Here is a 48,335-nt window from a genome sequence, read left to right on the forward strand (position 1 = left end):
TACATTTTCCCATTTGGATTGGGGAATATCATCAATAAATTGCCAAAGTAGCTCACGATGCAAAATAAAGGTGGACAACAGCTTATCAGGTGCGATGGCATTAAAATCCGCATTGATCACGTAACTATCCTGATCGAAACCTGGCAAATTGCTTTTTTCACCCCGGCAAATACTTAAGGCCCGGAAATGCATAAGTTTTTCAGTGTCCGTTATATGTCCCAACAACTCACTGAAAGACCATTTTTCAACACCATAACTCAACAAAGCCTGATCCTTTGATAGCTTCTCATAAATCGACTTAATAAACATTTCTTGGTCAAGTGAAAGCTTCTTTAATTCCTTAGCAGATGCCAAATCAATGTACCTCTTATAAAAGAGTGGGAAATCTCCTGCTTTAGGAATCTTAAGTCCTTTAGTAGTCTCCATTATTTTGTTAATTTTGTGTGATAAATTCAAATATAATCATTCGCTATGAATCCATTATTGGCAAAATTTAATACCCCGTTTGAAACAGCACCTTTTGATAAAATAAAAAACGAACATTTCCTCCCCGCTATCAAAAGTGCCATAGCGGAAGTAAATGAGGAAATCAAGCAAATAAAAGCCGCAGCATCTCCCGATTTTGAAAACACCATTGTGGGCCTAGAAAATTCAGGGGAAAAATTATCTAGTGCAGCCTCCATTTTTTTTAACATCAATGCTGCTGAAACCAATGATGAAATTCAACAACTGGCACGCGAAATTTCCCCACTTCTATCAGCCCACAGCAATGATGTTCTACTTGATGAAGCGCTCTTTAAAAGAGTAAAAGCAGTGTATGACCAAAAGGATCAATTGAAGCTAAACGCTGAACAAAGCACACTCCTTGACAAAAGCTATAAATCTTTTATCAGAAATGGAGCGCTTTTGGAAGGGGAAGCCAAAGATAGACTTAGGGCGATCGATCAGAAATTGTCAAAATTGGGCCTTCACTTTGGGGAAAATGTATTAAAAGAAACCAATAAGTACGAATTGGTATTGTCAGATGAAGAGGACCTAGAAGGCCTTCCTGATGGACTAATTGAAGCCGCTGCTCAGACGGCTCAAGAAAAAGGTAAAGAGGGGAAATGGGTATTTACCTTGGCTTTTCCAAGTTATGTACCTTTTATGACCTATGCCAAAAACAGGGCGTTAAGAAAGGAGATTTTTATTGCCTATAATACCAAGTCTGCCAAAGGGGATGATTTAGATAATCGGGAAATAATCAAGGAAATCCTCAAACTAAAAGACGAAAGGGCAAAACTTCTGGGTTATGAAAATTATGCCGCATTTGTCTTAGAAGAACGCATGGCTGCAAGTGGGGAGCAAGTAATGACTTTCCTCGATGAGTTACTTGAAAAGGCAAAACCTAAAGCACAAGCAGAGCTCAAAGAATTAGAGGCTTTTGCTCGTAAAACAGACAATATCGATCAGCTCTGCAAATGGGATATCAGCTACTACGCCGAGAAGTTAAAGATGGAGAAATATGCGGTGGATGATGAATTGTTAAAGCCTTATTTTGAATTGAACCGCACCATAGATGGGGTTTTTACTACTGCCGAAAAATTATACAACATTACATTTAAGGAGAATAAAGACATTCCGGTTTATCATCCGGATGTAAAAGCCTATGAAGTTAATGATGAAAATGGAAATCATCTGGCTGTTTTTTATGCAGACTTTTTCCCTAGAGCAGGCAAAAGGAATGGTGCTTGGATGACGGTTTACAGGGGACAGCGCATTGTGGAAAATCAAGAGTACAGGCCTCATGTGTCCATCGTCTGCAATTTCACCAAACCCACAAAATCAAAACCTAGCCTACTTACCTTCAATGAAGTTACAACCCTTTTTCATGAGTTTGGCCACGCGTTACATGGTATGTTGGCTAAGGGCACTTATGGATCTTTATCGGGAACCAATGTCTATTGGGATTTTGTAGAGCTACCGTCTCAAATATTTGAAAACTGGTGCTATGAGGCTGAATGTCTTGACTTATTTGCCAGACATTATAAAACCGGTGAGCCCATCCCTACTGCTTATATTGAAAACATAAAAAAAGCAGCCAACTTCCATCAGGGATTTCAAACTGTCCGACAAATCAGTCTAGGCCAATTAGACATGGCCTACCATACTACTGACCCGAAAGACATAAAAGACCTCTTCGAATTTGAAAATGAGGTAATGAAGCCCACCTCTCTGCTTGAACCTTTGAAAAACACCATGATGAGTTCTTCCTTCTCTCATATTTTCCAGGGCGGTTACGCTGCGGGCTATTACAGTTACAAGTGGGCAGAAGTATTGGATGCCGATGCCTTTGAATTGTTTCAGGAAAAGGGTGTATTTGACAAAGAAACAGCTCAATCCTTCAAAGACAATATCCTGTCCATGGGAGGTAAGGAGCATCCTTCAATTTTATTTGAGCGATTCAGAGGAAGAGGCCCTAAACCTGATGCTCTAATCAGAAGAGCAGGTCTAGAACTATAGATTATATTGACTTGCAGGCAAGGCTAAATTCTTTGCCTGCAACTTTATTCCAAAAGCCTAAATCGCCATTTTTTTTCTCCTAAATTAAGGTGTTAAATAGGTGTCATTTTATAGCTAAACCGGCTAACATTTTTTATGGACTTTTTTAAACCCTAAAACTCATTAGGCTTATCTCAAAAATATTTTGCAGGCATAGATTGGAAGCTATAATAGCAAAAGGGGCTCGAATGGGCCCCTTTATTAACTCATTTCGGAAAAACTTGTCTAAGTCCGTCTGTAGGGAAAAATTTATTGGTACTCTAAATGATAATAAAACCTACTATCAGCAACCATATAAGTGCTGAAACCATTAATAGTATAGTAAATTGTTTATCTTTCATCACCCCCGAATTTTAATTCTAATAACACTATTAATATACAAAATAATAGGAATTAAAACAAATAATCACCACATATAATTTCACATACTCGAAAAATAAGAACTATTCATTTTATAATTAATGGAGGTTTTTATAAAAAAAAATAAGATAAACGTTACAAGCCAATGAATATTTTATTGAATTGATATTTTTTTCAAACTTTTCTAAAAAAAAAATTTATTTTTTATTTTTCGGTACATTCTTCAAAAGACCAAGTTCATGGTAGTGTTTTTGGTTTTGGGACATATTGTCCGCTGTCCATTTTATTTTTTTAGATTGAGGAAAATGCCTTACTGCACAATCACTTACTTGACAATAATGACAACATGAATCAGGAATACAGGGGTCTGCATGTACAAATACTTCAATTTTTCCTGAAAGATTTTCTTCCAATACTTCCTCAACTTCATGCACACAATCGTGAACCTGTATAAGGTCATAGTAATAAGGCAAAGTAAGATGTAAATCAATATGGCTATCTCCCCCATACTGTTGAACCCGCATATTGTGTATGTCTATCCAGTTATCTTTTCTGTGTTTATTGAGGATTCTAACCGCCTTATTAATGGATTGTGGATTGGACTCATCCATCAAGCCCGCCACAGACTTTCTTACAAGATAATACCCATTGTACATGATATAAAAAGCAAAAAGTCCTGAAATAATACTGTCTAGTAAATGCCATCCGGTAAAGAAAATAATCGCAATACCAATAATTAAAACAAAACTACTAACTGCATCTGTGGATATATGCTTTCCATCTGCTTCCAGTGTAATACTATTTAATTCTTTTCCTTTCTTTTGCAAAACAAATCCCAAAATCCCATTAACCAAACCTGAAAAACCTATAAGAACCATACCCAAAGGTAATTCGATCAGAGGCTGGGGAAACAATATGGAGTACGCCGATTGGTAAAGTATAAATATTCCCGCCACAATAATTAATACACCTTCGATTCCAGCACTAAAAAATTCAATCTTACCGTGGCCATAAGGGTGATTTTTATCTCGAGGAATAGCACTTAACCTTATGCTATAAAGGGCAAAAAAAGAAGCCACTACGTTTACTATACTCTCTAAGGCATCTGTCAAAATCGCATTGGACCCTGTCAACACATAGGAATAGAATTTCACCACCAGCAAAACAATACTGATAACTACAGACCAAAGAATAAGTCGCTGTTTTTCTGAATACACTTTTGTTAAAAATTTATCTCTCAAAATTAGCCTTATTTGAGAGACTGAGAAAATTAATGAGGGATTTAAAACATGATTTTAGTATGGATTTGAAATATTAAACTCGGTTTATTTGAGTAGCAGCACTGATAGCCTGACATGTCTTTAATCAGAAATGTAAAGAAGACAAGATTATCAGTCTGTTAGGTCTAAAACAAGTATTTACTAAAAAATGGAGGTATATTTAATTGAGAAATTGAGTATTTTGATAATTAAAAATTTACATAAATCTTATAACCACTCCCTATGACTTTAAAAAAGACTTATTTATGGTTCATAATCGTAATGTTATGCAACCTTAACCTTACTGCTCAAACTACAACGGCAAGGCGGTCATCCCCATTAACAGTGGCACCACCATTAAGCATCAGTCTTTCCTCAGAGAGATTGGAGCGAATTGACAATATGTTAAAGCAATCTCTGAAAGACAATACCATTCCAGGTGCTGTTGCTCTCATAGTCAGGAACGGAAGAATTGTATTTCATGAAGCCTATGGAAATGCAGATGCCAATGGAAAAAAATTACAGAAAGATGCGATATTCAGAATCGCCAGCCAATCCAAAGCAATTACATCAACTGCTGTGATGATGCTTTGGGAAGAGGGAAAATTCCGCCTGGATGATCCAATATCCAAATACCTACCAGAATTTAAAAACCCTGAGGTTTTAGTGAATTTCAAGTATTCAGACACTACCTATACCTCTAGACCTGCCAATAAGGAAATAACCATCCGTCACCTGTTAACGCATACTTCAGGACTTGGCTATGGGGTAATAGACGGGGATGAAAGAATGAAAATGCTTTATCATAAAGCCGGAACAACAGACTTATTTACCACTGAACCTGTTACGATCAAAGAGGTTGTAATGAAGCTGGCAAAACTACCCTTACACCATGATCCGGGAGAAAAATATACTTATAGCATGGGGTTGGATGTGCTGGGTTATTTCATTGAAGTAATTTCAGGAATGTCATTTGAAGCCTATCTTCAAAAACACTTGTTTGAACCATTGGGAATGGATGACACAGGTTTTTACCTGCCAACATCCAAAGGGGATAGACTTGTAGCCATTCAGCATAAAGTAAACGATAAATGGGAAAACTATCCCAATACCTTCTATGATGTCAATTACCCTATTAAAGGGGCGAAAACATTTTTCTCCGGGGGTGCAGGATTGTCAAGCACCGCAAAGGACTATGCAACATTTCTTCAGATGTACCTCAATGGTGGGGAGCTTAATGGAATACGCTTCTTAAGCAGAACCACAATTGCCACCATGATGGCCAATCAAACCATGGATCTATATGGTAATGGAGACCAACATTACGGACTTGCCTTTGGCGTATTAACCGAACAAGGTCAAGCAAAAGGTGGCCTTGGGTCTACTGGAACATTTGTCTGGGGAGGTTATTTTAACACCCAGTATTTCGCAGACCCCAAAGAGAAAATTATCGGAATTATTCTCAAACAAACCCAGGGAAGTACCGGCGATCAAACAAGTTGGAAATTTAAACAAATGGTGATGACCACCATAGACGATTAGAGCTCGCCCATTTTATTGTACCGAACCCTGACAGCCTGCCCAAAACAGTAAACCCTCGCTGTCAGGGTTCATATACCGGTTCCGGATGATGATCGGGTTCAAAGGGATCAAAGTAATAAATTTTTTCAGCCTTGTATTTTTCAAGATGAACCGATAATCTATTCTTAAACCCTGCATAGGATTTAACTGCTTTTTCTGACCAAACTACCTCTGCCAATGCAGCAATCCTTGGATACATCAGGAAATCAAACCTTTGTTCATTATGGACTGTTTCTGTCCAAAGATTGGCTTGAATCCCTAGAATTAAGGGTTTTTCTTCAGGCTTGACACCAAAATCCTCCACTTCAAAATCATAAACTGCGACTAAAGGGGCAAAAGCACCAGCCCATTTTCTTCCATATTTATGTTCTTCCTGCTGAAGGAAGTCAAAGTAAAATGGTATCCGTGGACAAATCACTGTTGAATAGCCATTTTGAAGAGAGAGCCTAAGCTGTTCCTTCTTGTCATGACGCCACCAAAATATTATCGTCTTGTCCTTAGGTAGCTTGGCTCCTGCCATCTCATCCCAAGCCAAAACCTTATTGTTCATTTGAAAAAGAGTATCTGCCATTCTTTCAAAGAAATAGTCCTCTACTCCTTTCATCCCTTCTAAACCTTCCTTCTTTACCAAATCAAGGACCATAGAATCCTTTGGCCACATTTGATTACCAAAACTTACCTCATCTCCTCCTAGGTGAATCATATTACTTGGAAACAAAACATCTACCTCACGTAAGATCTTACTTAAATAGCCATAGGTAGTTTCTTTCGCTGGATGAAAGGTGAAATCAGGATACTTTTCTGACCCCCCACCGCTATGTTCAGGGTAAGCCCTATTGGCTGCAGTAGCATGGCCAGGCATGTCTATCTCAGGTATCACCGTGATCATTCGCTCACTGGCATAGCGTACTATTTCTTTAATTTCCCCCTGAGTATAATAGGTTGCGGGTGCATTTGGATCGGAATGGTTACCTATACCTCCTACGGTGGCCAGTTTGGGGAAACCTTTAATATCAATTCGCCATCCTGGAGCATCTGTTAAATGCCAATGAAACGTGTTTAACTTATAATAAGCCATATGATCAAGCAATTGCTTCACCTTTTCCATCCCAAAGAAATACCTGGATTCATCCAACATCACACCTCTCCATTCATACCTGGGCTTATCTTGGATTTCCCAATTGGGCAAGGTTATTTTGCCACTATTCACTTTGGCAGCATGTGCCAATTGCAATAGCGAAATCACACCATAAAATGCTCCTTCCTCATTTGCTGCCTCAATGACAATTTCTTCGGATTCAATCCGAATTTTATAACCTTGACTAAAACTATTGGTTTGGCTAATGCTAATTTTTTTTTTGGATGGGGACTCCATTTCCGAAAGCGGAATATCCAGCAGCCTTAAAGCCTCTTGTTGAAGGTAATTGCCTTGAGCTGAAAAGTCATTCATTACCAAGCCCACCTGATGATCCCACAAAAACTCTCCTTCCAGAAGTTTATAGGAGGCTGGTATAGGAATGATTTCAGGTTGAGCCTGAGAGAATGCTAAATCAAGGGTTAATAAGAAAAATAAGGCCGAGAACAGGTAATTTTTTATCATAGAAGATTTTATCCTAATAAAGTTTATGGTGCAAAATTAAAAAATTTATCGCCTTTAACCCTGTTTATGCCAAGGGAATCTTATGGCTATTATAATAAAGTTGGACATTAACTGAGGACTATCAATTTATCTATTGGGAAGAAAGAATACAGATAAAATTGTAAATTTGACCTACTCCAATTAGAATAACAAGTAGGTTTAAAAACCATACTTTGTTTTCTCTTACCTTTTCCAAAAATTATAATTAGAATGAATTTCATGAAAATTAATGTCAGACTTTACTGGCCAACCATGCTGGTATTTTTATTAGTCAGTATTTCATCGTGTACACAAAAGGACAATACTACTGAAAGCCAACCAAATATCATTATTTTCTTTACGGACGATCAAGGTTATGCAGATTTAGGTACCTATGGCGCTGAGGGGTTTGAAACACCAAACTTAGATCAATTGGCAGCGGAAGGAATAAGGTTTACCAATTTCTATGTCCCAGCTACAGTTTGCACCCCTTCCAGAGCAGGACTACTTACGGGGCGCTACCCAAAAAGAAGTAACCTTCACGAGGCGGTACTTTTCCCTTATTCAGAAGGTGGCCTTTCACCCAATGAGTACACAATGGCCGAAATGTTAAAAGAAGGTGGATATACTACCTCCTGCATAGGTAAATGGCACCTAGGCCATAAAGAAGAATTCATGCCTAACAACCAAGGCTTTGAAGAATTCTATGGGGTACCCTATTCCAACGACATGGACAACTACTATTATAAAGACATAGATTTTCAATCTCCTCCCCTTCCTTTTTATCGAAACACGGAGTTAATTGAGAGTGGTCCTGATCAGCAATACTTAACAAAAAAATACACAGAGGAGGCGGTAAAACAAATCAAGAATAGAGGACAAAAGCCCTTCTTTATATACTTGGCGCACAATATGCCTCATACACCTCTCTATGCTTCACCTGCCTTTAAAGGTAAAAGTAAAAATGGTCTTTATGGGGATGTGATAATGGAATTAGACTGGAGTGCTGGTGAAATAATAAAAACCTTGAAAGAAGAAGGTATCTATGAAAACACCATTTTTATTTTCACTTCAGACAATGGACCAGCCAAAGGCTCGGCCAAACCATTAAGAGGAAAAAAAGCCCAAACATGGGAAGGTGGTCAACGAGTTCCAGGAATCATTACCTGGCCAAAAAAGATCCCCAATGGAAAAGTAACAGATGAATTTGTCAGCACATTGGACTTATTCCCCACTCTTGCAAAAATATCCAATTCTAAAATCCCAACTGGAATAAAAACCGACGGAATAGACATCAGTGAATTTTTACTTGATCCAGATGCCAAAACACTTGCTGAGCGTCCATTTTATTTCTATGCTCGCAATGGTGAACTTGAAGCCATAAGACTTGGAGAATGGAAGCTTCATTTAAAAAAATCAATCGGGTGGAATGAAAAATCAGAGGGAGAGTTCCAGGCAGCACTGTACAATTTGAATCTGGATATTGGTGAAAAAGACAATGTGGCAACTCATCATCCTGAAATTGTAACAAAACTATCGGAATTAGCTACAGCATTTGACGCGAAATTGTAGCAATTGAATTCCCCATAGACATTGGATTGCCCCAAATCGAGGAAGGACTCCTTTATAAAAAAAGCTGTAAGTAAGCCCAGAAATTAATTCGTTTTAGCTTGGCAGTACAATTAGGATAAATGCACCATCCTATTTCACTCAAAATCAATTTTAGCTATCTTTGCAATCTATGAGCGAAAAGAAATTCAAAAGATATACCATTACTTCTGCATTACCTTATGCGAATGGCCCTCTTCATATTGGCCATTTGGCAGGTTGTTATATTCCATCGGATATTTATGTGCGGTACTTAAGGTTACAACAGAGAGATGTAGCCTATGTTTGCGGATCTGACGAACATGGCGTAGCCATTACCATCAAGGCCAAAAATGAAGGGATCAGCCCTCAAGAAGTCGTCGACAGGTACCATGGGATAATGAAGGGTAGTTTTGAAAAATTCGGGATTAGTTTTGATCATTATTCCCGAACCTCATCAGCAGTCCACCATGAAACAGCCAGTGGGTTATTTACTGACTTGTACAAAAAAGGAGAGTTTGATGAAAAGGAAACGGAGCAATACTACGATGCGGAAGCCAATCAGTTTTTAGCTGACAGGTACATAGAAGGCACCTGTCCAAACTGTGGCTATGAAGAAGCTTATGGCGACCAATGTGAAAAATGTGGCTCTTCACTAAGTCCTACCGACCTGATCAACCCAAGGTCAAAACTAAGTGGCAACACTCCAGTACTTAAAATGACCAATCATTGGTTTCTTGATTTAGGAAAATACACTTCCTTTTTGAAAAGATGGATTCTTGAGGAACATGCCAATGATTGGAAAAACAATGTTTTGGGACAATGTAGAAGCTGGCTAGAATCAGGTGATGGACTTCAACCAAGGTCCATGACCCGAGATATGGATTGGGGAATCCCAGTGCCAATTCCTGGGGCTGAGGGTAAAGTGCTATACGTTTGGTTTGATGCCCCTATAGGTTATATTTCCTCCACCAAGGAATGGGCCAAAGAAAAAGGCAAAGATTGGGAGTTGTATTGGAAAGACAAGGATACCAAACTGGTACACTTTATAGGAAAGGACAATATTGTATTTCACTGCATAACATTTCCTGCAATTTTAAAAACTTTAGGGGATTTTATCTTGCCAGAAAATGTTCCTGCGAATGAATTCCTTAATTTAGAAGGTCAAAAAATATCAACTTCCAAAAACTGGGCCGTTTGGTTACATGAGTATTTGGAAGAGTTTCCTGGTCAAGAGGATGTTTTACGTTATGTATTGACAGCAAATGCCCCTGAAACCAAGGACAATGATTTTACTTGGAAAGATTTTCAAGCCAGAAACAACAATGAATTAGTAGCCATCTTTGGTAATTTTGTCAATCGCGCGGTCGTGTTGACACATAAATATTTTGAAGGAAAAGTACCTAAAAATTATGGATTGGCTCCTCTAGACGATGAACTTATCCGAACCCTTAATGAGTATCCTGATAAAATCTCCCAATCCGTAGAGAAGTATAGATTTAGAGAAGCCCTAGCCCTAATGATGGATTTTGCTAGAACGGGTAATAAATATCTTGCAGAAACTGAACCTTGGAAAACCATCAAAACAGATCAGGAGAGGACATCCACAATACTAAACATTGCCTTGAATATTGTGGCCAACCTTTCAGTTCTATCTCAGCCATTTTTACCTTTCACTTCTGAGAAAATCAAAAAAATGCTCGGTTTGGACGCATTAAACTGGGAAGTTGCTGGATCCATGGATTTGGTAAAAGAAGGGGACCCGCTGGAAAAAGCAGCTTTGCTTTTCCAAAAGATCGAAGACAGTACGGTGGAAGCGCAGATTCAAAAGCTACTTGATAGCAAAAAGAAAAATGAAGCAGCCAAGTACAAAGCTGCCCCAATGAAAGAATTGGTTTCTTTTGATGATTTTGTAAAATTAGACTTACGTGTCGTTACTATTGTTGAAGCTATAAAGGTCAAAAAATCCAAAAAACTTCTTCAGCTCAAAGTGGACACTGGAATAGGTATAAAAACAGTTCTTAGTGGAGTAGCAGAGCAATTCCAGCCTGAAGAATTGGTAGGAAAGCAAGTAACCATGCTTCTAAACCTTGCTCCCAAAAAGATGGCAGGAATCGAATCTGAAGGGATGATATTGATGGCGGAAGACTCTGAAGGAAAGTTAAAACTACTTAATCCACATGAACCTACTAATCCGGGATCAAGCATTAGTTAATCCCTAATAGATAATAGTCCAGGGTCGAATCCCAAGGATACAAAGGAAATACATAGGACATGATTTTGTCAGTATTGTGGTGTAAAAGAACCATAATATCGCCAAAACCCTGTCCTATATTTGTTTAACCCGGATTATGTAATAAGATTTCTCCGCCCTGACAATGGTCAGGGGTGAAGCCTGTCCCGTGTTTACGGGAAGTGTTGCAATCGCAATAAAATCAGACTGTTTGGAGATTTTAGCATAGCATAGCTATGGTGAAATCTCCAAACAGCAACGAAGTGGCAGATTTTAAAGCGATTTCAGCACGTAATAGAATGTCTATTGCATATATCGGGTTTAAATTCGGTTCTAAGAGGCAGGATTAAAATCCACATCGACATGTGCTATTCAAAAAGGAATCGGAGAGCAAACAACCTGTAAATTAGAGACTAGCCAAAAAAAAGAAGGACAGCATTTCAAAAGAGATCAGAACAATATCTGCCATTAATTGTTATATTTACAAATAGCATATACAAAGCAAATATGAACTATCTGATCACTTTTGTATTTTTTATTAGCAGCACATTCATCCAATCTCAAATTACCCTCACAGATCTCCAATGGAAAAACCGTGTTTTATTGGTTTTCCCTTCCATCAATGAGGAAAGTGATATGGAATTAAATTTAACAGATAGTCTGGAAAAAGAGTTAAAAGACAGAGACTTGATCTATTTCTATTTTGGAGACAGCTTGCAAAGTAATACCAACTATAAATTCGAACCTGCTTACCAAAAAAAGCTTAAACAGCTTTACCAAATGGGTTCAAAACAACATAGCTACGTCCTAATAGGAAAAGACGGATCCTCAAAATTAAAAATAGAAAAAGACAGCATTGACTGGCAGGTGCTTTTTGCAACTATAGATTCCATGCCCATGCGGATCAAGGAAATTAAAAACAAATCCAGCCCTACAAAATAATAGTCAGGACTAAGCCTTAATCCCTGTCTTTCATCCAGCCTGTAATGCTTATTCTTTCCTTATTTGTAGGTAAAACCTCATGAGGAATCTCACCACTTAAAAAAGCAACCAACCTACCTCCTAGGGGCAGAAAATCTTCATATTCCTCTATACCATCAGGCCTGGTGAAATACATCCTCAATGCTCCACCATCGGATTCTTCCCAGCTATCATTTAAATATAAAACAACACTTACTATCCTGTAACTTACAGTTTGGAACCGGTCCAAATGCCGTAAATAAAAGGAACCCTGAGGATACATGGCAAAATGCGCTTCATAAGACTTAAGTCCCAAATAACAACGCCGATTAATTGCTGATCTTAATCCATTCATCTTGTCCCAATAAACCTCCTGTAATGGCGTCAATAGATTTTCATCCATCCACAGTACCTTATCGCTTCTTATTTCAGGTTTTATCGCAAAAGTATCCCCACTACCAATACCTGCCAATCTAAACTGCCCATGCATTAGCAACTCTTTTTGCTCCTGAAGCAGCTCTTTTCTGAAGTCTTCAGGTATATAATGATCTAAAACACACCAACCTTTGTTATAAAGATCCTCAACTATAATGTCATTGTTTTTTTCCCATTCCTCCATAGCATCAAATGTCGTTTATAATCCGAAACTATCTTCATTTGCGGTCCGATTTAATTTTTGTATTTAACTTAAAAAAAATAGCAAGATGAAATTCTCAATTTTATCCCTTATTTTTAGTATTAAGCATTAATTTTGTCTCCGCTCTTAAAAAATAAAAATATGCATTTAAAATCAGACGATATTGTACGATTGGAAATTGATTTTATCACAGGGGAACTCCCTCCTCCATTTAGCCATATTTTTAAGCTAAAACTCTCCTTTAGCAAAAACTTTGTGAATACTCAATTTGATATACAGTATACAGACAGGGAAAATCTTAGTCCAGATGAAATAATAGACGAGGGTTTTACTATGGCTGATGATTACAATTACAAAGGAGAAATACCAAAGCTGTGGGAGTCCATCTTCAAAAAGCTTTATTCGGCTTCAAAATGGTCTAATTTAAAAACCCTTGGTGAAAAGGGCGGCATCAAATTGCTTGCAAAAGATGTACATGGAAAAATGATTCGTGACATCCCATTAAACCAAGAAGATTGGTATTTTACCTGCCAAGATTTTATTCAGGCCATTTACGAAATCAGCAACAGAGAGGCTCCGATGCAAATCAGGTACTTGGAAATAAAGAAGGACAAAAAAACAGTTGTAGAGTTAGTTTATAAGTTTTCCATCCGAAAAGTTGTCCTAACTGTAAATGGCAAAGAAAAGGAAATGAACTGGGAAAGAGGCAGAGAACTTGCCTCTCTGATATTCATCCCTGATTATGATTATTCATTGGCAAAGGAAGATATGCCAGTGAAAAATGGAAAATACCTGGACTGCGGGGATGGGTTCTGGCACAACTTTGAAAATGGCATCATCAACCTTGATCCATCTTTTGATGCGAAGAAAAAAATCATACAGTCTTTCGATGCCCTAATTTAAAAGTTTGGTATTAATGGCTAGAGATTTTTCTAATATCCGATTTGATTTCTAAAATCATCTTGCCTATTTCTTCTAATGAAACGGGAGCCTCAGGCTTTGGGTCAGGAAAATGTGTACTTATAAAAGCTTTGGCTTCCCAAATTTCCATCACCTCTTGTATGGGAATATCGTAAGGCTTGTAATTTTGATTGTCTGAGACTACAAACAATTTACCTCTCTCAGTTATATAGTTGAAAACCCTTTTGTAGACAATACCATCATTCTTGGTTACTAAAACATAGGTTTTACCGTTTTTAATTTCCCCTGGACTTTCAGTATAAGCCCCAACTACAATTGTCCCAGGCATCAATGGCAACATACTGTCTCCGCTTATTTCAAAAGCCCTGTAAGTATGGCTTCCTGTAAGGTTTGGAAGTCCAAAATTAGGTAAGTTCTCCATGAATTCAGGATCAGCATAACCGTTTAGATAACCTGCGGATGCTTTCTTACCCACCATACTGATACGCTCTTGATCATTTTGATCCAAGGTAACTGTAAGTACTTTTAATTTTTCCTTTTGAAGAAATTGACGCCCTTTTTTACCAATGTCCCAACTTGTCAACTCATCTATTGACACATCAAAAATGCGGGTCAAAATTAGAATTGTTGAAAGCCTTGGCTCAGACCTACCATCTTCATAAGCAGATATCATGGTCCTTTGCACCCCAAGCTTCTCTGCCAACTGAGTTTGCGTAAGTCCTGATTTTTTACGTAAAACCTTAAGGTTATTGGCCAAGAAACTCATGCAGAATACAAGTAAAATTGGTGGTCATCTTTCCATTGGTTCTTAAAAGTGAACCTAAGCAAATCCATTTTGGATTGTTCGCGCAAGTTTAGTCTTAACTTTATTTCCTCCATGATCTCTTCATCAGAAAAAGCCTGATTGACCAAAAGGTATCCATAACTAGGCCTTGAAGCATTTTGAATTTGAAATTTCACCTGCAGGTTGCCAGAAACCAATTTTTTCGTCGTAAAGCTTATGTTGTGTAGGTCTCTCATTTTTTAATATGTTTATTTAATTAACATTATAAAAATAGAAATGTTATTTTAATTAACCTATTCCAAAGCTGCAAAAATTGAATTATTTTTCAAATTTCAATGCGGATGCCTTCTATTTGAAAGCCTAATCAAACTACTTATGGAATACCCTGAAAAAAATCTGCTCCTAAACTGACCAAAATAAGTCTTTAGCAGTAATGACATGGGCTAGCTTAATAATGAGCACTTAATTAAGGTATACAAACTAGGGTTAAACCCGAAATATGCAATAGACATTCTATTACATAATCCGGGTTAAATAAACATAAAAAAACCTGTGAGAAATATCCCACAGGCTTGATGATTATTTAGATTGTTTAGATGTATATGAAGATTTTAATTACCAAATTTCTTCTTTAACATCGCAAGTTTGTCTTCCATACTTTCCTTGACTTCTTTTTGACCTCCTTGTTGCCTACGGCGAGGTTTTTCATTTCTGGAAGAGGAAGTATTGGCTGCGAAAGGATCAGACTTGAGACTTAATCCTATTCGTTTTCTAGGCAGGTCTACTTCCATCACTGTGGCCATCACTTTCTGATTAACCGCCACCACTTCTTTGGGGTCTTTGATAAACCTATCGGCCATTTGGCTCAAATGAACAAGCCCATCCTGATGTACTCCTATATCTACAAATGCTCCGAATTGGGTTATATTGGTTACTATTCCTGGCAACTTCATTCCTACTTTTAGGTCTTTCATCTCGTTGATGCCATCTTCAAACTGAAAAACCTCAAATTTCTCTCTAGGATCTCTTCCGGGTTTGCCTAGCTCCTCCAGAATATCTTTGAGTGTAGGTAAACCAACTTGTTCACTGACGTAGTCCTTCAAAGGTATTTTCTGAATAAGCTCTTCAGTTTTGACCAACTCATCAACAGAAACGCCCATGTCTTTGGCCATTCTATTAATCAGTGCATAGCGCTCAGGGTGTACAGCACTACTATCAAGAGGATTGGCTCCATTTCTAATCCTTAAAAATCCTGCCGCCTGCTCATAGGCTTTTTCACCTAATCTTGGAACCTTCTTAATTTCTTCTCTACTTTTGAAAGGTCCATTTTCATTTCTATAGGCTACTATGTTTTGAGCCAATGATGGACCAAGGCCTGACACATAAGTAAGCAATTGCTTGGAAGCAGTATTTACCTCAACACCCACTCCATTCACACAACTCATAACAGTATCATCCAGAGAATTTTTTAATGCAGACTGATCCACATCATGTTGGTATTGACCTACCCCAATTGACTTGGCATCAATTTTCACCAACTCTGCCAAAGGATCCATTAACCTTCTTCCAATAGAAACAGCGCCCCTAACGGTAAGGTCAAAATCAGGGAATTCTTCTCTCGCTACATCAGATGCAGAATAGATAGAAGCACCACTTTCATTGACCATCACTATCAAAATTTCCTTGGGTAGACCTATGTTTTTTACGAATGCTTCAGTTTCTCTACTCGCAGTACCATTACCGATGGCAATGGCCTCAATTGAGTGTTTCTCCACCATATACTTCACCAAGGCAGCTGATTCCATGGTTTTCTTTTGGGGTTCATTTGGGTAGATGGTTTCATTCTGAAGGAATTGCCCCTGAGGCCCCAGGCATACCACCTTACAACCCGTCCTAAACCCTGGATCTATTGCCAATACTGATTTTTCACCAAGCGGTGAGGTCAATAACAACTGTCTCAGGTTTTCTGTAAATACCTTTATGGCTTCTTCGTCCGCTTTTTTCTTGGCATACAACCTTACCTCTGTTTCCATAGAAGGTTTCAGTAGCCTTTTATACCCGTCCTTAGCGGCTAACTTAACCTGTTCAGAACAGGTGTTATTTTCTTTCACTACTGCCTTCTCAATAATTTTGAGTGCACTCAGATCATCCGGACCTGTATCCAACATCAGGAAAAGTTCTTTTTCCCCTCTCCTCATGGCCAATATACGGTGAGAAGGAGCAGTTTTAACAGGTTCTCTCCAATCAAAATAATCTTTGTATTTGATGGCTTCCTCTTCCTTTCCAGGGATGACTTTTGATACAAACTCACCTTCCTCAATGAATAGCTCTCTTAATTTTTTCCTTATTTCGGCATCTTCATTGATCCATTCGGCCATTATATCACGGGCACCATTTAATGCATCTTCTGTAGAGGTTACCTCCTTCTCAGCATCAATGTATTCTTCCGCAACCTTAATTAAATCAAGGGAATTTTGTTCAAAAATCAGTTGGGCCAATGGCTCCAAACCTTTTTCCTTTGCAATGGTCCCTTTCGTTCTTCTTTTTGGTTTATAAGGAAGATAAATATCCTCTAAAACAGACATTGTTTCTGCTCGCTTAATTTTACCAGCCAGCTCATCTGTTAACTTTCCTTGTTCCTCAATGGATTTTATTATCGCTTCCTTTCGCTTGTCCAAATCCCTTAACTGTTGTAACCTATCCCTTACAGCAGCTACCTGTACCTCATCCAAGCTCCCGGTGACTTCTTTTCTATACCTGGAAATAAAAGGAACAGTCCCTCCCTCGTCCAGTAAATTGACCGTACTGATTACTTGCTTTTCGCGAACGCCTAACTCAGTGGCAATCTTGGAATAATGATTCAAATCTGACATGAATAAAAATAATTAAATCCTGATTTTGTTTAATACGGCGCAATTTAAGCCTATTTTTTTGTGATGCAGTAAAAAAACTAAGAATTCGATTATTCGTTTATATCGAAGCAAATTGTATATTTACAAATAAATTTTATACTAAGGAATAATGGAAGATAGCCAGGGAAAATTATATAATTTAATAAATCTAGAAGAAATAAGTGGTGGTAGTAATGAATTTATTAGTGAAATGATCCGGCTTTTTATTGAGCAATCTGAAAATACAATCACAGGATTTAACGAAGCCCTCGAACAAAAAAATTTCTCCATTATCCGCAACCTGGCACATCAGATAAAGCCAAGTATAGACAATATCAAAATTACTAGCCTTATGCCTGTTATTAGAGAAGTAGAACATTTGGCTGAAATGGAAAGTCAAGTGGAAAACTTATCTTCTAAAATCGCGGAGGTAAATACTGGATTGAAAAATGTGATCTTTCAGTTGCAAAAAGAATTAACAACAAGAATTTAATGGTTTTTATTTCGGGTTTGAAGATCTCATTATGACTCATCAAACCCGCTTAGCTGAAACACAATCCCTTGGCTAGCGCTTCGGGAATAGGAAGAGTTTGGGGGCTTCCGCTTTTGGATTATTTTAATCCTTTCTTACTGAAGTCAAGGATAAAAGAAGCGGACTCTTTTTTTCTCCATTTCTGCAGCATCCGTTTCCCCTTGCTTACTGAGTATTAGAACTCTTAATTCATGGCATTCCTTAGCCACATATGAATCTGGAAATGACCTGGCTGAAAGGGTTAACAATTCAAAGGCCTTCTCCAATCGTTGTTCCCCACCTTTCCTAAACAGCTTCTTCCCCTTTGAAAAATTGGCTTTCCACTGTTTGGCCTCTGGTTTCATTCTGTCTGCTTCCTGAAAAACTTCAAAAGGCTCAATCTTAGAAGGATCATTTTTTTCAGCTATCGGAAGTACCTCAGCTGTATTAAAAAATAAAGCTATGGCTTCAAAATAGGCAAGTGCCTCTTTTTTATTGTAGTCAGGAAGTCTCAACCTCATTTCCTCTTTAGGGGAGGTGAAAAAAGTTGCTTCCCCGATTATACCTGGAATTCCATAGGTTCCTCTTAAAACACTAGCCCCTGAGCTAGAGAAAATGGTGAAATCGGAAACCAAACTGTATGGCCCTTTTCCTTTAAAAAGGTGCTTTACTAATTTTTTCGCTACCTTTTCCCCAAAATCAACACTTGCTTTGTTTTCCTCTGCACTACCATGAAAATAGATAATTGGAAAATTCACCTTTGGATCCGCTGTGGCATTGTGGTGTATAGAAATAAACAAATCCACCTTATTCTCAACGGCAATTTTACTCCTTTCGGCCAAGGGGATAAAAGTATCTGTGGTTCTAGTATAAATCACTTTAGCCCCTGATTGCTCAAGCATTTCCCCAAGTAAAGTTCCTACCCTTAAATTGATCCACTCTTCCCTTTCCCCTGTCGGCCCTACTCGATAGGAATCAGTCTCTGCGGTCCCCCCATGTCCAGGGTCTATGCATATCACTTTTCCTTTTAATGACTTCTCTATTTTTCCTAGAGGCAATGCTACTGAAGAAGATGAAATAAATTGTGTTAGAACAGCAATAAGTACTAAGGCTAGAGCAGAAGCTTTCTTAAAATCACCCATGGATCTTTAACTTTGAATTTGTCTCAGGTTTTGTTATCAATTTCTCCTTTTTGTTGGGGAATCCAAAGATAGCTTTAATTTTGTGCGCCATGATTAAAACAACAAATTTTGGTGTTGATATCAGGGTTCTTCTCCACAGTCTTTTAGGCTCCTTGATTAAACGAATTAACCATTCAAAACCAAAGTTAATCCAAAAGGTATTGGGTCTGATTACAGTGCCAGCATAAAAGTCAAAGACTGCACCAATGGCAGCAATGGTGGAGACCTCCAGATTATCCTTGTTTTTCAAAACCCATTTTTCTTGCTTTGGCGCGGTCATTCCAACAAATAAAATATCAGGTTTAAATTCATTGATGGTAGTTACCATCAACTGATCTTCTTCACTTGTAAAACTAGCACAAAACGGAGGGCTATAAAAAGCGCACACTATATCAGGAAAATTCACAGCTAGTTTTTTCTTGATTTCGTTCAAAACAAATTCGGAAGAGCCCAAATAAAAGACTTTCCCTGCTTGATTATTCAACAGGCCTAAGTAGTGTAAGTGTAAGTCATAACCTGAAATCTTTTTGATTTTCTTTCCATAGAGCAATCTTGTGGCATAAACAATACCAATCCCATCGGGCAACAAAATTGCTGATGCTTTTAAGGCATTTTGAAAATCCTTGTCTTCCCTGGCAATACAAAAGGAATGTGGATTTAAGGTATTGGCGAGTACTTTTTTTCTTCCACCAATTTCCGTCGGAAGTTGGGTGGTCAGTTGATAATTTAAAAATTTTAAAAGCATAATATTCTTGAATTAGCTGTTATTAATTCCAAAATATTCAATAGTTAATTTTCTCCGCATTGAACTCTCTCCAAAATTAATTTTTCAAAATAATCTTTGTATTATCCTGTATATTCAGTTACAAATCATAAAAAACAATGATTTTCAACAAATCACCTAAGTTACCGCAGAACCTATCAAACATTTAGGCTTACTATATAAATGAATAAATTTCGTAAAAAATTAGTAATATAATTTAGCTATAAATCTCGATTAATTTACTATAAATACGATCATTTCCATATTTTTTTACGGAAACTATTCTACCTGCTTCTCCCATTCTTGAAGCACCTACAGGGTCATTTTCTATCTGTAAAATGGCCTCTTTTAACCCAGAATTGTTATTAATATCGAACATCAGTCCTGTTTCCCCATGGGATACTATATCATTAAAACAACCCATATTGGAGGTTATCACCGGCTTACCATGGTACATGGCTTTAGTAATTACATTTGGAAAACCTTCATACCAGCGACTTGGGACTAAAATGGCTTTGGATTCTCTGTAAAGATCATCCAATTCAAGCCCTGATAGAAACCCCTTAAAAATCACATTGGGTGGTGCATTTGAAATATCAAACCTATCCCCGATCCTTCCAGCAATTGCAAAGGTTAAATTCGGAAGAGTTGATGCCGCTCTGAATATATGATCCACTCCTTTCTCCTTGCTTACTCTTCCTATAAAAGTATAATACTTGGCTTCAAACTTGAGATTACTTGGTAACATTGGCGGGGTCAACCCTGGAACAATTACTGTTCTTTCCTTTGGAATCCCAAGGGAGGCAAATTTTTCACGTTGAAATTCAGATTGAACAATAAAAGTATCAACATATTTAGAAAAAACACCTGACTTCCTGGCAACGAAATTCCTAAGGGCATAAGCGGTGCTCTTTAAATTTGATCCTGTGCAATTCTTTTTTATACATGAAAGTTCTCCGGTAGGACCAGTACATTTTTCACAAATTTGACCCGATCGATCCAAGAACAATCCAGTAGGGCACCACAACCTGTAATTTGGGCATCGCATTACCAAAGGTAATTTGTGCTTTTTTACCATCTTCAAAATTCGAGGGGAAATAAAGGGATAAACATTTTGAACTTGAACGACATCCGGACGCTCCTTACGGATAATTGAATCTATATCTTTTACTGCTTTTGGATTGTATAAACTTAAAATACCGGCTCTTAATTTGCCAAATTTCATCTTGTCCATTTCCCTAGATCCCCTCCTGTACCAAATGATTTGATGTCCTTTGGCTTCCAGAAGTGCGGCAAGTCCTTCTACAGCATGCTCTTCTCCAGAAGGTTCAAAATAATCATTATGAATGAATAATATTTTCAAGTTATATAAAACATTTAAGTAAAAAAGATGAGCGAGGAAGCTTTTTAGGAGATTTTAAAAATTAGAAGTGTTTCTTATGGTTTTCCCTTTAATAATTCTTCTAGAATAAGTTCTTGTAACCATACCTCTCCCTGACAAAATTCCATTTTAAAAGGAGCCGTTGATATTTTATAATAACCTGGCAGTCCATTTACTATAGATTGTGAGGAGGTATAGATGTCTACAAAGACAGATGTTTCTATTACCAAAAACTTGTCATTTGTACTGTCCTCCAAAAAATCTACTGCCAAAAAGGTATGGTTAAATTTATTTTTAATATCCAAAGCTATTTCAACCGCTTCAGCTGGTAAAGTAGTCTTTTGAATGTGCATACTTCCGGAAGCCCTGAAATCATTTTTGGGTAGCAGCTTGTAGTATCCAAATGCCTTGTCTCCTACAATGATAATCCTTAGATCATACCCTTTGTGCTTTATAAGTGGTTGAAAATACACATAGTTTTTTTGATTAAATCCTGGCCAATAAGTAGAGAGACCTTCAGCAAATACTTTCTTTACGAATTTTACTGCCTTTTTTTTATTCTTAATCAGATGTACTCCTTTAGATGCTGATCCATTAATTATTTTAGAAACCAATGGGAAATCCGTTTGTTTCAGGAATTCAAGTGTTTCCGCCTGATCATGAGAAATAAAGGTGGGAACATGTTCGACTTTATGAAAAGCATAGAGGTATTGCAGATTAATTTTATCTTCGTAGGACCAAATTTCTTTGTAAGAAGGAAAGCATTGTATTTTTAAATATTCCTCAATAAAGAAAATTTTTGACCTCGCTTCGTGTAAAGCCCAAGGGGATATGTCTGGCCTAAATACTATTAAATTGAATTTTTGTGCCCAGTCGACCCAATTGCTACTATGGACCGAGAAAAAATCATAGGCAATATTGTTTTGAATTAAAAACCTTTCATATTTATACCAATGGGCAACCTTTTGAATTTCTCCATTGTAATTGTCCAAATCCTTGACCAACCCCACCCTGAAATCTTTAGGTAATTTATGCTGTAGTTTTACCGGAGGTACCGTATCCAAAAAACGATGTCTATCAACCTCAAGAAACTCCCCTTTCTTTTTTTTTAGTTGGAGGATTTTTCGTTCTAAAAAAGGGATTCTAAAGGCCATATACCTCCACCTGTTCAGTGCCTTCCTGCCCCTAAAAAAAGGGATTCTTAAAAGATCACTTGCCTTTTTGTGTGTTTTATTCACGGCTAATTCTTAATAACGTATCTAAGCTTACCACCAAATGATTGAATCTCATCGGTAACTACTAACACCACCGCTACCTGATACTTAACCTTTTCCTCCAGGCCTTGTTTTACCTGCCTTAACACTTTGTCCTGTTGTCCATTCGTAGAAACATTTAAATCAATGGATAGGTCTTTGTTTTGAACTACTTGAAACCTCTTCACAGCATCTGGATAATCATCAAAAAGGGTGGTCAAATATTCACCAGAAATTACTGAACCGTCGGGCAGATTAAAATTGTCACTCTTTCGGCCCTTTACTTGGTCCATTAGTGGTAGGTTTATCCCACAATTACAACTGCTTTTCAACCATCTCCCCTGATCACCGTTCTCATACCTTATTAGCGGAAAAGCAAATTCATTGAGATTGGTGAGTGTGATTTTCCCCCTATCCCCAATAGATACCTGAGAACCCTTCCCATCCAAAACCTCTAATTTAATCGCATCAGAAAATTGATGAAGGCCATTGTTTTCCGGACATGATGCAGCGATAAAATACATTTCACTACAGCCATACTGATCACAAACAGGCGCTCCAAAAGCCTTTTGAATCTTTCTTTGCTGAACCTTGGCAAGTGGAGCTGCTGTAGACCAGATCACTTTAGGAGAAGGCAGACTGATCTGACGGTCTAAAATATAATCAGCTAACGAATCCAGTGCCCCCAAATATCCATGTAAAACCTCAGGTTTGTTCTTTTCAAACTCCTTTAAAAAAGCCTTTATGCTATTTTCGGATAAGTTAGTAGCATTTAATGAGGTCACCTTTCTCGGCCAATTGATAAATTTAAGAACCAACTTTGTTAGAATTCCAATGGGGATTTCTCTGTAAATTGATGCCATATCTACTTCAGGACTTAAGCCCCACCAGGAAAACATTTGCCATTTTTGCATTTCTCTTACGGCTTTGGGATTTACGCCAATCTTTAGCGGAACTCCCGTGCTGCCTCCAGTGGTGATTATTTTAATTTTCCTTCCTCTATGGGTGTCAGAAATAAATTCATTAAAATTACCTTTTAGGTCCTCCCTAGTAATCACAGGCACCTGATTAAAGTATTGGGGTTGGCTAATGTCCTTTGGGGATAGACCGATCTTTTTAAAATTGCGACTGTACCAAGGCACATTTTTATAAGCATGTTCAAGTAATGCTTCCACCTTTTTCCAACTAAGGTATTCCTGTTCTTCTTTCGATAAATTTTGAAAAGCTATAACTTCCTCAAACCCCTTCCTTGCTCCAGGTTTAAAAAAATCATATTTCCTCAGGTATATTCCTGATCCAAATTTATTTTGCACGGTTATAGGTGATTTTTTTGCTTAATGATATAATATTATTGGCTACTGAGGAAGGTGTATAGGTAGCAATTATTGCTTCTGATACTTTTCCCATTTCCTGCCAACTGTCTTTTTTTTCCCATGAAGACAACAAGGTCAATTTGAAACTCTCACTATCGAGAGGATCAAACACCCAACCATTTTCCTTTTTAACTAATTCAGGCCAACAACCATTGTAATTCGAACATAGGATAGGCAAGCCTAAAGACATTGCTTCTGGAATCACGAGAGACCAATTGTCCTGTAGGGTTGGCATTAAAAAAATATCGCCCAATGAAAGAAAATCAGGTACAACCGAATAATCCAATTCACCTGTAAATACGATATTCTTGCAGGAGGATCGCTCAATGATTTTATCTACTATTGGTCGTTCAGGCCCATCCCCAAGTATTAACAAACTTGCCTCTTTAACCAATCCCATGGTTGGAATCCAAGCATTAATCATTTCTTGGATGCCTTTAATGGGTACCAATCGTCCCAGATATACATATACATATTGGTTCAGGCCCAAATTTGATTTTTTTGTTGGTTTATCTAATGGCAAACCTGAAACTTCTTCAAGACTATTTGCGCTTAAATCGGCTATCATGTTTCCATCTGTAATATGGGAATTTGAAACGCCTAATTTATTCAAATAGGCTCTACTCAAGCTGCCGTTACAGACGATTTCATCTATGGCATTTTTTGCTAATTTCCTGTAGATGGTTTTTATTTTCCCAGCATTCTTTTCTGTATGAACAGTTCCTTCATAACACATAATATGAGGGATTTTATGGATCATTCTAAGCCATAAAGGAGCATAAGTCCATTGAAAAAATCCATCACTAATCATCACATCCGGTTTACTCTCTTTAATCGCTCGAACAAGCCCTGGCTGAAATGGTATCCTGATGGATTGCTTTTTTACATCAGACAGGGGTTGCTTTTTTTTACCTGTCAACCTCCACTCCCCACTCAAAGCTATAGCCCTGTCAACTAGTACATTATCCAACTTCTTCCTGCAGCGTTCTGGAACTACGTCCTTGAAGTAAATAACCGTTAACTGGCCCCCTGATAAGTTATCTAGCTCTTGGTACAGTGGTATCCTGTAATCCAGAAAACTCCGGGTTATCCAGGTAATTCGCATATAATGTAAGTTGTTTAAAGTGGCTGTATAATACTGATATTACAGTAAAAATCAAAACAGAAGGAATCCAGGCTCCATAGACACGGGAGCCAATTCCAGGATTACCCATAGTATGCACCAAGATCATTAAAAAAGAGCCATATAATGCTGACCGGATAAGTGGAGGGAATACCTCCGACTTAGAAGTAAACCAAATTTTCACTAAAAAAACAGCTAAAAGCAATGCCCCCGGAATCCCCATTCCCAAAAGTGCAGAAAGAAAACCATTGTGAGCACCTATAACACCCGATCCCCTCGTTTCAGAAATTACAGAAATCTCACCGGCTACAAATCCATACCCTATTAGTGGTTGCTTCATGGATTCTTCCCAGGAAAGTGCTGCAATCTTATCTCTTCCAGACGTGTATTCTAATCCCACCCCTTTTTTACCATAAAAAACAGTATTTTTTAGTACATCACCTGCACCAAAATAAAGTAGTATAACCAATAAAGATATGCCTCCAAAGAAAAAAATAGCTTTCAAGTATTTACTACCTTCTTTGAGCGCAAATGTCCCCAATAAAATCCCTAAATAAGCTGTATTTGAAAAGCTTAAGATGGATATGGTTAAAATGGGTACTCTTATCCAAAGAGATAATGGGAAAAGTAAAGCCATAAAGAAAAATGGGGTTGACGTCATTTGCTGTTCAAGAAAAGTCCCTAAGCCAAAAGCCCCAAAGCCTAACAATTTAAGTCTCCCCAGTGCTCCCAAAACTATTGCATAAATAGAATACCATAACAACCACCGCAGCAAGCCTTCAGCACCAACTTTACAATAAATGGTATAGACTGCAGCAAATATTAGTAAGGCATAGGCAATGGCCTCTGTAGCCCGATAGAGCGTAAGTATGGGGTCTACACTCCAAATGGCACTTATTAAGCCCAAACCATAAAAAAGAAAAAACCACTTGAAAGCAGAGTTGCCTATAAAATATCGGATCAGTTCATGATGAATAAAATAATAAACCCCTACGAGCAACACAACCACTAAAAATACAGCCTGCACACCTGCAGAAGCATCCACTGTAGCCATTTCTCCAGCCTCTCTTTGACGCAGTACCAACACATACAATAAATTTCTAAAAAGAAAAACTCCACCTGGGAGGCCGCCAATAAAGAAAAAATCCAATAGACTAATCTTTGTACTCACCCTATTTTCTGCAACAGCATTCAAATTTTTCTGTTTTTCTCTCTGTATATTAAAACCTTAGACAAAATCCACCATTGAAGTTTATTATTGGAACCGTATTTCAGTAGTATTGATAACTTATCATTTGGAAGATGATTTTTACAGGATAAAATAATAGACCTGCCCGTTTCCAACCGACCCGATAGTAAGGCTGCATAACCTAAACTCTTACCCACCCTGGCCCTGCATAGAAGATAATTTTCAGACAAAGGTTTTTCTAACCTTGTCAACAAGCGTTTTTCCCAGGTATCAAGATCAGGGGCTTTATGCCAACGCTCTTGCTTTTTTTTCCACCAGCCAATTTTTCTAGTCACTTTATCCCCATCGCTGACAAATAAAACCTTGGGTAAAAAGCCCCAGGTACCAAAGGTGGACAAATAGGCCCAATATTCCAGGTCCTCGCTAATCCGCATGTCCTCTAATTGGCCACCAGCCTTATGGATCACTTCCATCCTGATAAGAGCAGAACCCGTACATATATGATTGTGATTTGCCCAAAAAGGAAAAAAATCATTCAACATCCATCCATCCGTATTGAATGCCTCTTTACTTCTAAGGAATGCTGGTAGTATAGTCCCCTCATTGGAGGCGAATTTGTGAAGCTGCCCTACGGATACTGCTATGGCTGTGGGATGTTTTATCAAAAAATCAGTAGTCTCCAAAATGAAATCAGGATACCAATAATCATCTGCATCTAAAAACGCCAAGAAATCCCCAGAAGCATGATGTATACCAAGATTTCTCGCAGCAGCTGGTCCTTTACGCGTCTGCGTTAAGATTTTTATTTGATGCCTAAAATTATGGAGTAGTGATACCGTCTCGTCAGTAGAACCATCATCTATGACAATAACGTCCAGCGCTGTGCCTTTCGGTAATTTTTGAGAAAAAACAGCTTCCAGGCACCTTTTTATCAGTACGGCGCCATTGAAAACGGGAATTATAATAGAAACTTTCAGATTAAATTCAATAAAAGAATTGTAATAATGAGTGAAGAACAATAGGAACTACCATTCCAATTGCAATCGATTTCGACATGCGATGCAGTTTTTTTGTCCATGTTCGTGGCCTATCTTATAACCTCTAATTCTATAAAAACCATTTCCGAAAGCCAATACAGGAAGGACAAGCATGGCTGAAATGTCGAATACCCTTATGGCCCTACCCAATGCTTTAAAGTTGGCTTGCTTGTAGGTATTCCAAAGTGCATTGCCTATAACTGCCATTGGCCAGAAGAGTTTTCCATTCTCATACAACCTGAAAAAATAAGGCTTTTTAATGTTGGCCTCACCCTCTCCTTTTCCATAATTAAATTGCTCTTTCCAAAAGTCAGTTAATTTTTCAGGCCTTGCCCAATAGGTCATGGCAGCAGGAGCAAATGCCATTTTAAATTTACCCTCTACTACCTGTCTTCCAAATACCGAATCGTCGGCATAAAAGGTCAAATCCTCGGGCAATCCTTCAAGTTTTTCCCAGACAATTTTCCTATAGGCTACTGACCTATTTCCTACAACAAAACCTTCCTCAAGCTTGGCAATCCCTCCATTTTCTATGTAAAATTCGGCCCTGCCAACTGGCCCATTGAGCGTTTCTTTGTCAATACAGGTACTACCAGCCACTACTTCAATGGACGCATTTTCTTCGAATGGAGTAATTAGGGAACTGCACCAATTGTCAGATAACCGCACCCCCATATCTGTAGACAACACTATATTATAGGATGCTTTTCTAATGGCCATGTTTCTGCCTTTTGCTGCATTTCCTTTTGCTTGAATAAGTTTTATTCTGGACTCTACCTTTTGCCATTCCAAAAGGAATTCGTAGGTACCATCATTGGAAAAAGCATCCACAATTACAATTTCATCAGGAAATCTATCCTGAGACAAAATATTTTCCTTCCACCTGGGAAGTGACTTTATTTCATTTCTACAAGTGGTGACCAATGAAAAAGGTAATTTGCTCATAGCCTATTTTTCTAACCTTTTTAACCAATTGGTGTAAATATCAAGCAAAGTCTCTTCAAAAGTAATTTCAGGTTTCCAACCCAATCCCATTATTTTTGTGGGGTCACCCAAAAGCACTTTTTCGTCTGAAGGTCGAAATAAATTAGGATCGGTCTCTACATTGACCTTTAAACCACTAATGTTGATAATCTTGTCTAAGGACGCCTGCATGGTCCAGGCTTTGCCTGTACAAATATTATAAGTTTCGCCACTTTTTCCAATTTGGGCCAATGTTACCAATGCTCTGGCGCCGTCCCGTACATCTACAAAATCTCTGGAAGAACTCAGGTTACCTACTTTTAGTAGCGGGTCCTGGATCCCTAATTTAATACCTGCCAATTGCCTGGCAAAATTTTGTAGGGCTGTGACTGGTGGATGATCAGGGCCAACATGTATAAAAAGGCGTGGCAGAATGACATCCAGTTTATAGTTGAAATAAAATTGCCTGGCCATCATTTCCATACTGGCTTTGGTAACTCCGTAGGGACTGATGGGCCTCAGGGGAGTGCTATCTTCCTGTATAGGCTGCTGATTTTCTGGAACAAATCCATAAGAAGCGCTTGAACAGGCAGGCAGCACGCGTGCTTCCGGGCTGTATGCCAAACAAGCTTCTAAAACGTTTCTTGTACCTTGGATATTAAATAAATAGGTGGTGTCCTCTGCTTTCCAGCTCTCCCCATTGTAAGATTGCGCAGCAAGGTGATAAACGATATCGGGTTTCCAATCCGTCCACACTGTTTTAAGAAATTTATTGTCCAAAATATCACCCTGATAAAATTTAAATCCATTGGGTGTAGATTCATAACGCGAAGCGGAAGTGGCCCTGGATAATCCCGCTACGGCATAGCCTTCCGCTTGCAGTAACTTGGACAGATGCTTGCCAATCATTCCAGTGATACCTGTTATTAAGACTTTCTTCATTTGGTTTTTTGTATTTCTTTTAAATCATTTGCCCAGGCATAAACCAAGCCTAGCTCATCTAAAGGGAAAATGTCCGCTTTTACCAATGCCTCATAGCAGGTGATCATATTATCGAGGACATTATCGGTTCCAGATAATAAAGGCAACTCTTCCAAGATTCCTGTTAATTTCTTGTTTTGCAGGTATCCTGAAATTTCGGCTTCAAAATCTCGCATTAAATCATGTTCGTTTCTGTCCTGTACAACTTCAGGAGCATGAAAAACCAAAGAATGTCCCATTTCCCATAAACAGCGCTGAGCTATAAAACTTTTCCAGATATCAGTCATTCTAAAAGAACAGAAACTGGGTAAATAAAGTAAAGGGAAAGCTGCTTCCCACCACCAAGTAGATTGCGTATTGAAGGGACACCATGCACCTTTAGCCAATGCTATACTTGGTTTATTTTGAAAATAAAAGGGTCTGTCTGCTACCAACCTCCAAATGGCATCTACATCTGGTGAATTATCTGCCAATCCTTGTTGAATTGGTGCCTGTAAATCAATCAATTGCTCTCCTACTGAGGGCAGTGATTTTTCGCAATTGATCCTGTCCAGTAAAAATCCCCGAGGCCAAATTTTTTCATCTGAAAAATGAGCATATACATTTACCCAGGAATCATTCTTGGCTTGCAAAGCCTTAACTTCCAGAGATCTTTTTTTCCATAGATTGTTTGGCTGGTTGTCATCATCCGTTTCATAAATGCATTTTTCACCCTGACTCATGGCCAGAAGATAGCCCAGGTTTTTTCTTGAATAATGGCCAACAGGCAGTATTTTTGCCAAGGAATAATTTAGGGTTTGCTGTTTATTCAAAGAATAAAAATCCGCATTTCTTAAATCAAATGCATTTGGACCTTTTTTATCTCCAATGACAATTATTCTATTCCCGTTCTGTAAGGAATCGGAAAGACCTATCATCGATTTTGTTGGTGATGCAATGGTGGTCACTACTACTATCATGCTATTTTAAAAAGATTTTTAATTTTTTGTAAGTACTCATTATTGACTTTTAATAGTATTAATAAAACAATATAGACAGTGGTGAAAATAAAGGTAGAAAGGATTATAGAAATGCTATGGTGAAGGTCCCATAGAACTGGAAGGTAAAACACCAGCATTGCACTTACTATGGTGGCCAATGTATATTTTGCTATCAATTGCCATACGTCGCCCATGCTTTCCTTATAATTAAACTGGATGGTCAGTAAATAAATGCCTGCAGTCGCAAGGGCAACAATAATTTGTCCATAAATTAAAGGCATCAAGCCGTAGGGAATGGTGATAAATGCTACTATAATCAAAAGAAATACATTGGCTAATACTATTTTAAACTGCATTTTAGCATTACCAACCCCGAGAAGGTAATTTTTGCACAAGGCCATCACAGGCAAAAAAAAAGATGCCAAACTGAGCCATTGGATAAAGGGAACTGCTGCTGCCCATTTATCTGTCAATAACCAAAGTACAAGGTGTTCTGCATTAACCAGTAACAAGCCCATCACAAGCATATTGAAAAACAAAGCATTTTGAAGGCTTTTATAAAAAAATGCGATGTAACCTGTCTTGTCTGAGGCAAGCCTAGAGAATTCAGGAAAGGTGGATTGTTGAACAATTTGATTTATTTTAAGTGCCGGAATCCGCTGTATCCTATTCGCTTGAAAATAATACCCCAATTGCTGTGTTGGAAAATACCTGCCTATCAAAACAAAATAAAAATTATCCGCCATTTGGTTGATTAGGGATGAAAGCATTAAAAATCCACTGAAACCAAAGGCTTCCCTAACTACTAACCATTCGAACGATAAAACTGGCTTCCATTTTCCAAATCTCCAGAACAAAATGGTTCCCAAAGTCACAGAAATGAGGCTTTGGAAAACCAAGGCCCACACTCCGAAGCCAGAAAATGCCATAATAACAGCAACAACTCCGGCAATGGCTTGGGAGGTAATTCTAATTTTCCCTATGGTTTTAAATGCCATTTTCCTTGCAAGCAAACCATATTGTACCACTTGCAAACTTCCCAGAAAATAGCCTAAAGACAGCACCTGCAACAATAATACAAGGCGTGGTTCATCAAAAAACAAGGCAACTGGGCCAGCAATTATATATACAACAAAAATCACAAAAGTGCCTAAGGCCATATTCAGAAAAAATAAGGTAGACAATCCGCGTTTGGTCAATTCTGGTTTTTGAATGACGGTGGCAGCGATTCCTCCATCTATTACAACCGAAGAAACCATTGTAATCACTGAAACCATTCCAATTAAACCAAAATCTTCAGGAGAAAGTAATCGGGCCAATATTACAGTTAAGGATATTCCCAGAATTTGGTTTCCAAAAACTTCTAGGCTATTCCAAATAACTGCCCTTTTAATTGTCTGGCTCAAACCCTAAAACACACGTTATAAGGAACATAGCTTCGCCACATCAGTCCCATAACTTCATTATAATTCATCCAGTTTTTTGTTTTATTTCAAACCATTTAAAAACACATCAATTTAATTATAAATGAAGACTTTCGACCCCAATATTAACTTCATTTTTACTAAAAATAAAAACAAAATTTGTTTATAATTTTAAAAGCATTTTAATTATTTCGAATTGCATTTTTTGTTATACATACCGTATTGCAAATTATTTGATATCAAATACAGAGAAAAATAGGTTTTGCTTTGCCAAAAAATTGCTCAATATTTACCCTATGAGTTATTTATACACCGTTTTTGGTATCCCCATAAGGTCGGAGATTGTGCTACCCGCCTTCCAACCTTTAGTGGATAATGGAACTGAAAACGACACTATTGTTGTAAAGATTGGTAAAACGGATGGTTTATTCTCCCAGTCAATAACCACTACCCGGGCAATGTGTAGATTCAATGCCGATGAATTTTTATATGAGATGCCAAAAGTTGGGAAATATTTTGTTAAAAACGGCAATGAAATAATTATTCAGCCACTGACTGATAACATGGATTCCGTCTTGGTTTTTTTCTATTCCAATGCACTGGCCGCAGCTCTTTTTCAAAGAAACAAACTACTCATCCATGCCTCCGGTATAATCGATAAAAACGGTAAAGTTTGGCTTTTTGTGGCCCCTTCCAGAGTGGGAAAATCCACTACTGCCTTAATGCTGCATCAGCTTGGCTACCCCCTCTTCTCTGATGACATAGTAATGTTTCATAATACGGCCAATAAAAACATGGTCACTCCCTCCTACCCCATGATCCGTATATGGCAAAACACCCTTGAAGCGCAAACTGTTTTTGACCAAGAAAGCATTTACCAGATACGCCCTGCCGTAGAAAAATACGGTGTTCTGTTTCATGACACATTTGATCCTAGCCCCAGAGAAATTGCAGGCCTTGTTTTCTTAAAAATTGGAGAGGAAAAAATTGAAATTACCGATCTTAATGGCAAAGAAGGTTTTGGGTATTTAAATGATAACTTTTACCGAAAACAATGGCTTAGCGGAATGGGAAAGAATAATTTAAAATTCAAGGACCTTACTTATTTAGCAAAAAACACCTCTTTCTGGCTGGCTTCAAGACCTAGAGAAATGACAAGCTTTAAAGATTTTGCCGAGGCTATCGATAAGCAAATCATTTCAAAAAATGGCTGAACCAAATATCATATGGTTAGCCTCCTACCCGAAATCAGGAAATACATGGTTTAGGGCATTTTTGAGTGCTTTTTTCAATGATGGACAAGTGAACCTCTGCAATTTGAACCATGGGAAACTTTGGTATTCGAATAAACGATTGCCCGAACTATATTTAGACACCTGCTTGGATGATCTTCACATAGATGAAATACAGCCGTTACGAAAGCTCGCGTATAGTGAATTGAATAAATCTCTGAAAGAACCCCTATTTGTTAAAATTCACGATGCCTTTAACTCTTCCTTTGAAAGTCAAAACCCTATCATTCCTGAAGTTTCTAGCCGACATATCATTTATATTGTAAGAAATCCACTTGATGTGGCCCTTTCTTTTGCCAACCATAAAGCTGTATCTTATGAAAAGATCGCAAGGCAGTTTATAAACAATGAAAAAGGATATTTATCCAAAAAAAACAACTCCTCTCATGAAATTTACCAGTTTATGGGCTCCTGGACCCAACATGTAGAAGGATGGCTTAATCAAAAGAAAATCCCTGTCCATCTGGTGAAATATGAAGACATGAAAAATAAACCTTACGAAACTTTTCCTTTTGCATTGAAAACTTTAGGTATCCCATATAATACAGCAAAAATAGAGAAAGCCATTACTGCTTGCTCTTTTGAAAATTTAAAACAACAAGAAGAAAAGTTTGGCTTTTTCGAGAAGCCTTCAAGTAATAAAGTTTTTTTCAATAAGGGAGAAACTGGACGAGGACTAAAGGAGATACCTCCCCATTTGGTGAATGAAATTATTAATAAAAACAAAAAAATGATGGCTAGATTGGGCTATCTGTGATATACAATGAATTTGTTTTTTAGTGTATAACTTATTATAAAATTTAAACGATTGGTAAAATTTAAAAACAAATGGTGTTCAGGTAAAGCATGGTTTTTATCGTTTGGCAAGGATTTTTACAAGGCCTTACAACTTACTTTTAGGGTAAGCCCTAATAATACACTTTTACAATTTTTCTTTCAAATATTGGTAGCCATCTTACCTGTGGGGATCTTATATGCCACTAAATCCCTTTTTGATGAAATCATGTCGTTGGACAGGGATTTTGAGCAGGTAATGTTCTGGTTGATTGCTTTAGGACTGGGGCAACTATTGGTTAACCTTATTCAACAATTGCTTTCCTATCTCGGACAAATTCAACAGCAGAAAATTACCGACCACACCATAGGCTTGATGCTGGAAAAATCGATTGCCATACCCTTTTCTTATTTTGAGGATGACAAGTACCATGACAATGTTCACCTTGCCCAGAAGCAAGCTTTGTATAAATTGCCCTTAATCTTACAACATTTTCAAGTCTTGTTCACCAATGTTCTTAGCTTGCTGTTCTTAATGGCTTATTTTTTTACACTTATCACCACTTACGCATGGATTATTTTATTGGTGGTTTTACCTTTAGCCATTGTGAAATGGTACAATGGCTATGTCTTGCATCGTTTGGAGAAGAAATTGGTTCCAATGGAACGTCAGGCAGCCTATTATCATCAGATACTGACTTCTACAACACATGCCAAGGAATTAAGAACCTTAAACTTTGGGCAGTCTTTTATCAAACGATTTAGCAAAATAAGAAAGCATATATTCACCAAGAAAGAAGCACTTCAGCAAAAATTGCTTCGCTACAGCCTGCTGGCAGAAAGTCTTGAGGTTATCGCTCTTTTTATAGTTTTATTTGGAGTGGTCCAACAAGCATTTCTGGAAACCATTGCCATTAGTTTATTGGTAGTCTATATACAGGGACTTCAAAGAATTCAATCCAACCTAAAGGGTTTTCTTCTCGCCCTGGTCAATTTATTTCACCAAAGAATTTTTCTCAGAGACCTTTTTAAATTTTTTGAGCTTGCTGAAACATTAGAAAAACCTTCTAGTACCCCTTTCCCAGACAAAGATTTCAGTATTAAGATCAAAAACCTGAGTTTTTCTTATGGAAAAAATTTTCCAGAGGTACTCAATAACATAAATATGACGCTACCTATGGGTAAAATGATAGGTTTGGTGGGAGCCAATGGTTCAGGTAAATCAACGCTGGTGAAACTAATTGCTGGTTTATACAATGCTCAGGAAGGCGATATTATTATAGGCAACCATAAACTCCAGGAAATAAACCCTACAGATTATAGAAAGAACACAGTCTTTCTTTTTCAGGACTTTCAAAAATACTTTCTATCCATAAAAGAAATTATTTCCATAGGAGATGATGAGACCACGATCAATACAGATCGGTTGGTTACATCCATCTTTGATGCCAATGCGGATACTTTTATAGACCAACTGAAAAATGGAATTGAAACAAAAATGGGTAGAATTTTCTTTGAAGGGCAGGAACTGAGTGGGGGTCAATGGCAAAAACTCGCCATTGCAAGGGCCTTTTACCGGAATGCATCCATTGTGGTTTTAGATGAACCTACCAGCGCATTAGATGCCCTTTCAGAAAACCACATCTTCGAACAACTTAGACGTGTTGCGGCCGATAAGGTTATTTTATTGATCACCCATCGTTTGTATAATTTAAAAGAATGCGATCACATATATGTTGTAGATGAAGGAAAAATAGCTCAAGAGGGTAATTTCAGCCAATTGGCCAGTGAGCAAGGTATTTTTCAAAACCTCTATCAACAACAAAGGTTTTAAATGTTTAGGAAAATCATTTAGGTAATTATCACAAAGGGTTCAACTATAAAAATTAACCACTTTATACCTGCGGTGCCCTTTTCTCCCTGATATAAATTCATCTCCTACTTTTAACCAGGCATGTGCGAGGAGTTTGGGTGGCTTGTTTGGATTTCTATCGGGCGATATACCAAAATACAACGTACTTTTTATTCCCTTACTTGCCAACAGCCACTTTGCAGAAAGAGCCTTGACCATGCATTTACCTTCCCAGGGAGTGTATTTATTGACGCTGTAAATAATCTTTTGAATTCGATCAATATGCACTAACTCATCCGGCCTAGGTTGGACTATTGGTGATTTATGATTTCTTGTACCTAACAGCTTTTCATACTGGTTAAATTTGACGAAGCACATCAGAAACCTAATAAAAGCACTGTAAGTAAAGGCCAAAAATATTAATTTGAAATCGTATAATTTCACGGTAAATTATTTATATTTTAGTTTCTTGCAACGTAATTTATATCTAAAAAAACCATTGAATTTCTCAAAAATAGTCATTTTTAGTTTAATTTTATCTTCATTAATTTTTAGGTTCATATGGAAAAAAACAGCAATAAGACAAATTCAGTAAGGGTGCTTGGAGAAGTGGATGTTTTACCTTTGTTACAGCTCCTTCCTGAACTAATGCAACAATGGGATACCGACGCAGCCATCAATCCCAACAAGAAATATTCTTTGGCCCAGGTGAACCATATTAATTTCCGTTGGAGCAATAAAAAAAGTGATCCAGTAGACTATTTTGACTTGCCTTTATGGGAGAAATACCGAAGTATCTTACTCCCCATCATGAAACAAGCTGTTAAGCCCTTTGGTTACAAATCAGGCTATTTCCCCAGGGTAATGTTTGCCAAAATGCAACCCGGAACCATTATTCCAGAGCATATAGACGGAAATACCAGAGGCTGGATCCCTCATAAAATCCATGTTCCAATTATCACCAATCCAGATGTGGCTTTTACCATTCGTGGTGTTTCCTATAATTTCACCAAAGGAACAGCGGTAGAAGTAGACAATTCAGGATTGCATGGCGTAAAAAACACCGGAATAACAGCCAGAATTCATTTTATTTTTGAATATTTAGACGGCGCGATTAATAAGATTCCTCAAAATGATTTGGCTTGAACTAAATACATTAAAATTGATATCCCATTAAATTGATTTCTCGCTTGAATGTTTTTCCAATTAATTCTTGTTGTTGTTTAGTGTAAAAAGTCCTGTAATCTGCCTGGTATTTTCTAAAACCTGATTTGGCTTTATAATCAGGTAAACGAAACGATTCTGGCAATTCCAAACGTTGCTTAAGGGCTATAACGGCCTGATTCAATTGTTCAAATTTATAAATCTTATCTACCAATATTTTATCGCCATAAGCATATTAAGAAAAGGCTTTGATTTTCCCCAATTCCCCCGCTTCAAGATACGTATCCAATCCTTTGTATTTTATCTCTCCTCCTCTCCAATAGTAGTGGGAAATTACCTTGTCCCATGGATTTCTCTCAAAGCAAAATTTAAAATAGGTTTCCCAGATTTCAGGCGCTATATTCTTCTTAATAGAGGATGCGGAAGTGTGCGCACGAAATAATACATCTTTATTTTGGTAATTTTGAGGACCACAATAACCCAAAAAGGCCCTTACCCTTTCGTCTTTTGGTGAAATAGGTGTCAAAATATCTTTTGGACCGCAAATAGAAAATAAGGCTATTTCAAAAGACGTTCCTGCTGTTTTATTTGTTTTTATAAAAATAAACCGGTGTTTATGGCTAATGATCATGACTTTTATTGTAATGTGGGAATACAATTCCGTTTTCGGGCAAACCCAAAAAACTGGTAATTTTATTCATTTTGTTCAATTCATTAAGGGGTAACACCAATAAATCAGAAGGTCGATGTGTAAAATAATCTTGTACTTCAAGATTGTGTTTCCTGTAAACATTCACAAACCTTTCTCTGTTTTCATGCGGGTTTCCTTTGCCATAGAGCCAAAGCCTCATGGCTGAACTTGACTTTCCAAAATACCTAACCGCACTTTCGTACCATTCTTTTTCCTCCCTCAAGGTCAGTATAAATTTACTATTCGGAAAGTGCTGGTCGAGGGTTTTGTAAATTTTAAACCATGGGTTGTCATTAAATGAATCATAACTTTCAGCCAATTTAAAAAACAATTCATAATCTTCTCTAAAAAGCATTTCCATCATCCGTCTATCTCCAACGGCACTCCTAATCAAACCAGCACCATGAACATTCTTTAGCCCCAATGCTTCCAGAGCTTTCCCGATTGACGTAGTTCCCGTCTTGTGAAAACCAACACAAAATACTTTAGGCTTATTCATTGGCATACTCCCACCATTTACGAACCCATTTATTCTTATGGTCTATATTTGCAGACCAAGGTTTTTGTTTCCCAATAAAATGAATAAAACCTTCAACCGTTGCCATATTTGAAGTTATAGGCCAATAGGCATTGTAATTTTGATCCAACCATGTCACCTGATCCAAGAACAATTTATTTAAAACCACTGTATCCGTATGCCCTGTTTTTATCTTCTCATAGGTTTCTGGAATTAATTCATACAATATTCGTTGATAGGCATTTTGTTTAACCAAGGTGGCTCCAATGGCCATTACCCCTGTATTGAAGAGTCCTGAAATGAAAAATTCTTTAAACTTTTCTGGAACGAATTCAGGTTTTGAGAACATAAAGGAATCTTGGTGCCGAACATAACCCATGATTTTACGATAATCCCAGGCTGCAGAGAAATTTTCCTCATTCTCATAAAGCCTCCTAATGTCACCTGTACAAAGTAAATCACTGTCGCAAAATAAAATTTTGTCGTAATTTTGAAAAGAAAAACATTCTAACGAATAAAACCTAGATTTAAAATGATGAAAATGAGGAAATACCTTAATTAAATGGGTGATTTTATCATTCAAACCCGCACCGATCTCAACAAATGAAACATTGAATCTTTCTTCCAATTCATTTTTTTGATAACTTGTTAGTCCGTCATTAATAACAATTATTTCTCCCTCATACCATGAATTCTCTTTTAAAAAGGATTGTATAAGCACTTTTGTACCTAAAAAAAACTCAGGAGAACATACAGTAACCAGAACATAGCGCATGTTCAAATTTAAAATTTAAAATCCCATGATCATAAGCCATAGCCATAAATTTATTTCTTTTGCCATACCTAAGACAGGTACTCATGCTGTTCGTTTTGCCCTAAGACCTTTTCTGGAAGTTGGAGACGAAGAACAGGTAGCACTTTTTCACCATTCAAAATTACAAACGGGGGATTTTAAGAAGCGCAAAAATGGGCATATCACTGCACTTGAGATCAAACCTCACTTAAGTCCGGAAATATGGACCAGCTATCTAAAATTTGCTTTTATGCGTAACCCTTATGAAAGGTTTGTTTCTGCTTGCTTTTTTAAACACCCATTACTATCCAAAGAATATACCAATGTAACCAAATGCAGGGCATATATGAAATTATTGATTCAGAGAGAATCAAATCAAACCAGTCTTTTCTTCAGGCCTCAATGTGATTATATTATGGATGAAAAAGGCAAATTGATGGTTGATTTTATTGGCCAAACTAAAAACATGGATGAAGACCTTAGAAGTATCTTTTGTAGGCTAAATTTACCTTTTAAATCCCCAGAAAAAATCAATTCTTCCAATCATCTCCCCTATATGGCTTATTATGATGATGAGTTAAGGTCTTTAATCAGTCGTTTTTATAAAAAAGATTTTGAACAATTAAAAACAGACGATTTTTAAAATACAACATATAAATTAAAGAGCTATACCAAGTAACCTCTACTCCAATCCTAACGGTTCCAATTCCCTATGGTAATTCAATCTACTCGATCAAAGCAGGAAAAAAGGTATTCCACTCTGAAAGCCATCAACCACCTGAGCATTTTTTACAGCTGTACTAGAAGGTTAACAACAATTGGATACAATAATAAATTCACACAATTGAAATTATTAAAAAAGCTATTACCAATCTACTAAAAAACAAATATTTAGGAGCCATACCAGCCATCTTCCATAGAACCAGAAGACCATACACCGCTATTGGTTTCCTGAATATTTTCTGTTAAAAACTCAGGATTAACCCATTCTTTTTTATCTTTTTGATTGCTGTTAGTTGTTGAAGCCATTTTTTTATTAGTTTAAAAATTAATTCTTGTTAAATTTAAATAATAAATCCATAAACTCAAATTTTTATTTTAAATAACAACCAAAAATAATGCAAGATTTTAAAGATGTAAGAGATATTGGGGTAATTGGAGGAGGTACTGCAGGCTATTTTACAGCACTGTATCTAAAAAAAAAATTTGGCGATAAAAATATCACAGTTATAGAGAGCTCAAAAATCCCAATAATAGGTGTTGGGGAAGCGAGTACTCCTCTACTTCTGAAATTTATTCACAGCATCTTGGGATTTTCAGTTCACGAATTTTTCAACGCCACCAAACCAACCTTAAAATTAGGTGTAAAATTTAATTGGGGAAGAAAAGAGGACAAGCATTACTTAAATCCTTTTGGAAGAATGGATACTATTGCTTCTTTAAGATACAAGCAAAGCTTGGATTACACTTCACTTACTACCCGAATGATGGCGGCCGATAAAGCTCCTTTTATCAGCAGAAATGGAGAGGTCCTACCCATAAAAGTCAAAAGTGGCATGGCTTATCATATTGATAACGAGCTACTTGTTAAATACCTTAAAGAAAAAATTCAACTTGCCAAAATAAATCATATAGATGCTAAAATTGAAAAAACATTCCTTAAAAAAAATAACAGCGATATAGAGTATTTACAAACGGATCAACAGAAAGAGTTGAAATTCGACATGTATTTTGATTGTACAGGATTTTCCAGCTATTTATTGGGCAAAGCCTTAAAATCCAACTGGGTGGACTATGGAGATAGCTTAATGACTAACTCAGCCATCTTAGGTAAAGCTAGCCATACAAATGGAATTAAACCCTATACCACAGCCTCAACCCTGAATCACGGTTGGCTTTGGGAAACCCCTACACAAAGAGAAAATCATTTGGGCTATGTTTATTCTGATAAATTTTGCTCAGCAGAGGAAGCCAGAAGTGAATTGAGAAAATATTGTCCAGAGATAAATGATGAAAAAGTAATCCGTTTCAAATCGGGGCGATACGAAAAAAGTTGGTCAGGCAATACCATAGCCATAGGCAATGCTTTCGCTTTTGTTGAGCCTCTGGAATCTACAGGTCTGCATATGATTATCCTTCAGCTGGAAAAGTTTGAAAAATACCTGAAAAATGAAAAAACCCTTGAAGCAGCACAAGCCAGATATAATTCTAAAATTAATAGATCCTGGGACTATATTAAATGGTTTATAGCCCTTCACTTTAAGTACAATGAAAAAAAAGACACTCCCTTTTGGAAAATGGTTAGGGAACATACAGATTTGTCAGGCATTCAGGATTATTTGAATTACTATAAAAAAAATGGCCCTGTATTTTTTAATGAAAACAATGTTTTAAATCAACAATTAAAGAATACTATATTTGGCACTTTTTCTTTCGACTTGGTCATGCTTGGAAGTGGATTCGGGTGGGAACATATAGTGGACAACCAACCTCAAATCAGTGCAGCAGAAAAAATTATAACTTTCAATGAAAAAGTCGTGGCTAATGCGCTTTCACATGAAGAGAGTCTTATTTATTTGGAAAACAACCTTTCGTTTTGTTTTCGGTGAAGCTAATTCCACGTCTTAAACATTCGATTTTTTTTTGATAATATAAAACATCAACTTTGATAATGTCCCAAAATTTCCTGGGTCAGGTTTTTTTAAGATGCTTAGAGCTTTATCGCTATCCAAATAGGTCATATTCTCTAATTCATCAAAATTAGCTTGAACAAAGGCAATTATTTCATCTAAAGCATCCCTTTGAAATGCCTTGGTAAAAGGGACTGATGGCACCTTACTCTTTCTTTTGTCAATAACTCCATTGGGAATATAAGGCCGGATGATTTCTGTAAATAGATACCTGCTCTTACCTTGGTAGGTTATCGTATCGATTGGTAGCGCATATATGTATTCCAATAGCCTGAGGTCCATCATAGGAAACCTGTAATCCACCCCGAAATGACGACCAACCAAGCCATGGTCTACTATGCGTTTATTGATTCCAACCTCAGTAAGATAAGTGCTTAGGTAATCGCTTATCTCTATCGTAGATTTCACTTTGTATATGGAAGGCTCCCTGTCCAGAAGTTGGTGCTTTTCTATTATTTTTCTTTTCAAAGGGCTAGAAGCATACTTTTTTTTGCTTTTTTCTTTATACGTTTTAAGAACTGAGTCCCCTTGCAAAAATTTGATTGAAAAGTAAAGCCATTTAATAAAAGCCATGGGAACATCATGCTTTCTTCTAATGTCTTTCCACAGCGCCCAATATCTTTTTTTTATTGCCAATGGCCTATAAAAGCCACCTAAAGTGAGGGTGGCTGCCATGTCTCCACCCCAGCCTGAAAACATAACTCCAATTTTTTCTTTTTTGGCTTGTTTTAAAAAGGCAGCGGTAAGGGTGGGTAAAAAATTCATATCTACCTCATCCTGTACTTTCGTCATTAAATTTAAATGATCCTTCTCCGTAAAATCCCGCTCATCGAATTTTCGCCACTTAGAAAGAAGGCCGTTTTCTTTACAAAACTCGTGCATTAGATCCCCTTCATCAAATTTATCTATTTCCTGGGTAGGCTGAAGGGCTTTGCCAAAACTAAAACAGGACAGATCACCTCCTTTGCCCAAATAATTAACAATCGCAGCCCCAATACCTGTAGAATCCAAGCCTCCACTGAGCTCAAGACCAAGCCGCTTATTGGTTCTCATCCTGTCTTTAACAGATAAAAAAAACAAGTCTTTGAATTTTCTCAACCTTTCTTCATGGGTTTCAGGAATTGTGATGTTATGATCACCTAAAGTCCAGTATTTTTTTAAGGTTAAAGTTCCTGCTTTAAAATGCATCCAGGTCCCTGCAGGCTGGGCATCTATTGCATTATAAAGTGTTCCTTCGGATGAAGATGGTCCATCTAAAGAAAAGGTTGCTGCCAAAACAAGTTCGTTGAATTCTTTGGACATGCCTGGGTAAGCTAAAACTCCTTTTATTTCAGAAGCAAACACCAATTGCTCCTGCTGAATGGCATAATAAAATATCTTAATCCCCAACTGATCTCTTGCCCCGAATAGCTCCTCCTTTTTACTGTCCCAAATGATAAAGGCAAAATCGCCTATCAATAGTTTTGGGGTATCCTTGCCTTTTTTCGCATAAAGCCGAACGATAAACTCCAAATCGGCCATAACCTGGTCTGGCTCCAGCTTTAATATTTTTCTTAATGCTTCACGGTTATCTATTCGACAGTCCCCTACAATAATGAAATTTTCGTGCCTAAAAGGCTGAGGAGCCAAAACGGATTCAGGAATAGTATACATTTCCAGACAACCCAGAGATAGCTGTTTGCTAGTAAACTTGCCCTCTCGGTCTGCAGACCAATGTCTCAACGGGCTAGCCATTTGTTCTAAAAAATCGCCTTTCCCTGTGAAACCAAAAAATGCAGTCATGTTTTTCGTTTATTTTAAAATTTAATTATAATTTCCATTCTCAATCCTCTAAATTTACTATATATAAAGGGTTTGATTAAGGCCTTGACAAAAAAACAGTAAATTATAAACTCAATTTAAATAACTATTCATGTCCAGTAAGCAAATTAGCAGAAGTGATTCTTATGTTTTTAACGAAATAGAGGGGGACATTGTCATGATGGATGTAAGCAATGGTTCTTATGCCACATTAAATGAAACGGGTAAAAGCATTTGGCTGCTCTTAGAAAACCCAAAGACCATCGGTGAAATAACTGAAGCTTTATTAGCGGAATACGAGGTTTCAAAGGAACAATGTGAGAAAACAGTCAATGAATTTCTGAAAAAAATGGCTGAAGCAAATGCCATCGTCATCAAGTAGTCTTTTTCCTTATTACCACTTATTTTTATTTTTAAATATTGCAACAGCTTTCGTCCCTCTACCCCTTTTCCCCTGAAATGAAGGTGCTTTTCTTTTCCATAAAAGCATATATGGGAAAGAAAGCAAATGGGAAAGAAACTGAAATAGCTGTTGATGAACGGAAAGTATTAAAGCTGGCCAAGTTTCATCGCATTCGCCCATTGCTTTTTGAGTATGACAAGAAGACTTCCTTATTGGCTATAAAAAACAAGGAATACCTAAAGATATTTGTCACACAAAATGCACTAAAAAACCTAAAGGATATTTACCACACAAAAAAACTACTCCAACAATTCGAAACTGCCGGCATACCCGCCATATTACATAAAGGTCTCCAATACCAATTTGAAATTTATGAGAATCCTCAACTAAGAGAAAGGGGAGACATTGATGTTTTGGTTCAAAAAAAAGATGTGCTTCCTAGTATGAATGTTTTAAAGGATCAAGGCTTCGGTTCCGAAATTTTAAATCCTGACCAACCAGAAACTGAGATAGGTCAACATATTGAGAAATTGCTTTCCTTCAATTACCTCTACCAATTGCCTGTAAATAATAAAAGTTTATTACTTGACTTTCAATGGGGAGTGAAAAGTGACTTTCACAGTTTCCATTTCCCCTATCCCTTGATTTTTCATAAAGCTACCTTAAGGGATTTTTATGGAATAAGAGTCCTCCAGGTAGATAAAGAAAGCTTGTTCTGGCTCATGGTTATTCACCATGGTGGAAAAGACCAATGGATGCGTTTGCGCCATCTTGCAGACCTTTCTGCTTTTATGAAAACTTACAGTACTCAAATAAATTGGGAAGCTATACTGGTCACTGCAAGGAGCTATGGTTTGCAACAAGTCCTTTTGGATGGATTTCAATATTTAAAAACATTACTATCCATTTCATTACCTGCTCCAATTGAAGAAAGACTGGAAACCCATCAAAACAGGGTATATAAAATGGTGTTTAATATTTGGGAAAACTGTACCTGGGGAGACAGTCGTTTCGAATTAATAAGCATGTATATCAGGTACCTAAATCGTGATAATGGTAACTTTGACCCCGAATATTACATCAAAAATTTACAACACCATTACCAGAAAAAGCAAGCGATGGCATATCCGGAAAAATTTACACCAATTGATTTTTTATACGACACCATTAAGCTCCCAATAAAATTATTGAAAAATAAATAAGGTGCATCTATCGCCTACCAATTTTTTTCCACCAAGGTTTGTCCTGTATATCATGGTAACCATAGGCACTTACATCTGAAGTATAATAGCCGTATTGGTAACCATATCCATGGGTTCCATGTACATCATTAAGCACTGCATAAATTTTATGAATGCCACCTTTCGTAGACAAATCGTTACAAAATTGAATATTCGCCAAAGCAGAGTATTTCTGGCGAAAAACAAAAAAGTTTATGTCTGCATATTTCATTAATTCTTTGGTTTCGGAAACCAATCCTACGGGAGGACAATCTAAAATCACTACATCATAAGCTTCCTGAATTTCCTTGATTAATGTACTGAAATTTTCTTGTAGCAGTAATTCTGCGGGGTTTGGAGGAATAGGACCAGACAATATTACATCCAGGTTCTCATAACCTGATGGCTTAACAACTTCTTTCCAAGCCCCCCCTCTACTTAAGCAGGTACTTATTCCTTGATCATTTTTCAACCCAAAATCATCTGCAATCTTTGGTTTTCTCAAATCCAGACCGATCAAAATTGTTTTTTTTCCCATTAATGAATAAACCGAAGCCATATTAATAGAAATAAAGGTTTTTCCTTCACCAGAGATGGTAGAGGTGAACAACAAGGTCAATTTGTTCTTATTATTACTTAGATAGGGAATATCTGCCCGTAAACTACGAAAAGATTCAGATACAGTGGACCTAAGGTGATTTAATACAGATAGCGAATCTTTCTCCTTGTGTCGACCTATCATCCCAACCAAAGGTACTACCAAGGCCTTCTCCAGTTCCTTTGGGTTCTTTACCTTTTGGTAAAGAAAATCCCTAATCGTGATGATAAGAATAGGAATAAAAAATCCAATAAGTAACCCTATTATTAGATTTATTATTGATTTGGGTGCAATGGGTGCCGAAGCAGCCATGGCTTTGTCCAAAATTTTGTTATTCGGCTTGTTAGAAGCAAGGGTAATTTCCGATTCTGCCTTTTTTTCCAAAAGGTAGATATAGATGTTTTCATTGATAGAAAACTTCCTTTGCAACCCAAGCATCACTTTCTCAGTTTCTGGCAATTTAAAAACTTCACTTTCAACAATAGAAATTTTATTTGACAATTCTGCCAGATAATTCTCCAAATTCCCTATGGCCGATCTGACATTTTCTCCAATGGCTTCTTTGGTACTTTGAATCTTATTCTCTACTTCCCTGATCACAGGTGTTTCAAGCGAATAATTGGCTGATAACCTGATTTTTTCAGCCTGTAACTCGCTCAAGCCAACCACTAACGCATTCAATAAAGGATCTCCTTCACCGGCAATAGAAGGGGCTATCAAGCCATCTACCCTATCTTCTTCTATGTAGGTTTTTAAGGTTTGATAATATTGAAGATTGACACCAATCTCTGATTGTTGTTTTTCCAGATCCTGAAGCTTCATGAAAATCTGTGCGCCCTCCTCACTTAGGTTAAACACTTTGTTTTCAGTACGAAACTGTTCCAGTTCGTCTTCAAAATAAGAAAGAGAATCAGAAATGCCTCTCAACTGCTCATTAATAAAAAATATGGTGCTCTTTGCTACCTCATTTTTTTCTCTCAATTCACGATTGAGATAGGTATTCATCAAGGTGTTTAGGTAATCCTGCCCCATCCTTCTTACTGGAGTCTCCAAAGAAAGATTTACAACTGAAGAAAAATTGCTTGAGGAGTTGACCTGAAGTAAGTCTATGTAGGATGTGGCTAAGGAAGGGGTATCTTTAAAATAAAACAATACCTCGTCACCATTGCTGGCAAATAAATTTGAAACCGTGAAATTAAAATGTTGACCAGTAATTGCTTCACCGAAGGAATAAATACCTTCAGGCGTTTTATTTTCCGAACCAACTGTAGTTTTGTAAAAAGGGTCAAGAGGATTAAATAAGCTGAATGTGTTTTCCACAACAGAAAGCTCAAAACTAGAAGCGTCCAACACCCTCATTTTGAACAAGCCACCCGTAAGTTGTGGCTTTGACCAATCTGCTTTCACTACTATAGGAACATCCCCATACTGTTGGCTGTTTTTCCACCGCTCCTCTTTTAAGTAAATGGTATTGAAATTCAGTTGAGAAAGGGTTTCTTCTGCCAATGCATGGGATTTTAAAATCCCTAATTCATTTTCTAATTTATACCGGGTTTGGAAATTCCTGAAACCTGAAGGACCAAAAATATCAGCTCCCAAACTTTGTTCTTCGTCCTTAATTACTATTGAAGAATTGACGATATAGGTAGGGTTGGTAGATTTGTTGGTATAATAAGCCACCAACATTCCAACAATTATTCCTAACAAAATCCAAGGCCATTGCCTGAAATACTTGAACAGTATTCCTTTGATATCAAACTCATCCTTTTTATTTACCTGAAAAGGAATGAAATTCGGCGGTAGAGAATTTGCTTGGCTCATGTCAACGAATGGCTATATTTAAGATAAGCGCTACTGCAGAAATAGAGGAAACAATCAAGGCAAGCGACTGGGTAGCATTTTCTCCGGAACCCAATTCCCTTACTTTCATTGGTTCTGCATAAAGTTGGTCATTGGGTTGAATAAAATAATATGGGGATTGGACGATCTTTCTATCCGTTAAATCAATGGTATGAATCTCCGTACCTTCCGGATTTTGTCTGATCAATATCAAATTGTCTCTTTTGGCAACAGTAGTAAGATCACCTGCATGCGCAATGGCTTCAAAAATGGTCATTCTATCCTGCAGAACAACAAATTTTCCAGGTTTTCTGAATTCTCCCAAGGCACTGTACCTGATGCCCCCAAGCTTCACTTTCACATACAATTCTGTTTTCACAAAAGCCTTTACCTTTTCTTCAATAACTAGCCTGGCCTCTTCTATGGTCTTGTCAATTACACTCACCTTTCCAATCATGGGGAGTCTGACAAATCCCTCCTTGTCTACATTGTAGCCATTCATATAGTAAATATCTCCTCCACTCTGCGCAACTTGTCCAACCATTGAATTTTGAGTAGTTTGCTCACCCAAAACATTGAACCCATCCCGTAAAAGGTCTTCGACAGTTTTTATATTTACGTCGATTATATCGTTGTATTGCAAACGATAATCCGGAATTTCATAGGTGATCACCTTTCCATCGGAAAGATTTTCTAAACCCTCTTTGTTTTGAAGGTATATTATTTTTTGGTTAGGGACACAACCATAAAAAGTGCCTAAGAAAACACCAAAAAATAAAAACAAAATGTACTTCTGCATAGAACTGTTAAGTCTTGATTGGGACATTGAAAAATAAAGTGATATCCTGCCAATCAAAGATACTTTATTTATTCAAAGATCCTAAAAAGTTCTTGAATCTAAAAGATAAAAATCATCCTTTTTCTTAAACCCGAAATATGCAATAGACAAACTATTACGTGCTGAAATCGCTTTAAAATCAGCCACTTCGTTGCTATTTTCAATTTCACCATAGCGGTGCTATGCTAAAATATCCAAACAGCCTGATTGTCTCGTCCTGAAAATGGTTGACACTTTTGTTTTTCAAATATAGTAAGTGTTTTAATTTCTAAGAAGTTTCATTTAACTTACAGTACCACGATAAAGCGGAGGCAAGCTCTGCTGAGGAGCAAC

The 48,335-nt window shown here is 37.3% G+C and carries 43 protein-coding genes (1 of these 43 only partly in view); 15 read left to right on the forward strand and 28 right to left on the reverse strand.

All coding sequences use genetic code 11. From position 1 onward, the window contains the following. Positions 1-426, reverse strand: the 5' portion of a protein-coding gene (locus tag AC13EX_RS05365; protein ID WP_482891869.1) for a DinB family protein. The gene continues 114 nt to the left of window position 1, outside the view; only the first 426 of its 540 coding nucleotides appear in the window; it begins with the start codon at positions 424-426; its stop codon lies beyond the left edge, outside the window. 45 nt (positions 427-471) lie between these two features. Between AC13EX_RS05365 and AC13EX_RS05370 the strand changes: the two genes are divergently transcribed. Next, a complete protein-coding gene (locus AC13EX_RS05370) occupies positions 472-2,502 on the forward strand; it encodes a M3 family metallopeptidase (protein WP_482891870.1) in 2,031 nt (676 codons plus the stop codon). A 596-nt stretch (positions 2,503-3,098) separates the two neighbouring features. On the opposite strand, the gene AC13EX_RS05375 is transcribed toward AC13EX_RS05370, so the two are convergent. Next, complete coding sequence (locus tag AC13EX_RS05375) at positions 3,099-4,142, reverse strand: cation diffusion facilitator family transporter (RefSeq protein WP_482891871.1); 1,044 nt, start codon at positions 4,140-4,142, stop codon at positions 3,099-3,101. A 261-nt stretch (positions 4,143-4,403) separates the two neighbouring features. On the opposite strand from AC13EX_RS05375, the gene AC13EX_RS05380 reads away from it, so the two are divergent. Next, positions 4,404-5,702: a serine hydrolase domain-containing protein gene (locus tag AC13EX_RS05380; RefSeq protein ID WP_482891872.1), complete on the forward strand. Its 1,299-nt coding sequence runs from the start codon at positions 4,404-4,406 to the stop codon at positions 5,700-5,702. A gap of 61 nt (positions 5,703-5,763) precedes the next feature. Here the strand turns inward: AC13EX_RS05380 and AC13EX_RS05385 are convergent, their stop codons facing one another. Next, on the reverse strand, positions 5,764-7,341 hold the full coding sequence (locus AC13EX_RS05385; RefSeq protein ID WP_482891873.1) for a beta-N-acetylhexosaminidase: 1,578 nt from the start codon (positions 7,339-7,341) through the stop codon (positions 5,764-5,766). 249 nt (positions 7,342-7,590) lie between these two features. Here AC13EX_RS05385 and AC13EX_RS05390 point away from each other — a divergent pair, with 249 nt between their 5' ends. The 3 genes from AC13EX_RS05390 (at position 7,591) to AC13EX_RS05400 (ending at position 12,121) form a co-directional block, all read left to right on the forward strand. Beyond that, a complete protein-coding gene (locus AC13EX_RS05390; protein WP_482891874.1) occupies positions 7,591-8,931 on the forward strand; it encodes a sulfatase family protein in 1,341 nt (446 codons plus the stop codon). Positions 8,932-9,100: 169 nt separating this feature from the next. Beyond that, positions 9,101-11,161: a methionine--tRNA ligase gene (gene metG, locus AC13EX_RS05395; RefSeq protein WP_482891875.1), complete on the forward strand. Its 2,061-nt coding sequence runs from the start codon at positions 9,101-9,103 to the stop codon at positions 11,159-11,161. A 525-nt stretch (positions 11,162-11,686) separates the two neighbouring features. Beyond that, positions 11,687-12,121: a DUF4174 domain-containing protein gene (locus AC13EX_RS05400; RefSeq protein ID WP_482891876.1), complete on the forward strand. Its 435-nt coding sequence runs from the start codon at positions 11,687-11,689 to the stop codon at positions 12,119-12,121. Between the two features lie 16 nt (positions 12,122-12,137). Here AC13EX_RS05400 and AC13EX_RS05405 read toward each other — a convergent pair whose 3' ends face one another. Next, complete coding sequence (locus AC13EX_RS05405) at positions 12,138-12,758, reverse strand: 2OG-Fe(II) oxygenase (RefSeq protein ID WP_048642853.1); 621 nt, start codon at positions 12,756-12,758, stop codon at positions 12,138-12,140. A gap of 159 nt (positions 12,759-12,917) precedes the next feature. Here AC13EX_RS05405 and AC13EX_RS05410 point away from each other — a divergent pair, with 159 nt between their 5' ends. Beyond that, positions 12,918-13,679 carry a hypothetical protein gene (locus tag AC13EX_RS05410; protein WP_482891878.1) on the forward strand — a complete coding sequence of 254 codons (762 nt, stop codon included), beginning with the start codon at positions 12,918-12,920 and terminating at the stop codon, positions 13,677-13,679. 10 nt (positions 13,680-13,689) lie between these two features. Here AC13EX_RS05410 and AC13EX_RS05415 read toward each other — a convergent pair whose 3' ends face one another. From AC13EX_RS05415 to AC13EX_RS05425, 3 genes are all read right to left on the reverse strand, one after another. Next, positions 13,690-14,463 (reverse strand): helix-turn-helix domain-containing protein, encoded by a 774-nt coding sequence (locus AC13EX_RS05415; protein ID WP_482891879.1) that lies wholly within the window; start codon positions 14,461-14,463, stop codon positions 13,690-13,692. Further along, complete coding sequence (locus tag AC13EX_RS05420; RefSeq protein ID WP_048642850.1) at positions 14,460-14,717, reverse strand: hypothetical protein; 258 nt, start codon at positions 14,715-14,717, stop codon at positions 14,460-14,462. Before AC13EX_RS05420 ends, AC13EX_RS05415 begins: the two co-directional genes overlap by 4 nt. 375 nt (positions 14,718-15,092) lie before the next feature. Next, complete coding sequence (locus tag AC13EX_RS05425) at positions 15,093-17,354, reverse strand: Tex family protein (RefSeq protein ID WP_048642849.1); 2,262 nt, start codon at positions 17,352-17,354, stop codon at positions 15,093-15,095. 148 nt (positions 17,355-17,502) lie between these two features. Here AC13EX_RS05425 and AC13EX_RS05430 point away from each other — a divergent pair, with 148 nt between their 5' ends. Next, positions 17,503-17,865, forward strand: coding sequence for an Hpt domain-containing protein (locus AC13EX_RS05430; RefSeq protein ID WP_482891881.1), 363 nt, complete (start codon positions 17,503-17,505; stop codon positions 17,863-17,865). A gap of 143 nt (positions 17,866-18,008) precedes the next feature. On the opposite strand, the gene AC13EX_RS05435 is transcribed toward AC13EX_RS05430, so the two are convergent. The 12 genes from AC13EX_RS05435 to AC13EX_RS05490 form a co-directional block, all read right to left on the reverse strand. Further along, entirely contained in the window at positions 18,009-19,025 is a 1,017-nt protein-coding gene (locus AC13EX_RS05435; protein ID WP_482891882.1) for an N-acetylmuramoyl-L-alanine amidase family protein, read from the reverse strand. Further along, positions 19,018-19,809, reverse strand: coding sequence for a WecB/TagA/CpsF family glycosyltransferase (locus AC13EX_RS05440; protein ID WP_482891884.1), 792 nt, complete (start codon positions 19,807-19,809; stop codon positions 19,018-19,020). The genes AC13EX_RS05435 and AC13EX_RS05440 overlap by 8 nt, the downstream gene beginning before the upstream one ends. Positions 19,810-20,044: 235 nt before the next feature. Next, positions 20,045-21,190 (reverse strand): glycosyltransferase family 4 protein, encoded by a 1,146-nt coding sequence (locus AC13EX_RS05445; RefSeq protein WP_482891885.1) that lies wholly within the window; start codon positions 21,188-21,190, stop codon positions 20,045-20,047. A gap of 74 nt (positions 21,191-21,264) precedes the next feature. Continuing rightward, entirely contained in the window at positions 21,265-22,446 is a 1,182-nt protein-coding gene (locus tag AC13EX_RS05450; protein WP_482891886.1) for an ATP-grasp domain-containing protein, read from the reverse strand. A 2-nt stretch (positions 22,447-22,448) separates the two neighbouring features. Beyond that, positions 22,449-23,774 (reverse strand): phenylacetate--CoA ligase family protein, encoded by a 1,326-nt coding sequence (locus tag AC13EX_RS05455; protein ID WP_482891887.1) that lies wholly within the window; start codon positions 23,772-23,774, stop codon positions 22,449-22,451. Continuing rightward, the gene (locus AC13EX_RS05460) at positions 23,764-24,939 is read right to left on the reverse strand and encodes a glycosyltransferase family 4 protein (protein ID WP_482891888.1); all 1,176 of its coding nucleotides are present in this window, start codon (positions 24,937-24,939) and stop codon (positions 23,764-23,766) included. The genes AC13EX_RS05455 and AC13EX_RS05460 overlap by 11 nt, the downstream gene beginning before the upstream one ends. After that, positions 24,872-26,152 (reverse strand): O-antigen ligase family protein, encoded by a 1,281-nt coding sequence (locus AC13EX_RS05465; protein WP_482891889.1) that lies wholly within the window; start codon positions 26,150-26,152, stop codon positions 24,872-24,874. Before AC13EX_RS05465 ends, AC13EX_RS05460 begins: the two co-directional genes overlap by 68 nt. After that, on the reverse strand, positions 26,149-27,165 hold the full coding sequence (locus AC13EX_RS05470) for a glycosyltransferase family 2 protein (RefSeq protein WP_482891890.1): 1,017 nt from the start codon (positions 27,163-27,165) through the stop codon (positions 26,149-26,151). Before AC13EX_RS05470 ends, AC13EX_RS05465 begins: the two co-directional genes overlap by 4 nt. Before the next feature lie 6 nt (positions 27,166-27,171). Next, positions 27,172-28,128 (reverse strand): glycosyltransferase, encoded by a 957-nt coding sequence (locus AC13EX_RS05475; RefSeq protein ID WP_482891891.1) that lies wholly within the window; start codon positions 28,126-28,128, stop codon positions 27,172-27,174. A 3-nt stretch (positions 28,129-28,131) separates the two neighbouring features. Continuing rightward, the gene (locus tag AC13EX_RS05480; RefSeq protein ID WP_048642838.1) at positions 28,132-29,088 is read right to left on the reverse strand and encodes a GDP-mannose 4,6-dehydratase; all 957 of its coding nucleotides are present in this window, start codon (positions 29,086-29,088) and stop codon (positions 28,132-28,134) included. Beyond that, entirely contained in the window at positions 29,085-30,086 is a 1,002-nt protein-coding gene (locus AC13EX_RS05485; protein ID WP_048642837.1) for an STELLO glycosyltransferase family protein, read from the reverse strand. Before AC13EX_RS05485 ends, AC13EX_RS05480 begins: the two co-directional genes overlap by 4 nt. Then, a complete protein-coding gene (locus AC13EX_RS05490; RefSeq protein ID WP_482891892.1) occupies positions 30,083-31,513 on the reverse strand; it encodes a lipopolysaccharide biosynthesis protein in 1,431 nt (476 codons plus the stop codon). The genes AC13EX_RS05485 and AC13EX_RS05490 overlap by 4 nt, the downstream gene beginning before the upstream one ends. A gap of 314 nt (positions 31,514-31,827) precedes the next feature. Between AC13EX_RS05490 and AC13EX_RS05495 the strand changes: the two genes are divergently transcribed. From AC13EX_RS05495 to AC13EX_RS05505, 3 genes are read left to right on the forward strand one after another with little or no spacing between them, the layout of a single operon-like run. Beyond that, positions 31,828-32,745, forward strand: coding sequence for a phosphoenolpyruvate carboxykinase (ATP) (locus AC13EX_RS05495; protein WP_048642835.1), 918 nt, complete (start codon positions 31,828-31,830; stop codon positions 32,743-32,745). After that, entirely contained in the window at positions 32,738-33,580 is an 843-nt protein-coding gene (locus AC13EX_RS05500) for a sulfotransferase domain-containing protein (protein ID WP_482891893.1), read from the forward strand. The genes AC13EX_RS05495 and AC13EX_RS05500 overlap by 8 nt, the downstream gene beginning before the upstream one ends. 51 nt (positions 33,581-33,631) lie before the next feature. Beyond that, entirely contained in the window at positions 33,632-35,431 is a 1,800-nt protein-coding gene (locus tag AC13EX_RS05505; RefSeq protein WP_482891894.1) for an ABC transporter ATP-binding protein, read from the forward strand. A 39-nt stretch (positions 35,432-35,470) separates the two neighbouring features. Here AC13EX_RS05505 and AC13EX_RS05510 read toward each other — a convergent pair whose 3' ends face one another. Continuing rightward, positions 35,471-35,893 (reverse strand): lasso peptide biosynthesis B2 protein, encoded by a 423-nt coding sequence (locus AC13EX_RS05510; protein ID WP_157470505.1) that lies wholly within the window; start codon positions 35,891-35,893, stop codon positions 35,471-35,473. A 117-nt stretch (positions 35,894-36,010) separates the two neighbouring features. Between AC13EX_RS05510 and AC13EX_RS05515 the strand changes: the two genes are divergently transcribed. After that, positions 36,011-36,595, forward strand: a complete 585-nt coding sequence (locus AC13EX_RS05515; protein WP_048642832.1) for an aspartyl/asparaginyl beta-hydroxylase domain-containing protein — start codon at positions 36,011-36,013, stop codon at positions 36,593-36,595. Positions 36,596-36,605: 10 nt separating this feature from the next. Here AC13EX_RS05515 and AC13EX_RS05520 read toward each other — a convergent pair whose 3' ends face one another. From AC13EX_RS05520 to AC13EX_RS05535, 4 genes are read right to left on the reverse strand one after another with little or no spacing between them, the layout of a single operon-like run. Then, positions 36,606-36,827 carry a hypothetical protein gene (locus tag AC13EX_RS05520; protein WP_482891895.1) on the reverse strand — a complete coding sequence of 74 codons (222 nt, stop codon included), beginning with the start codon at positions 36,825-36,827 and terminating at the stop codon, positions 36,606-36,608. A gap of 21 nt (positions 36,828-36,848) precedes the next feature. After that, positions 36,849-37,244, reverse strand: a complete 396-nt coding sequence (locus tag AC13EX_RS05525; protein ID WP_482891896.1) for a sulfotransferase family 2 domain-containing protein — start codon at positions 37,242-37,244, stop codon at positions 36,849-36,851. Next, entirely contained in the window at positions 37,234-37,803 is a 570-nt protein-coding gene (locus AC13EX_RS05530; RefSeq protein WP_339715042.1) for a sulfotransferase, read from the reverse strand. The genes AC13EX_RS05525 and AC13EX_RS05530 overlap by 11 nt, the downstream gene beginning before the upstream one ends. Beyond that, a complete protein-coding gene (locus AC13EX_RS05535; RefSeq protein ID WP_048642829.1) occupies positions 37,796-38,596 on the reverse strand; it encodes a glycosyltransferase family 8 protein in 801 nt (266 codons plus the stop codon). The genes AC13EX_RS05530 and AC13EX_RS05535 overlap by 8 nt, the downstream gene beginning before the upstream one ends. A gap of 25 nt (positions 38,597-38,621) precedes the next feature. Here AC13EX_RS05535 and AC13EX_RS05540 point away from each other — a divergent pair, with 25 nt between their 5' ends. Then, positions 38,622-39,257 (forward strand): sulfotransferase family 2 domain-containing protein, encoded by a 636-nt coding sequence (locus AC13EX_RS05540; RefSeq protein WP_482891897.1) that lies wholly within the window; start codon positions 38,622-38,624, stop codon positions 39,255-39,257. A gap of 248 nt (positions 39,258-39,505) precedes the next feature. Here AC13EX_RS05540 and AC13EX_RS05545 read toward each other — a convergent pair whose 3' ends face one another. Further along, positions 39,506-39,643, reverse strand: a complete 138-nt coding sequence (locus tag AC13EX_RS05545) for a hypothetical protein (RefSeq protein ID WP_482891898.1) — start codon at positions 39,641-39,643, stop codon at positions 39,506-39,508. An 89-nt stretch (positions 39,644-39,732) separates the two neighbouring features. Here AC13EX_RS05545 and AC13EX_RS05550 point away from each other — a divergent pair, with 89 nt between their 5' ends. After that, entirely contained in the window at positions 39,733-41,223 is a 1,491-nt protein-coding gene (locus AC13EX_RS05550) for a tryptophan halogenase family protein (protein ID WP_482891899.1), read from the forward strand. A 15-nt stretch (positions 41,224-41,238) separates the two neighbouring features. On the opposite strand, the gene AC13EX_RS05555 is transcribed toward AC13EX_RS05550, so the two are convergent. Next, entirely contained in the window at positions 41,239-43,086 is a 1,848-nt protein-coding gene (locus AC13EX_RS05555) for an asparagine synthetase B family protein (protein WP_482891901.1), read from the reverse strand. A 130-nt stretch (positions 43,087-43,216) separates the two neighbouring features. On the opposite strand from AC13EX_RS05555, the gene AC13EX_RS05560 reads away from it, so the two are divergent. Together AC13EX_RS05560 and AC13EX_RS05565 are read left to right on the forward strand one after the other, a co-directional pair. After that, positions 43,217-43,486 (forward strand): PqqD family protein, encoded by a 270-nt coding sequence (locus AC13EX_RS05560; RefSeq protein ID WP_339715025.1) that lies wholly within the window; start codon positions 43,217-43,219, stop codon positions 43,484-43,486. A gap of 110 nt (positions 43,487-43,596) precedes the next feature. Beyond that, positions 43,597-44,709, forward strand: a complete 1,113-nt coding sequence (locus AC13EX_RS05565; protein ID WP_482891902.1) for a nucleotidyltransferase family protein — start codon at positions 43,597-43,599, stop codon at positions 44,707-44,709. A gap of 7 nt (positions 44,710-44,716) precedes the next feature. On the opposite strand, the gene AC13EX_RS05570 is transcribed toward AC13EX_RS05565, so the two are convergent. Further along, positions 44,717-47,146 (reverse strand): GumC family protein, encoded by a 2,430-nt coding sequence (locus AC13EX_RS05570; RefSeq protein ID WP_482891903.1) that lies wholly within the window; start codon positions 47,144-47,146, stop codon positions 44,717-44,719. Between the two features lies 1 nt (position 47,147). Then, positions 47,148-47,963 (reverse strand): polysaccharide biosynthesis/export family protein, encoded by an 816-nt coding sequence (locus tag AC13EX_RS05575; RefSeq protein ID WP_482891904.1) that lies wholly within the window; start codon positions 47,961-47,963, stop codon positions 47,148-47,150. Positions 47,964-48,335 lie beyond the last annotated feature (372 nt).

The sequence above is a fragment of the Cyclobacterium sp. L-R genome (assembly GCF_056859355.1).

What these genes read in the sequence shown, in the direction of transcription:
- AC13EX_RS05370 (WP_482891870.1), top strand. Translation starts at nt 472, where the DNA reads ATGAATCCATTATTGGCAAAATTTAATACCCCGTTTGAAACAGCACCT.
- AC13EX_RS05380 (WP_482891872.1), top strand. Translation starts at nt 4,404, where the DNA reads ATGACTTTAAAAAAGACTTATTTATGGTTCATAATCGTAATGTTATGC.
- AC13EX_RS05385 (WP_482891873.1), bottom strand. Translation starts at nt 7,341, where the DNA reads ATGATAAAAAATTACCTGTTCTCGGCCTTATTTTTCTTATTAACCCTT.
- AC13EX_RS05390 (WP_482891874.1), top strand. Translation starts at nt 7,591, where the DNA reads ATGAATTTCATGAAAATTAATGTCAGACTTTACTGGCCAACCATGCTG.
- metG (WP_482891875.1), top strand. Translation starts at nt 9,101, where the DNA reads ATGAGCGAAAAGAAATTCAAAAGATATACCATTACTTCTGCATTACCT.
- AC13EX_RS05400 (WP_482891876.1), top strand. Translation starts at nt 11,687, where the DNA reads ATGAACTATCTGATCACTTTTGTATTTTTTATTAGCAGCACATTCATC.
- AC13EX_RS05405 (WP_048642853.1), bottom strand. Translation starts at nt 12,758, where the DNA reads ATGGAGGAATGGGAAAAAAACAATGACATTATAGTTGAGGATCTTTAT.
- AC13EX_RS05410 (WP_482891878.1), top strand. Translation starts at nt 12,918, where the DNA reads ATGCATTTAAAATCAGACGATATTGTACGATTGGAAATTGATTTTATC.
- AC13EX_RS05415 (WP_482891879.1), bottom strand. Translation starts at nt 14,463, where the DNA reads ATGAGTTTCTTGGCCAATAACCTTAAGGTTTTACGTAAAAAATCAGGA.
- AC13EX_RS05420 (WP_048642850.1), bottom strand. Translation starts at nt 14,717, where the DNA reads ATGAGAGACCTACACAACATAAGCTTTACGACGAAAAAATTGGTTTCT.
- AC13EX_RS05425 (WP_048642849.1), bottom strand. Translation starts at nt 17,354, where the DNA reads ATGTCAGATTTGAATCATTATTCCAAGATTGCCACTGAGTTAGGCGTT.
- AC13EX_RS05430 (WP_482891881.1), top strand. Translation starts at nt 17,503, where the DNA reads ATGGAAGATAGCCAGGGAAAATTATATAATTTAATAAATCTAGAAGAA.
- AC13EX_RS05435 (WP_482891882.1), bottom strand. Translation starts at nt 19,025, where the DNA reads ATGGGTGATTTTAAGAAAGCTTCTGCTCTAGCCTTAGTACTTATTGCT.
- AC13EX_RS05440 (WP_482891884.1), bottom strand. Translation starts at nt 19,809, where the DNA reads ATGCTTTTAAAATTTTTAAATTATCAACTGACCACCCAACTTCCGACG.
- AC13EX_RS05460 (WP_482891888.1), bottom strand. Translation starts at nt 24,939, where the DNA reads ATGCGAATTACCTGGATAACCCGGAGTTTTCTGGATTACAGGATACCA.
- AC13EX_RS05475 (WP_482891891.1), bottom strand. Translation starts at nt 28,128, where the DNA reads ATGAGCAAATTACCTTTTTCATTGGTCACCACTTGTAGAAATGAAATA.
- AC13EX_RS05480 (WP_048642838.1), bottom strand. Translation starts at nt 29,088, where the DNA reads ATGAAGAAAGTCTTAATAACAGGTATCACTGGAATGATTGGCAAGCAT.
- AC13EX_RS05485 (WP_048642837.1), bottom strand. Translation starts at nt 30,086, where the DNA reads ATGATAGTAGTAGTGACCACCATTGCATCACCAACAAAATCGATGATA.
- AC13EX_RS05495 (WP_048642835.1), top strand. Translation starts at nt 31,828, where the DNA reads ATGAGTTATTTATACACCGTTTTTGGTATCCCCATAAGGTCGGAGATT.
- AC13EX_RS05500 (WP_482891893.1), top strand. Translation starts at nt 32,738, where the DNA reads ATGGCTGAACCAAATATCATATGGTTAGCCTCCTACCCGAAATCAGGA.
- AC13EX_RS05515 (WP_048642832.1), top strand. Translation starts at nt 36,011, where the DNA reads ATGGAAAAAAACAGCAATAAGACAAATTCAGTAAGGGTGCTTGGAGAA.
- AC13EX_RS05525 (WP_482891896.1), bottom strand. Translation starts at nt 37,244, where the DNA reads ATGATCATTAGCCATAAACACCGGTTTATTTTTATAAAAACAAATAAA.
- AC13EX_RS05530 (WP_339715042.1), bottom strand. Translation starts at nt 37,803, where the DNA reads ATGAATAAGCCTAAAGTATTTTGTGTTGGTTTTCACAAGACGGGAACT.
- AC13EX_RS05535 (WP_048642829.1), bottom strand. Translation starts at nt 38,596, where the DNA reads ATGCGCTATGTTCTGGTTACTGTATGTTCTCCTGAGTTTTTTTTAGGT.
- AC13EX_RS05540 (WP_482891897.1), top strand. Translation starts at nt 38,622, where the DNA reads ATGATCATAAGCCATAGCCATAAATTTATTTCTTTTGCCATACCTAAG.
- AC13EX_RS05545 (WP_482891898.1), bottom strand. Translation starts at nt 39,643, where the DNA reads ATGGCTTCAACAACTAACAGCAATCAAAAAGATAAAAAAGAATGGGTT.
- AC13EX_RS05550 (WP_482891899.1), top strand. Translation starts at nt 39,733, where the DNA reads ATGCAAGATTTTAAAGATGTAAGAGATATTGGGGTAATTGGAGGAGGT.
- AC13EX_RS05555 (WP_482891901.1), bottom strand. Translation starts at nt 43,086, where the DNA reads ATGACTGCATTTTTTGGTTTCACAGGGAAAGGCGATTTTTTAGAACAA.
- AC13EX_RS05560 (WP_339715025.1), top strand. Translation starts at nt 43,217, where the DNA reads ATGTCCAGTAAGCAAATTAGCAGAAGTGATTCTTATGTTTTTAACGAA.
- AC13EX_RS05565 (WP_482891902.1), top strand. Translation starts at nt 43,597, where the DNA reads ATGGGAAAGAAAGCAAATGGGAAAGAAACTGAAATAGCTGTTGATGAA.
- AC13EX_RS05570 (WP_482891903.1), bottom strand. Translation starts at nt 47,146, where the DNA reads ATGAGCCAAGCAAATTCTCTACCGCCGAATTTCATTCCTTTTCAGGTA.
- AC13EX_RS05575 (WP_482891904.1), bottom strand. Translation starts at nt 47,963, where the DNA reads ATGCAGAAGTACATTTTGTTTTTATTTTTTGGTGTTTTCTTAGGCACT.